50 protein-coding genes, 2 tRNA genes and 2 pseudogenes (1 of these 54 only partly in view) are annotated in these 55390 nt (G+C 68.7%); 34 read left to right on the top strand and 20 right to left on the bottom strand.

The window, feature by feature from the left end:
- Nucleotides 1–888: the 5' portion of a CHRD domain-containing protein gene (locus tag ACZ6ZQ_RS20960; protein ID WP_469770018.1), read on the bottom strand. It extends 69 nt beyond the left edge of the window; only the first 888 of its 957 coding nucleotides appear in the window; the start codon lies at nt 886–888; its stop codon lies beyond the left edge, outside the window.
- Between the two features lie 167 nt (nt 889–1055).
- On the opposite strand from ACZ6ZQ_RS20960, the gene ACZ6ZQ_RS20955 reads away from it, so the two are divergent.
- The 3 genes from ACZ6ZQ_RS20955 to ACZ6ZQ_RS20945 all read left to right on the top strand — a co-directional run bounded on the left by ACZ6ZQ_RS20955 (nt 1056) and on the right by ACZ6ZQ_RS20945 (nt 2587).
- The gene (locus ACZ6ZQ_RS20955) at nt 1056–1553 is read left to right on the top strand and encodes a COG4315 family predicted lipoprotein (protein ID WP_469770017.1); all 498 of its coding nucleotides are present in this window, start codon (nt 1056–1058) and stop codon (nt 1551–1553) included.
- A 269-nt stretch (nt 1554–1822) separates the two neighbouring features.
- On the top strand, nt 1823–2266 hold the full coding sequence (locus tag ACZ6ZQ_RS20950) for an SRPBCC family protein (protein WP_469770016.1): 444 nt from the start codon (nt 1823–1825) through the stop codon (nt 2264–2266).
- Between the two features lie 57 nt (nt 2267–2323).
- Complete coding sequence (locus ACZ6ZQ_RS20945) at nt 2324–2587, top strand: DUF1876 domain-containing protein (RefSeq protein ID WP_469770015.1); 264 nt, start codon at nt 2324–2326, stop codon at nt 2585–2587.
- Between the two features lie 224 nt (nt 2588–2811).
- Here ACZ6ZQ_RS20945 and ACZ6ZQ_RS20940 read toward each other — a convergent pair whose 3' ends face one another.
- Entirely contained in the window at nt 2812–3099 is a 288-nt protein-coding gene (locus ACZ6ZQ_RS20940; RefSeq protein WP_469770014.1) for an acylphosphatase, read from the bottom strand.
- A gap of 106 nt (nt 3100–3205) precedes the next feature.
- A complete protein-coding gene (locus ACZ6ZQ_RS20935) occupies nt 3206–3670 on the bottom strand; it encodes a hypothetical protein (RefSeq protein WP_469770013.1) in 465 nt (154 codons plus the stop codon).
- Between the two features lie 467 nt (nt 3671–4137).
- Between ACZ6ZQ_RS20935 and ACZ6ZQ_RS20930 the strand changes: the two genes are divergently transcribed.
- A complete protein-coding gene (locus tag ACZ6ZQ_RS20930) occupies nt 4138–4350 on the top strand; it encodes a hypothetical protein (protein WP_469770012.1) in 213 nt (70 codons plus the stop codon).
- Complete coding sequence (tgmC, locus tag ACZ6ZQ_RS20925; protein WP_469770011.1) at nt 4347–5450, top strand: ATP-grasp peptide maturase system methyltransferase; 1104 nt, start codon at nt 4347–4349, stop codon at nt 5448–5450. Before ACZ6ZQ_RS20930 ends, tgmC begins: the two co-directional genes overlap by 4 nt.
- A gap of 71 nt (nt 5451–5521) precedes the next feature.
- On the opposite strand, the gene ACZ6ZQ_RS20920 is transcribed toward tgmC, so the two are convergent.
- Nucleotides 5522–5731 (bottom strand): DUF397 domain-containing protein, encoded by a 210-nt coding sequence (locus ACZ6ZQ_RS20920; RefSeq protein ID WP_469770010.1) that lies wholly within the window; start codon nt 5729–5731, stop codon nt 5522–5524.
- Nucleotides 5728–6576 (bottom strand): helix-turn-helix domain-containing protein, encoded by an 849-nt coding sequence (locus tag ACZ6ZQ_RS20915; protein WP_469770009.1) that lies wholly within the window; start codon nt 6574–6576, stop codon nt 5728–5730. The genes ACZ6ZQ_RS20920 and ACZ6ZQ_RS20915 overlap by 4 nt, the downstream gene beginning before the upstream one ends.
- A gap of 198 nt (nt 6577–6774) precedes the next feature.
- On the opposite strand from ACZ6ZQ_RS20915, the gene ACZ6ZQ_RS20910 reads away from it, so the two are divergent.
- Complete coding sequence (locus ACZ6ZQ_RS20910; RefSeq protein WP_469770008.1) at nt 6775–7425, top strand: ATP-binding protein; 651 nt, start codon at nt 6775–6777, stop codon at nt 7423–7425.
- Between the two features lie 16 nt (nt 7426–7441).
- Here the strand turns inward: ACZ6ZQ_RS20910 and ACZ6ZQ_RS20905 are convergent, their stop codons facing one another.
- Nucleotides 7442–8194 (bottom strand): HNH endonuclease, encoded by a 753-nt coding sequence (locus tag ACZ6ZQ_RS20905; RefSeq protein ID WP_469770007.1) that lies wholly within the window; start codon nt 8192–8194, stop codon nt 7442–7444.
- A 161-nt stretch (nt 8195–8355) separates the two neighbouring features.
- Here ACZ6ZQ_RS20905 and ACZ6ZQ_RS20900 point away from each other — a divergent pair, with 161 nt between their 5' ends.
- A complete protein-coding gene (locus ACZ6ZQ_RS20900) occupies nt 8356–9486 on the top strand; it encodes a DNA cytosine methyltransferase (RefSeq protein WP_469770006.1) in 1131 nt (376 codons plus the stop codon).
- Here the strand turns inward: ACZ6ZQ_RS20900 and ACZ6ZQ_RS20895 are convergent.
- Entirely contained in the window at nt 9479–9934 is a 456-nt protein-coding gene (locus ACZ6ZQ_RS20895; RefSeq protein ID WP_469770102.1) for a very short patch repair endonuclease, read from the bottom strand. The genes ACZ6ZQ_RS20900 and ACZ6ZQ_RS20895 overlap by 8 nt on opposite strands.
- 202 nt (nt 9935–10136) lie before the next feature.
- Here ACZ6ZQ_RS20895 and ACZ6ZQ_RS20890 point away from each other — a divergent pair, with 202 nt between their 5' ends.
- Entirely contained in the window at nt 10137–10868 is a 732-nt protein-coding gene (locus ACZ6ZQ_RS20890) for an NgoMIV family type II restriction endonuclease (RefSeq protein WP_469770005.1), read from the top strand.
- Between the two features lie 159 nt (nt 10869–11027).
- Here ACZ6ZQ_RS20890 and ACZ6ZQ_RS20885 read toward each other — a convergent pair whose 3' ends face one another.
- The 4 genes from ACZ6ZQ_RS20885 to ACZ6ZQ_RS20870 all read right to left on the bottom strand — a co-directional run bounded on the left by ACZ6ZQ_RS20885 (nt 11028) and on the right by ACZ6ZQ_RS20870 (nt 17781).
- Nucleotides 11028–11990 carry a NaeI family type II restriction endonuclease gene (locus ACZ6ZQ_RS20885; protein ID WP_469770004.1) on the bottom strand — a complete coding sequence of 321 codons (963 nt, stop codon included), beginning with the start codon at nt 11988–11990 and terminating at the stop codon, nt 11028–11030.
- Between the two features lie 96 nt (nt 11991–12086).
- The gene (locus ACZ6ZQ_RS20880) at nt 12087–15026 is read right to left on the bottom strand and encodes a Z1 domain-containing protein (protein WP_469770003.1); all 2940 of its coding nucleotides are present in this window, start codon (nt 15024–15026) and stop codon (nt 12087–12089) included.
- Between the two features lie 32 nt (nt 15027–15058).
- Nucleotides 15059–16600: an ATP-binding protein gene (locus ACZ6ZQ_RS20875; protein WP_469770002.1), complete on the bottom strand. Its 1542-nt coding sequence runs from the start codon at nt 16598–16600 to the stop codon at nt 15059–15061.
- 176 nt (nt 16601–16776) lie between these two features.
- Nucleotides 16777–17781, bottom strand: a complete 1005-nt coding sequence (locus ACZ6ZQ_RS20870; RefSeq protein WP_469770001.1) for a tetratricopeptide repeat protein — start codon at nt 17779–17781, stop codon at nt 16777–16779.
- Between the two features lie 141 nt (nt 17782–17922).
- Between ACZ6ZQ_RS20870 and ACZ6ZQ_RS20865 the strand changes: the two genes are divergently transcribed.
- Nucleotides 17923–18738 (top strand): class E sortase, encoded by an 816-nt coding sequence (locus ACZ6ZQ_RS20865; protein ID WP_469770000.1) that lies wholly within the window; start codon nt 17923–17925, stop codon nt 18736–18738.
- Between the two features lie 187 nt (nt 18739–18925).
- A complete protein-coding gene (locus tag ACZ6ZQ_RS20860; protein ID WP_469769999.1) occupies nt 18926–19489 on the top strand; it encodes a hypothetical protein in 564 nt (187 codons plus the stop codon).
- Nucleotides 19490–19523: 34 nt separating this feature from the next.
- Here the strand turns inward: ACZ6ZQ_RS20860 and ACZ6ZQ_RS20855 are convergent, their stop codons facing one another.
- Nucleotides 19524–21038, bottom strand: coding sequence for an MFS transporter (locus tag ACZ6ZQ_RS20855; RefSeq protein WP_469769998.1), 1515 nt, complete (start codon nt 21036–21038; stop codon nt 19524–19526).
- A gap of 155 nt (nt 21039–21193) precedes the next feature.
- On the opposite strand from ACZ6ZQ_RS20855, the gene ACZ6ZQ_RS20850 reads away from it, so the two are divergent.
- The 4 genes from ACZ6ZQ_RS20850 to ACZ6ZQ_RS20835 all read left to right on the top strand — a co-directional run bounded on the left by ACZ6ZQ_RS20850 (nt 21194) and on the right by ACZ6ZQ_RS20835 (nt 24139).
- Nucleotides 21194–21721 carry a winged helix-turn-helix transcriptional regulator gene (locus ACZ6ZQ_RS20850; protein WP_469769997.1) on the top strand — a complete coding sequence of 176 codons (528 nt, stop codon included), beginning with the start codon at nt 21194–21196 and terminating at the stop codon, nt 21719–21721.
- A gap of 198 nt (nt 21722–21919) precedes the next feature.
- Nucleotides 21920–22231 carry a DUF6412 domain-containing protein gene (locus tag ACZ6ZQ_RS20845; RefSeq protein WP_469769996.1) on the top strand — a complete coding sequence of 104 codons (312 nt, stop codon included), beginning with the start codon at nt 21920–21922 and terminating at the stop codon, nt 22229–22231.
- A gap of 141 nt (nt 22232–22372) precedes the next feature.
- Entirely contained in the window at nt 22373–23137 is a 765-nt protein-coding gene (locus tag ACZ6ZQ_RS20840) for a YidC/Oxa1 family membrane protein insertase (RefSeq protein ID WP_469769995.1), read from the top strand.
- 141 nt (nt 23138–23278) lie between these two features.
- Nucleotides 23279–24139 carry a fumarylacetoacetate hydrolase family protein gene (locus tag ACZ6ZQ_RS20835; protein WP_469769994.1) on the top strand — a complete coding sequence of 287 codons (861 nt, stop codon included), beginning with the start codon at nt 23279–23281 and terminating at the stop codon, nt 24137–24139.
- Nucleotides 24140–24301: 162 nt separating this feature from the next.
- On the opposite strand, the gene ACZ6ZQ_RS20830 is transcribed toward ACZ6ZQ_RS20835, so the two are convergent.
- The 4 genes from ACZ6ZQ_RS20830 to ACZ6ZQ_RS20815 all read right to left on the bottom strand — a co-directional run bounded on the left by ACZ6ZQ_RS20830 (nt 24302) and on the right by ACZ6ZQ_RS20815 (nt 28501).
- On the bottom strand, nt 24302–24808 hold the full coding sequence (locus tag ACZ6ZQ_RS20830) for a carboxypeptidase-like regulatory domain-containing protein (RefSeq protein ID WP_469769993.1): 507 nt from the start codon (nt 24806–24808) through the stop codon (nt 24302–24304).
- 156 nt (nt 24809–24964) lie between these two features.
- Nucleotides 24965–26539, bottom strand: coding sequence for a hypothetical protein (locus ACZ6ZQ_RS20825; RefSeq protein WP_469769992.1), 1575 nt, complete (start codon nt 26537–26539; stop codon nt 24965–24967).
- Nucleotides 26540–26945: 406 nt separating this feature from the next.
- On the bottom strand, nt 26946–27413 hold the full coding sequence (locus ACZ6ZQ_RS20820; protein ID WP_469769991.1) for a heme-degrading domain-containing protein: 468 nt from the start codon (nt 27411–27413) through the stop codon (nt 26946–26948).
- The gene (locus tag ACZ6ZQ_RS20815) at nt 27410–28501 is read right to left on the bottom strand and encodes a Gfo/Idh/MocA family protein (RefSeq protein ID WP_469769990.1); all 1092 of its coding nucleotides are present in this window, start codon (nt 28499–28501) and stop codon (nt 27410–27412) included. The genes ACZ6ZQ_RS20820 and ACZ6ZQ_RS20815 overlap by 4 nt, the downstream gene beginning before the upstream one ends.
- 253 nt (nt 28502–28754) lie before the next feature.
- On the opposite strand from ACZ6ZQ_RS20815, the gene ACZ6ZQ_RS20810 reads away from it, so the two are divergent.
- The 14 genes and pseudogenes from ACZ6ZQ_RS20810 (at nt 28755) to ACZ6ZQ_RS20745 (ending at nt 43601) form a co-directional block, all read left to right on the top strand.
- Nucleotides 28755–29975 (top strand): ROK family transcriptional regulator, encoded by a 1221-nt coding sequence (locus ACZ6ZQ_RS20810; RefSeq protein ID WP_469770101.1) that lies wholly within the window; start codon nt 28755–28757, stop codon nt 29973–29975.
- Nucleotides 29976–30091: 116 nt separating this feature from the next.
- Entirely contained in the window at nt 30092–30952 is an 861-nt protein-coding gene (locus ACZ6ZQ_RS20805) for a hypothetical protein (RefSeq protein ID WP_469769989.1), read from the top strand.
- 208 nt (nt 30953–31160) lie between these two features.
- Nucleotides 31161–31919 carry a GntR family transcriptional regulator gene (locus ACZ6ZQ_RS20800; RefSeq protein WP_469769988.1) on the top strand — a complete coding sequence of 253 codons (759 nt, stop codon included), beginning with the start codon at nt 31161–31163 and terminating at the stop codon, nt 31917–31919.
- A gap of 333 nt (nt 31920–32252) precedes the next feature.
- Nucleotides 32253–33374, top strand: a complete 1122-nt coding sequence (locus ACZ6ZQ_RS20795) for a TIGR03364 family FAD-dependent oxidoreductase (RefSeq protein ID WP_469769987.1) — start codon at nt 32253–32255, stop codon at nt 33372–33374.
- An 8-nt stretch (nt 33375–33382) separates the two neighbouring features.
- Complete coding sequence (locus tag ACZ6ZQ_RS20790) at nt 33383–34204, top strand: phosphonatase-like hydrolase (protein ID WP_469769986.1); 822 nt, start codon at nt 33383–33385, stop codon at nt 34202–34204.
- Nucleotides 34201–35265 (top strand): ABC transporter ATP-binding protein, encoded by a 1065-nt coding sequence (locus tag ACZ6ZQ_RS20785; protein WP_469769985.1) that lies wholly within the window; start codon nt 34201–34203, stop codon nt 35263–35265. The genes ACZ6ZQ_RS20790 and ACZ6ZQ_RS20785 overlap by 4 nt, the downstream gene beginning before the upstream one ends.
- Complete coding sequence (locus tag ACZ6ZQ_RS20780; protein WP_469769984.1) at nt 35258–36163, top strand: 2-aminoethylphosphonate ABC transporter permease subunit; 906 nt, start codon at nt 35258–35260, stop codon at nt 36161–36163. Before ACZ6ZQ_RS20785 ends, ACZ6ZQ_RS20780 begins: the two co-directional genes overlap by 8 nt.
- Nucleotides 36150–36947 (top strand): ABC transporter permease, encoded by a 798-nt coding sequence (locus ACZ6ZQ_RS20775; protein ID WP_469769983.1) that lies wholly within the window; start codon nt 36150–36152, stop codon nt 36945–36947. The genes ACZ6ZQ_RS20780 and ACZ6ZQ_RS20775 overlap by 14 nt, the downstream gene beginning before the upstream one ends.
- A 41-nt stretch (nt 36948–36988) precedes the next feature.
- A complete protein-coding gene (locus tag ACZ6ZQ_RS20770; protein ID WP_469769982.1) occupies nt 36989–38050 on the top strand; it encodes a 2-aminoethylphosphonate ABC transporter substrate-binding protein in 1062 nt (353 codons plus the stop codon).
- Between the two features lie 151 nt (nt 38051–38201).
- Complete coding sequence (locus ACZ6ZQ_RS20765; RefSeq protein ID WP_469769981.1) at nt 38202–39752, top strand: alkaline phosphatase family protein; 1551 nt, start codon at nt 38202–38204, stop codon at nt 39750–39752.
- Nucleotides 39753–39839: 87 nt separating this feature from the next.
- Nucleotides 39840–40619 (top strand): HAD-IIA family hydrolase, encoded by a 780-nt coding sequence (locus ACZ6ZQ_RS20760; RefSeq protein WP_469769980.1) that lies wholly within the window; start codon nt 39840–39842, stop codon nt 40617–40619.
- Between the two features lie 877 nt (nt 40620–41496).
- Nucleotides 41497–41694: pseudogene (locus ACZ6ZQ_RS20755) on the top strand (hypothetical protein); the annotation flags it as partial.
- Nucleotides 41695–41699: 5 nt separating this feature from the next.
- Entirely contained in the window at nt 41700–42383 is a 684-nt protein-coding gene (locus ACZ6ZQ_RS20750; RefSeq protein ID WP_469769979.1) for a class F sortase, read from the top strand.
- Between the two features lie 216 nt (nt 42384–42599).
- Entirely contained in the window at nt 42600–43601 is a 1002-nt protein-coding gene (locus tag ACZ6ZQ_RS20745; RefSeq protein WP_469769978.1) for a glycoside hydrolase family 6 protein, read from the top strand.
- A gap of 251 nt (nt 43602–43852) precedes the next feature.
- Here the strand turns inward: ACZ6ZQ_RS20745 and glxA are convergent, their stop codons facing one another.
- From glxA to ACZ6ZQ_RS20730, 3 genes are all read right to left on the bottom strand, one after another.
- On the bottom strand, nt 43853–45805 hold the full coding sequence (gene glxA, locus ACZ6ZQ_RS20740; protein WP_469769977.1) for a radical copper oxidase GlxA: 1953 nt from the start codon (nt 45803–45805) through the stop codon (nt 43853–43855).
- A complete protein-coding gene (locus ACZ6ZQ_RS20735; protein ID WP_469769976.1) occupies nt 45802–47739 on the bottom strand; it encodes a glycosyltransferase family 2 protein in 1938 nt (645 codons plus the stop codon). Before ACZ6ZQ_RS20735 ends, glxA begins: the two co-directional genes overlap by 4 nt.
- Before the next feature lie 596 nt (nt 47740–48335).
- Nucleotides 48336–48409 (bottom strand) — tRNA-Lys (locus ACZ6ZQ_RS20730).
- A 153-nt stretch (nt 48410–48562) separates the two neighbouring features.
- On the opposite strand from ACZ6ZQ_RS20730, the gene ACZ6ZQ_RS20725 reads away from it, so the two are divergent.
- The 6 genes and pseudogenes from ACZ6ZQ_RS20725 (at nt 48563) to ACZ6ZQ_RS20700 (ending at nt 54892) form a co-directional block, all read left to right on the top strand.
- A complete protein-coding gene (locus ACZ6ZQ_RS20725; protein ID WP_469769975.1) occupies nt 48563–50149 on the top strand; it encodes a peptidoglycan-binding protein in 1587 nt (528 codons plus the stop codon).
- Entirely contained in the window at nt 50146–52008 is a 1863-nt protein-coding gene (locus ACZ6ZQ_RS20720; protein WP_469769974.1) for an SPFH domain-containing protein, read from the top strand. Before ACZ6ZQ_RS20725 ends, ACZ6ZQ_RS20720 begins: the two co-directional genes overlap by 4 nt.
- Before the next feature lie 123 nt (nt 52009–52131).
- The gene (locus ACZ6ZQ_RS20715) at nt 52132–52719 is read left to right on the top strand and encodes a lytic polysaccharide monooxygenase auxiliary activity family 9 protein (protein WP_469769973.1); all 588 of its coding nucleotides are present in this window, start codon (nt 52132–52134) and stop codon (nt 52717–52719) included.
- A gap of 119 nt (nt 52720–52838) precedes the next feature.
- Nucleotides 52839–54446 carry an AMP-binding protein gene (locus tag ACZ6ZQ_RS20710; protein WP_469769972.1) on the top strand — a complete coding sequence of 536 codons (1608 nt, stop codon included), beginning with the start codon at nt 52839–52841 and terminating at the stop codon, nt 54444–54446.
- 149 nt (nt 54447–54595) lie between these two features.
- Nucleotides 54596–54700: pseudogene (locus ACZ6ZQ_RS20705) on the top strand (amidohydrolase family protein); the annotation flags it as partial.
- A 30-nt stretch (nt 54701–54730) separates the two neighbouring features.
- On the top strand, nt 54731–54892 hold the full coding sequence (locus tag ACZ6ZQ_RS20700; RefSeq protein WP_469769971.1) for a hypothetical protein: 162 nt from the start codon (nt 54731–54733) through the stop codon (nt 54890–54892).
- Nucleotides 54893–55148: 256 nt separating this feature from the next.
- On the opposite strand, the gene ACZ6ZQ_RS20695 is transcribed toward ACZ6ZQ_RS20700, so the two are convergent.
- A tRNA-Lys gene (locus ACZ6ZQ_RS20695) sits at nt 55149–55222 on the bottom strand.
- Between the last annotated feature and the right edge of the window lie 168 nt (nt 55223–55390).

Here is a 55390-nt window from a genome sequence, read left to right as displayed (position 1 = left end):
GCGCGGGTTCTCCCGGACCCGCTTCACCACGTCCGGGTTCTGCCCGGCCAGCCGCCCGCTGACGGCGAAGATCCCGTCCGGCACCGGCCGGTTGAAGAAGTCGAAGACGACGTCGCCGTTCTTGCCGAACTTGCCCTTGTGGACGTGGCCCTTCGACGGGCTCTGGATGTTGACCCAGGCGAAGGAGTAGTCCACGGCCGTTCCCTTCGGGTGCAGGAACGTGACCGCGTGCCCGTCCGGGTCGCCGACCTTCGAGGCGTCGTTCTTCGGGACTTCCTGGTCGCCGTTGGCGAGCGCCCGCAGCTTGCCGCCCTTGACGATCTCCAGCGGGTTGATGTTCCGCTTGAGCGGCTTCAGCTGGCCCCGCACCGCCCCGCCCGGGAACTCCGCGCTGTGCAGGTTGACGTAGAAGCCGGCGGGGTTGCTACGGATACTCTCGGCCAGCTTCGCGTCGGTGACCGCGACCTGCCCGGCCGCCGAGTGCACCGTGTCGGGCATCGCGCTGCCGAACAGTGGCACCTTCACCGCCCCGTTCTTCCCGGCGACGCCCTCGTGGATGTGGCCGAGGCTCGGCACGAAGCCCTTCCACTGCAGTGCGAACGTGACCCGGTCGCCCTTCACCTTCACCAGGGCGATCGCCTTGCCGTCCCGGTCGTTCACCGCGGGCCCGCCCTGGACGGTCACCTCGTTGGCGCCGGAGAGCTCGGCGGCGAGCGTCACCGCCTTGCCGGCAGCCGGCGTGGTGAACGCAGCGGCGTTGCCCGTCTTCGTACCGCCGCCCCCCGAACCATGGCTGCCATGCCCGCCGCCGTGCGCGATCGCCGGAGTAACACCCGCAACACCGACAACAATTGCCGCTGCCGTCACCGCGAGAAATCGCTTCTGCATTGTTCTCATCCTCCCGTTGAGGCCGACTCGTATCGAGTCGGTCGCCGGGAAGTACGCGCCGCGGCTCGCGATTGTTCAACAGAAAATCTCATTAATTCGATTGAACCGCGGGTCAGTTGCGGCCGTACAACCCTACGTACCCACACACATCGAACCGGGGGATCACCATGCGCAGCGCCCGTACCAGAACGACGCTCCTCGCCGCTCCGGCGGCCGCACTCGTCCTGCTCACGCTGACCGCCTGCGGCGGGTCCGACGAGCCCGCGGACGCATCCGCGGGCAAGCCCGCCAAGTCCGCCAGGACCGCAGCCTCGGTCAAGATCGCGGACTCCCCGCTCGGCCGGATCCTGGTCGACGATTCGGGCCGTACGCTGTACGGATTCAGCAAGGACAAGCCCGGCGCCGCGAGCGCCTGCGACGACGACTGCATCGCGGTCTGGCCGGCCCTCACCTCGGCCGAGGACGTCACGGCCGGCAGCGGCACCAACGCCTCCCTGCTGAAGGAGACCAAGCTCGGCGAGGGTGCGGAGCAGGCGACGTACGGGGGCTGGCCGCTCTACTACTACGTCGGCGACGCGACGCCCGGCGACCTCAACGGGCAGGGTCTGGACGGCGAGTGGTTCGTGATCGCGGCGGACGGAAAGCTCATCAAGAAAGCGGTCTGACGTCACCCGGAATTCGTCTCTCCTTTCCTTCACGATTTCGTAACCGCCGTAATCCAGTTCGGTTACGGTCACCCGTGGACCTGCGGTGGCTGGAATTCAGCTCTTCCGCCCGCCGCGGCCTGCCATTCCTGGTGGACAGAGGTGTGGCGACCGGGGAGGAGGCCGCAGCGACCAGCAGATCCGTGGACAGAGCCGCCTTCCGGACAGCCGGATCCGTTGCGATGACGGGCCGCGGAACGCACCCTGGAGTAAGAGGTAGGGAGACCGTTATGCCCACGCTCGAGGAACAGATCGACATCACGGCACCCGGTGAAGTGGTCTGGGACCATTTGCACAAGGTCGAGGACTATCCACGGTTCGTCGGAGGCGTACGGGAAGCCCGGCGCGAAGGCACCACCGGCGTACACATGGACCTGGAGACCGGCGGCGGCACGGCCCGCGGGATCGACGCTGCCACCGACGACCTCCGCCCCAACGAGACGATGACCTGGAGAACCACGGAGGGACCGCACCTGAGCGGCTCCGTATCGCTCCTCCCCATCGACGCGACCCACACCAGGATGCAGCTACGCATGGAGTACGACCCCGCCGAGGCGCACAATGCCTTCGGGGGGCCCAAGGGCTTTGCCCAGTCCTCCGCCATCGAACGGACCGTCCGGGAGGACCTCCACCAGTTCAAGGACCTGGTGGAGCAGGCACACCCCACCAAGTAACGCCACGATGCCCCGCACGCAGGGGCTGACGGAACCGTACGGCGAAGGTGACCCGTCATGACGCAACACTGGAACATCGACTTGTCGTTCGAGGAAGACGGAACCCGGACCGCCTGCAAGGCCTCGCTCAGCGGGGAGAATGCCCCCGGCGTCCAGGGCATGGGAGTAGCCAGGCGTAGCCCCGGCGACACCCCGGACGCGAAGATAGGCGAGGAACTCGCAGCAGCCCGCGCCTGCTCCGAACTGGCCCACGAGCTTGTGGGCCGAGCCGCCGCCGATGTGGAGAGCCACACCCACAGGCCGGCCGACATCGCCATATGACCCAACCCGACACCAACCCGACACACCAAGAACGCGACACCAAGAGGCCAGGGCCGGGGCATCAGCCCCGGCCCTCGGCGTACCCGGCGGCGTACCCGGCTTCAAGCGCCGGCCGGCGTACCCGGGTTTCGGTGCGGACCGCACCGCGTACCCGGGTTTCACCGCACCGCGTACCCGGGTTTCGGGGGTCCGGCCGCGCCGCGGCGCAGCCGGAGGTGGGAACCTCAGCCCCAGGCCCTGGGCGTACCCCGGACCTCGAACCCCCCGAGCCCCTCGGGCTCCTCCTCCCGCACCTCGACCCCGCTCACCTTCGCCGTCGGCGGCCCCTGCCGAGCCCAGCGCACCAGCGTCTCGACGGCGTCCGCCTCCCCCTCGAACACGGCCTCGACATCCCCGTCGGCCAGATTCCGCACCCACCCGGACACCCCGTACTCCAGAGCCACGCGCCTGCACGTGTCCCTGTAGAACACGCCCTGGACCAACCCTGAGACGATCACGCGCTTCCGCACCATGACTCCGGATCGTACGAGCCACCAGGCCGACGGCGAGGACGACGCGGCGCGAGCCCCGGGTCTGCCCCGCTTGCTCGTTCGCCGTCAGGTTGCCGTCATGCTGCCGTCAGGGCCAGAGCTTGTACGTCACCTCTTGCGGCGCGTTCGCCGGCTTGCTGTCGGTGGTGAACTCGATGTGCAGCTGGGTGAAACGCATTTGCTCGGGATGCTTGTCCCAGCGCTCCGGGAGCTCGAGCCTGACGCTCACGGGGTAGGAGTGGAACGTGCCTGCGGCGCAGTAGGGGACGCAGTCGTTCACGTAGTTGAGCCCGCTGCCCGTGGCGGTGGTCCGCCCCCACGCCGACCACTTGAGCTGGGTGAGGCCGTTGTTGCCGTCCCCACAGGCGATCAAGTACTCGCCTGGCCGCACTTGCGGCTTCGAGAAGCAGTCGACGACCACCACGACGTCGACACGCGGCTGTGACCCTGCGGACGGGGAAGCGGAAGTGGAAGCGGATGCCGGCGCAACGGCCACTGCGAGCGCCGTAGCGGCATAGACCAGGACCGCTGCCTTCAGCTTGTGTCTCTGCATGTCTGCTCCCAGCCGTCTCTCTGAGCCCACATGGCCCCGCGTATACACCTTGACCCGCCGCGCCCTGCGATATCCGCACCCGGAGGGGTGCTCCGGACAGGCGCTGCCGACCTCCTCCCACCGGTTGCTCCTGTATCGACGCTACGACCGCGCCGGGGGACACACCAACCGCAAAGGTGACAATTTCACAGAGCAACACATACCTACCCGCATTCATCGAGCAGCGTCAGGCGGGGGCGATCGTCCGGGCCCGTTCGTGCAATGCTCCCGCGTGCTGGTTTCGCAGGTGGGGACGGATCGCGGCCATCATTGACCGGTACCGGTCATCACAGCGCCCCGACTGCACGTGCCGGTAGTCGTCGAGCATCCTGTGCAGAGACCGTCATCGGAGACCAGGTCTTCAGCGTCCGGATCGACTCGGGGTTGTTGGACTGGCGTACCGATTACGACCGGCTCACGTAACCGTCATGGACCCTCCACCCGGCATCACCGAAGCCCTGCACCGCTATCTCACCCTCTTCGGTCTGGTCTTCGGAGCATTCGACTTCGCCGTCGACCGCGACGGTGGATGGTGGTTCCTGGAATGCAACGCGTCCGGTCAGTGGGCGTGGCTGGAGCCGGAAACCGGACTGCCCATGGTCGCGGCCATGGTCGACCTACTGGAACGGAAACACCGATGAGCGGCGACAAGACCCTTCGCGAGGACCTGGTCGATCGCCTGGCCGCCAGTGGTGACCTGCGATCGCCGCAATGGCGACAGGCTGTGCTCGACATCCCTCGCCACGAGTTCCTGCGAGGCGGCTTCTTCCAACGAGTGGACGGCAACGGCCCGACCGGCTGGGAGCCGGTCATGCCCGACGCCGCCGCGTGGCTACCGGCCTGCTACTCGGACGAATCGCTGGTGACCCAGATCGCGGGCACCGTCGTCCCAGCCGATATCCAAGGCCGGATCCTGCGCCCGCCGACCAGCTCCAGTACGCTGCCCAGCCTCGTCGTTCGAATGCTCGAGGAACTCCGCGTCGAGGACGGGATGCGGGTCCTGGAGATCGGTACCGGCACGGGCTACTCCACCGCGCTCATGTGTCACCGACTCGGTGATGACCATGTGACCTCGGTCGAGGTCGACGAGGATGTGTCGAGCAGTGCCCGAGCTTCACTCGGCGCGGTCGGCCATATGCCCGGACTCGTCGTACGCGACGGCCTGACCGGCTACGAGGCAGCCGCTCCGTATGATCGGATCATCGCGACCTGCGGCGTCCTCGACATCCCCGCGAACTGGCTCGCGCAGACCCGGCCCGGGGGCCAGATCCTCGCTACCGTGTGCGGCTGGCTGTACTCCTCCGAACTCGCCCGCTTGACCGTGCACAAGGACGGCAGCGCCACCGGCCGTCTCCTCGGCGGACAGATCTCCTTCATGCTCGCCCGCCCTCAGCTCCCGCCGCCGCTCGGGATGCTGCCCGACATGAACGTCGGCGAAGAGCGCGAAGCGGCCCTCGGCGCGGACGCTCTCGACGACTGGACCGCCCGCTTCGTAGCCCAGCTCGCAGCCCCGAGAGCCCAACGCGTCCAGATGTCGTTCGACGGGGGCCACGCAGCGGACGTGCTGCTGGACGTGGAGGCCGGCTCGTGGGCGGCACTGCACCGAGAGGGCGGCCGCTGGCTCGTACGGCAGGGCGGCCCGGGCCGTGTGTGGGACGAGGTCGAGGACCACGTTGCCCGCTGGCGTCGGGACGGCGCACCTGGCCTCGATTTCCTCATCACGGCCACACGGGACGAGTAAACGATCAAATGGACGACCTGACAGAGTTTACCGTCACGCCTCTACCAGAACGAGGCGTGACTGGTTGCCGGTCAGCCCAGCCGGCCCTCTCGCAGGGCACTGACAAAGTGTGTCCAGGCGTCAGGCGCGGCGCTGATGCGCGAGCCGTCGCGGCGCTTGCTGTCCCGTACTGCCGCTTGAGTGGTCACGAGGCGGACCTCGACGCACTCCCCGCCGGATCCGTTGCTGTAGCTGCTCTTGAACCACCCGTCGTGGTCGCCGGGGCTGATCGTGGTGCTCATCGGGAGTGCTCCTCCAGTACGCGCTTAATCAATGCAGCCGATCGCGGCGGGCTGGAGGCGACGGCTCGCAGGTTGTCGAACGCTCTCGTGTACTGGCCCACGTCGCTGGGTGTTTCCAGGTAGATGGCGTCCGTCAGTCCGTCTCGATACACCATGTCGGGGTCCTCCTGCTCCGGGAAGCCGAGGATGGTGAAGGCACCGGTCGCGGGATATGTTCCGGCGTCGAACGGAAGAACCTGCAGTGTCACATTCTTCAACTCGCCTACTTCCAGCATACGGTTGAGCTGCTGCCGCATGAGAGTTCGGCTCCCTATGACGTGGTGCAGCACGCTCTCATGAACGATGCACCACAAGTCGGGCGCGCCTTCCTGGGTGAGCATCGCCTGTCTCTCCATGCGTACGTTTACCGCCCGTTCCAGATCCGCGGCCACGAGCTGGTTGGAGACCCGATGCAACTCGGCCGCATAGTCGGACGTCTGCATCAGGCCGGGGACGAACTCGCATTGGTACTGTCGCAGGTTCGAAGCATCCTGCTCCAGGCCGATGTAGACGGAGAACCACTGGGGGACTCCCGCCCCGTGTGCCTGCCACCAACCCCGGACCTTTGACTCCTTCGCGAGAGACTTCAGGAACTCGCGGAGCTCGTCCGTCGTGTCGTAGAAGCGGCAGAGCGCGTCCACATCCGAAGGCTGTACGCGGCCGCTGCCCGTCTCCAGCCGGTTGACCTTGGAGCCGCTCCAGTCGAGAGCCTGGCCGACCTGATTGCAGGTCAGCTTGTTCTCCTCGCGGAGCTTCTTGAGCTCGATCGCCAGTCGACGGCGACGCGCGGTCGGGGATCCGGCCAAGGTAACTCCTCCAGCGTTAGGGGATGTTCAGTCTGCTGGGAAGCCGGCGTGCAGCCAATCACTCGAACCGGCGAATCCCGTCGTGCACATTGCACGAGAGGATGTGCGCTGCCATGCTCACATACGTCGACACGACATGTAGTCGACCGACGTCACTCGGTGACCGGCCTTGAGCCGGCGGCGCGAAAGGGGTGCGGCATGGAAGTCGATCACTGCATGCCGAGAAAGCCGTGGGAACTGCCCTTCCTCGCAGAACCGCGGGAGTTGGCCCCGCTGCGTCGGATCATGCGCCAGCGCCTCGACATGTGGGGGCTAAACGAGTCCGTGGAAGTGGCCCAACTCTGCGTCAGCGAACTCGTGTCGAACGTCATTACCCACGTTGGGGTAGGCACGCCGACGACACTTGCCGTCGCGATGCGGGGGGCGCGCCTGCGGATCGAGGTCCACGATCCGGATACCCGTGCTCTGCCGACTCTCCTCGCTCCCGAAGAGGAGGCGGAGAAGGGTCGTGGGATCGGCCTGGTGGATGCAGTCGCTGACGCGTGGGGCGTCATCCTGCGCTCCGACACCAAGGTCACCTGGTGCGAACTCGTGACAAGCCTCACTTCGCGCCTCGGCCGCACAGGCGACCCCCGTGTCGCACGGGCGGAGGCACTGTTAAGCCTCTACGGTGTCGCGGGATCGCCGGAGACTGAAGAGCGCAGCCGATTGAGCGTCGCTGGTGCGGAACAGACCGCGATCGACGTGATCGCCGACCTCCTCCATTGGCTACGCGATCAGGGGTGCGACCCGGACGAAGTCCTAGATCATGCACAGATGCGCTTTGATGCTGAAGTCGGCGCGGCCTGAGCGGACCAGGACACCCTTACGCCACTGAGCCCGCCGTGCCATTTTTCCTTATCTCTGCCCGCAAAGCGTCTGGCGTGCGCCATGCTGCGCCCCGATGGCTGGTGTGGCACATGCGGTGGCAGTTGGAACAGAGGAACGCAAGGTCATCAAGTCTGGTCTCGCGCGGGCCTGAGATATAGAGAGGCAGAACGTGATGCACCTCGATGTAGCCCTCGCCGAGTGGTCCGTAGGCGCGGCTGAAATCGAAGGAGCAAACCTCGCACTCAAGCGGGCGTCCCAGCTTGCGCGCTTGGTCGACCTTCCGTCTTCGGAGGCGAGGGTCCCGCTCCCTGGAAATCGCCCAACGTGCGAGCAGGCGACCCTCCATGGCGGTGGAGCCGTCTTCGGCGACCTCATCAGGTTGCTCAGGAATCAGTGCGAGCTGCCCAGAGCCGATGCCTTCCTCCAGTGCTTGCGCTGCCTGGAGCATCTCGGCTTCGCGCTCGACAAATGCCTCAATGATATGTCTGTCCAGGCCGCTGCCCTTCGTGGCTTTGCCTGTATACGCCGGATGATTCGTGGCCAGATCTGTGGTCTTGCGGCTCACGCTCCCGATCGACCGGTACTCGGGGAGCTCGTGGGCGATGCCCTCGTGGATCGGAAGCGACCGCAGCAGCTCAGACAGATCAGCAACTGCGTGATCACCCACTCTGAGCTCACGCCAGCCGTTCCTGACGACCAGAGCACAGGCCAGCAGCAACTCGTCCCAAGTCCACGCGGGGCTACGCATAGGCAATATCGTATGAGTGTTCGCCATGTGGCGGGGGCCGTTCCACGTGGGTGCCGGGAGTGCTGCACACTGGGGAGGCTCGATTGTCAGTGGGGTCTGTCACCCTCTGTGATGGTGGATTGCGTTGAGTGTCCATCGTTGTTCGAAGTGAAGGAGGGGGCATGGCCCGCACCAATGAGCTGAAGTACAGCTCTGTTGAGATCTGCGCCGGCGCGGGAGGTCAGGCCGTCGGCTTGCACGACGCAGGTTTCAAGCATGTGGCGCTGATCGAGATCGACAAGGACGCCTGCGAGACGCTTGAAGCCAACGTGGCTAGCCACGAGGAGTGGAAGGGCTGCCGGGTCCTGAAGGAAGACCTCAAGGAGTTCGATCCGGCCAGCCTCGGTCTGAGGCTCAGTGACGGCGCAGACGCCCGGCGTGGGGATGACGCTGGGAACCCTCCGGCGCGGGCTGAGCAGGTCAGGTCCGAACTGCCGCGTCTCGACCTTCTCGCCGGTGGCGTTCCCTGCCCGCCGTTCTCTGCGGCGGGCAAACAACTGGGCGAGGACGATGAGCGAGATCTGTTCCCCATCATGTTGCGTTTGGTGCGTCGCCTCGATCCCAAGGCTGTCATGATCGAGAACGTTCGCGGACTCATGGATCCCAAGTTCGAGGACTACCGCAAGAGGATCCTCAGTGAACTGGAGGGCATGGGGTATGCGAAGTGCCTCTGGGAAGTGCTGGAGGCCAAGGACTACGGGGTGCCTCAGCTGCGTCCCCGCAGCATCCTCGTCGCGATGAAGTGTGAATACGAGCCGTACTTCTCGTTCCAGGCTCCTGTAAGGCCCACCTTGAAATCAGTGGGCGAGGCATTGCATGACAGCATGAAGGACCGATTCGACGACGCAGACGATCCCCGTGCTGAGGACGCTTTCAAGAAGTGGTACGAGAGCGCTCTAACGGACGTTGCGCCCACTCTCGTGGGCGGTTCCAAAAAGCACGGCGGTGCTGATCTTGGGCCGACGCGGGCAAAGAAAGCCTGGCGGGACCTCGGTGTATGTGCGATGGGTGTCGCTAACGAGCCCGAAAAGATGACGGATCCTGGGCGGGACCTCTTCGCGGAAGCGGGTCCGAAGCTGACGGTGAAGCAGGCTGCCCTGATCCAGGGTTTCCCGACGCATTGGCCGATCAAGGGGCGTAAAACGGCTGCTTACCGGCAAGTTGGCAACGCATTCCCGCCTCCGGTCGCCCAGGCAGTCGGTGAGCGGATCTATCAGGCGTTTGAAGACGCAGCCGATGCCGGGGTCAGCTGACTTTGTTGGTCCCCTGCGCAGCGCGCATTTGGCTGACGGTTGCAGCGATCTTGGCAGCGCAGACATCGGCGGACTCGTGCTCCCAGAAGCGGAGCACGGTCCACCCCGCGTCGAGGAGACGCCTGTCGGTGTCCCGGTCCCGCGCCACGTTTCGTGCGACCTTGTCCGACCAGTAGCCGGGATTCGTCCGGGGGGGCACGTAGTGCTCCGGGCAGCCGTGCCAGTAGCAGCCGTCGATGAAGACAGCGACTTTGGCTGGACGGAAGACCATGTCAGCAGTACGGCGAAGGTCTGGCAGAGGCTTCGCCGCCACGCGGTATCGCAACCCTTGCGCATGCACGAGTCGGCGGATGAGCCGCTCCGGCTGAGTGTCCCGGCTGCGGATCGCCTGCATGTTCCTACGTCGCCCGGCGGACGAGGCCCACGAGCCTGGCGGGAGTGGCTCCATGTCTGCCAACGATGCCTCCGTGATCAAGGCCAGTAACCTGAGGCGGTCAGATGAATCGCGCTCAGGGGGGCAGATGAACTCTATGCCAATGTCAACGGGTGCCGCAGGGGACCCTGGTGCTGAACCCGCAGGGGCGGGCGCCGTCCCAGACTGGCTGCCTGAGTTGTTCGCATGGAAGTTTCCGACCAAGAAAAGCAGAGGCATGGTAGTGGACACGCTGGATCGTGACACTCTACCCAATATTGCCGATGGCTCGCAGAGGGCCAGCCTTTGGATCGCTGGCTACATATTCGACCGGCTTCAGATTACCAAGACGGTTAACGACGATGCCCCAGAGGCGGACGAAGACAGCCTCGGCAAGCTCCTGGAAGAGGGAGTAGAGGGGCAGCTCGACGCTGCCCTGAAAGCTGGGCTTCCAGAGGTTGAGTGGTCGATCAGAAGGAATGCGGAGATCTGGGATTTCGCCCAGTACTCGCACATTCGGGAATTGCAAGAAGTGGCAGCGAAATATCCTGACGTAAGAAGCGTTATCGGCGGAGACTATGTGATTCGCCCGGACGTGGTCGTTGGAGTTCCTGGACGGTATGGTCCCACCCTGCGTGCTGTAGTCTCTTGTAAATGGACGCTGCGCTCGGACAGGGCGCAGAACGTCCGGCATGAGTTTAATTCACTTATCAGGGCGCGCCGCGGTAGGGCTCCGCATCTCGTAGCCGTTACGGCGGAGCCGGTCCCTAGTCGGCTGAGTTCTCTTACGCAGGGCATGGGAGAGATTGATGCCGTTTACCATGTTGCTTACGACTTGCTGAAAGAAGCGGTTGAGGAATTTAGACCGAAGCGAGGTGAGACGACCCAGTTGGAGCACCTGAATGCAATGATCAGGATGGGTCGCCTTCGTGATTACCGTGAACTGGTCCAGGACATACTCATGGACTAGCGGTCGGGGAACTTGCTGCTAGCGCCTTGACCGGGAAGCTTTGCAGGGTTGCCGGTCAGACGTCTGCACGTGAGGGGCATCTGTCCTAGTGGATGCCCCTTTCGTTGCGGCCCAGTGCCGGTATGAAACTCAAGCCGGCGAACCATTCCGTTCGCAGTACTATTTGGTGTGGGATGGCAGGGTGGGGGCAGGTTCATGGGGGTCATTGGGGCCTGCGCATGTCCAGTCTCTGCCGTCGAGGGATACCTTGGGGCGATTCAGCTGGCCAGGCATCGCCTGAATCAGACGAACGCTTACGAACTCCCCTTCATGGGGGATGGCTACCCCGAGTTTCCGGGCGATCTCCCTGTGGCTCTCGTAGTCGCCCATGATGATGATGCCCTCGTCCTGCAGCGCAGAACGTGAACCGCCATTGCCGCGGACACGCTTCATATAATCCTTCTGCTGGGCGACGGTGCGCACGACGTTGCGGCCAATTCGACGCCCTTGTACGCGACGAAAGAGCTCGTTCAGGCGCGCTTGGCCGGACTTAGGAGCGAAGACAGCGGTCCGGTCGTGGGCGCCCATGTGCAGCAGAACATTCTCTGGAAGTTCGGCTTCATGTCGAAGCCAGAGGATCTTGTTCCGGTGCTCTGCTTTGACCGTGAGTTTCATGTCACGGTTATTTCCTTGATTCAGCCATTCTTCCCGTATACGGAGGAGGCCGGCGCTCCAACGGCTCTTGTAGTCGTCAGCCCAGACGAGCAAGCAGAGGTGATTCATCGCCTCAGGAGGGATCATCCAGCCGCCGAACTGCTGGGAGTACTTGCAGTCCACATCGATGCCAGCGATCCGGTAGTCCATCTCGAGGCCGTCGTCGAACCTGAACTCACGTTGGAGGTTGATCTCGACGAGTGTGCCGGCGTGGGTCTTCTCCGTCTTGAAGAGCGCCCTCCAGTCGTACCTGCCTGTTACTTCGCCGTTGAGCAGTTGATCGATCGTGTCTCGGAGCACAGTAGCGAAGCGCTGACCTGCGGGGTCCAGCCTGCAGAGACGGTCGTAAACTGCGGCAAGCTCAGGGTCACCTTCCAACAGGACCTGTGAGTGGATGTTGACAGCAGCTGAGACGTCCAGGGGCAGCAAGAGTTAAGTCCTGTCTGTTGAGTTGAACGTGTGAGCCAGATGACCGCCGGGGCAGCGCTGAGCCTCGTCGTGGATGCCCCGGGCGGCGTTCGCTCCTTAGTTTCCGGACCGCTTCGCCTGATAGCGCAGCAGGCGGCGCGTGGAGTCGTTCGCTGCTGTGGGCGAGATGACCGTGAACGCCAGGACCACGCGCGATGGATCGACCACGCCATTGACGGCGGCTGCCTTGAGCTCGGCGTCGGTATTGGTTTCGATCACCGGATATATCAGCAGGATCCCGGTGCGAGGACCGATCGCCAGCCCTTCAGGTGACGTGCTGTCGACGCCCTCGCGGGCGTTGTCGATCAAGTTCTGGGCCCACCGACGGTGTTCAAGACCGGAGATGCGGCCGAATGACACCTTGCCCAGTTGACGGCTGCGCCGTACGAGCGAGCATGGAGCGGAGCCAAGAATGCTTGCCTCAACGCGGCGGCTTGCCGTTGTCAAAGGGGCTACCAGTAGCCAGTCGTCGACCTTGGCCAGAGCACCGTCGAGCTGGGATAGGTAGTTGAGGTGCGGCGTGAAGTGGTTGTCGCCCTCCCATTCAAGCTGGCTCAGCACGCTGACTAGGGCGGTGTGAGGGACGGCAGCCGTTGTGGCCTGGAAGGTCCGGGTGAGGGGACTGCTGTCGTCAGGAGGGAGCGTCAGGGTCCTGGGCTCGGCTCCGAAGACATGGAGCAGTGGCCGCCACCGCTCCGTGTTGCGCTTGAGAGCTGCAGAGCCGTCTGGGTAGGCAGCAGGCTCGATCGGCCTTCCAGGCGAACGGATCTCCACCAGCTCTGAGTTGTACATCTTGTTTCGTGCTGAAGGCCTGACCAGAGCGAGGTGCTGGGAAACAAGCGGAAGGACCTTGGACGGAGTCAGCTGGGGCTCGCCGTCGATCATCTCCGCGTACTGTGCAAGCTGCGACCGGAAAGCCTCTTCGTCCTGGCAGATGGCTTCGAATGCCTCGTACAGGTCAAGGGTCATCTCCTTTCCATAGGGCTCCGCGCGGCCGATGTAGAGCCGGACCATATCGCGATAGCCATCGCGGAAACCAAACCAGCGGCCCATCTGCATCAAGGTGTCTGCCTGCTGGGTCCTACGCCGGTAATAGGTGACCGTTAGGCCCTCGACCGTGAAACCGCGTGAGAGTTTGGTGCCGCCGACGAGGATCTTCCAGACGTTTGGTGTGCGGTCGAAGTCGAGGTCAGCCTGCTCGTAATCGCGCTCCGTGTCACCATTGACGATGATGACGGGGTTGCCGCCGGCACTGATCAGCTGGCGCGCGCGGCTGATGTGCGGGCGCAGTTCTTCGTACGAGGAGGGGACGGGGAAACCGTTGGCGCGGGCCGCGCAGACCTGCTGAAAGTCGGAGGTGAACAGCGCTGCGAGGCGAGCGTGGGCCTCGGAACTACCGTAGGACGAGTGCCACATGGAGTTAAGACGGAGTGCCAGTGCCGCGTGATCGACCATCTTCACCGACTCGTGGACGAGCATGGTGTGGTGGCGGAACTTGCCTTCGGGAATGCCCTTGTCGATGCGGTACAGCTTGAGCGCGCCGGCCAGCACGAAGGCGTCCATTGCCTCGAGTAGACGGTCATTCTCGCTGTCGTAGATGCCTCGGACGTGCGCCTTCTCCTGGGAGTCGGCGAGAGAACGCTCGTCGAGGGGAGTGTCCGTATCGAGATCATGGAAGTCCTGGACTCCCATGTAGCCGGAAGGCCGCGGAAGGGAAATGAGGAAGTCGCGCGGGAAGATGTCCTTGGAGTCGTCGGGGTCGACGAAGACATTGGCGAAGGGCGTCGCCGTGTAGCCGACGTACTGCGCGCGGGGGAGAAGGCCGAGAAGGTCCGAGATCAGTCCGTTGATTGCCGTGCGGGTGACCTTCCCCTCTTCCCACTTCTTCGGATTGATGGTGTTGACGGATGCTTGGTCGGATTCGTCGTCGATGATCAGGGCCGGAATCTCGTTGAGGATCGGGCCGATCTTCTTGAGGTCCTTGACGAGGTTCGTGAGGACCGATTTGTTCTTCTTGACGACCATGACGCGTGCTGCCGCATGGTGCAGATTCGCGGGGTCGTAAAGAGGGAGGGTCCGGTCAAGCTTCTCGATGTCGAGCGCACGGATGCCCTGCATCAACCCTCGGTAGTCGTCGTCGCGCGTGGTGAGGCGTTCGATGTCGCAGGCGCCGAGTGCCGACGGGCGGCTGCCGTGAGAGACGAACTTGTGCGGCCAGTCCTCGTCGTCCTGGTAGTCGACGCCAACGAGAGCGTCGCGATCGTCCGGGTCGGCACCGCGGAGAATGTTCTCCCTGCCGATGAGTTCCATGTCGAGGCGGCGCTGCGTCTGACTGCGCAGCAGGTTGAGCGTGCCCCCGAGGACGATGACCAGTCTGTAGCCCGCGTCGACTGCCTTAGCAATGACGCCAGTAAAGTTCGCGGTCTTGCCAGACTGAACGTACCCGACGACCAGGCCGCGGGCGCCGTACGCCTCGGTACGTGTGGGGTCGGAGAGGCGTTCGACGACGCTGTGGGATGCCTCGTCAAGGCCGGCGACCGCCGCGTCGCTCCAGCCTTTACCGCGGAGGAGGCGCTCATAAGAGGGCCAGTAGAAGGGGCGGACCGATGCTGTGTCCTTGGAGTACCAGGACTTGAATGTGTCGCTGATGACGACCTGGCGTGGGCCCCTATCGATCGGAACGGCGACATCCAGCGCCTTGCGCAGGTCAGCGTCAAAGCCAAGCTGTGCGTAAATGTCTGCACGACGTTCGTCCGTCCGGGGTGAAGCCGCAGACCATTCGGCGGCTTCGGCGAAGTCCCAGGCCGTAAGCGTGCGGTGCCACAGCGCCTTGAGGTCGACGTCGCCTGAGATGAGCCGGTCGCGGAACAAGCTGAGGTCGCTGTCGGAGGGTTCTTCTGTATCGGACAGTGCGAAGGAGAGCCGGGCAAAGTTCTTCGGGCCGCGACGCATCGCCGCCAGCACATCGCCGTGAAGGTTGAGCAGGTGGTCGGTCATGAATGTCCTCAGCAATCAGACAGGCAAAGCGATCAGCGGTCTGCGTCAGCCCGGGTGAGTTCGCAGCGGGCGGCGGTCAGCAAGACGCTGTTCCACAGCGCCATCTCGTCGTCGCGCTGGGCGCTGGATCGGCCCATCCGAAAGTTCTTTTCCAGCATCAGATAGAGAAGTCCCTTGAGGACGGGCGCGTCGTTCGAGCCAGCCCGGCGGTCGCCGTTGAAGGCTTGGCGGTATTCCCTGTTGAGCCGCACGACGTGGTCCTCGCGGTCGAGGTCGAAGAAGACGCCAGAGGGCAGAGCATCCCACCGGAAAGTGATCGGGTCCTCGCCCTCAAGCTGGGGCAGCTCATCACGCAGAGTGCGCTTCAGCTTGGGGTCGACGCCCCTGCCAGGCGGGATAACCTCCTTGCGCTGGACCTCCGTGGAGCGCCTTGCCGCCTCGCGATATGTCGTCTGCGCCGCCGATAGGTAGGCGGTGAATGAGTTGCCCTCGTTGTCAGAGGCCTTCTCCAGGCCGCGGGCGAAGGCTGGGGTGACGTTCACGCCGTCCTTCTTCACCGTGAGGCTGAAGACATCATTCGGAGCGGCGGGCAGATCGAGGGCGATGCGCGCAAGGTTGTGGTGGGGCTCGGCACTGCGGGTGCCGTTCCATCCCCCCGCCTGTACGAGACGGTCGTTGCGGTAGATGTAAAACCCCTGCCGTTCGGCGAGCGAACCGATGCCGCGGTAGGACACAAGCGGTGACTTGGGCGGCCAGATATGGGCGGTGAATTCCACCTCGCCGATGCCTTCGATGGGGGCCGCGAACGTGCGCGGGTAGCCGGCCTGACCGGGGATGCGATACCCAAACGGGTCGATGGGTTCGACGCCCCGGTGGTCTAGCTCCTCCCGTGTGCGCACATCCTCTACGACGATGTCGATGTGGAAGCCGTCTTGTGAGAGGAACCGGTGGAGATAGAGGCCGAGATGGGTCTCAAGCCTCTCGATGGCGTCGTTGAGGAATCGATCGGTCTGTCCGTCGGTGATCGTCTCGAAGGCCCGGACGCTGTCCCAGCGGACGATGGTGCCGTTCCACCCGATGACTCCGTCGTAACGGTCTACGAGGTCCTGGCAGTAACGGGCGTTGACGATGTCGCAGCTGTAGTCGGCCTTGGCGCGCGTGGTGAGCCAGCGTCGGCCTGCGGACGGGCTGCGCTTCGTGCGGCTGATGACCGTCAGCGACTCCGCATGGGAGAGTGACGCTGCCTTCAGGCCGGCTCCGAAGTGGCCGAGGGCGCTGTCCGAGTACCCCTCGCGCCCGCCGACAGTCATGGCCACATCCAGGGATGCATCGTCCATTCCCTGACCGTCATCGATGACAAGAAGGCTGACGAGCTGGTCGTCGTCACGTAGAAAGCTGACGACGACGTTGTGCGCGCCGGCGTCGATGGAGTTGTCGATGAGGTCCGCGATGGCGGCCTCGAAGCCGTATCCCTGGTGTGTCAGCGATTCGACGTAGCGGGCAGCAGGCGGCAGCCGCTTGCTCCCCTGGGTTGGAATGTCGAACTGCCAGTCGGTGGACGGGGCGTAGGGCATGAAGATGTTCCTCGCGCACGCAGGACTGGGCCTGAGTGGGGGGAATGGGGCGGCCCGTCAGTTCATCAGGTCAAACGCGACGTTACTGCATGCCACTTACATGTGTCAGCCGGGCGTGGATTTCGTGAAGGTGTGCTTGGCGTCAGCCCTGCGGGCTGACGCCGAACCTCCAGCCCTCAGCCCAGCTCCACCCCGTGACACTCCCGGTACGCCACCCCCGACCCGCACCAGCACCCCGCCCCCTTCGCCGGAGGCCACGGCACCGCCTTCCCCCGAGCCGCCAGGGTCGTCGCGTACTGCGGCAGCAGCGACGCGTCCGCGGGGGACGCGGACTCGGAGGCTGCGAAGGCTTCGTAGGACGGGACCGTGCCGGTGACGATGCCCAGGTTGCCCGTGCCCGTGGAGGAGAGGTCGCGGAGGGCGGACTCGATGGCCGTGAGGTGGGTCTCGTGGGTGGGGTACTCCGCGGCCAGCGAGGGGTACGCGGTGAGGAGTTCGGTGAGTTCCGGGGCCGGCCAGTGGAGGACCGCGACCGGGAAGGGGCGGGAGAGGGCTGCGCGGTAGGTGCCGAGTTCGGTGCGGAGGCGGGCGATTTCGGCGCGGAGTTCGGTGGGGTCCGAGGAGCCGAGGGCCCAGAGGCGCTTGGGGTCGTGGAGCTCGTCCAGGGGGACGGCCGCGGTGTGGAGGCGGTCCGCCAGGACGTCCCAGTCGTCGTGGGGGAGGGCCAGAAGGCGGCGGACGCGGTGGCGGCCGGTGAGGAGGGACTGGGCGGGGTACGGGATCTCGTCGTCCGGGTCGACGAGCCGGGTCACCGCCGTGGTGAACGTGGAGTGGGCCGCGTCGAGCTCGTCGTGGGCCTCGAGGGTCTCGGCGACGATCTCCCACGGGGCCGCGTCGTCCGGGGTGGCCGCGCGGATGCCCTCGATGATCGCGCGGGCCTCCGCGTCGTGGCCGTACTCCCACAGGTTCGCCGCCTGGAGCGCCTTGATCAGATGCGGGTTCTCCGGGGCGCCGGAGAGGAGACGGTCGTACAGGCCGGTCGCGCGGTCGCGGTCGCCGGCCAGCTCCAGATGGGCCGCGGCCTGGAGCAGCAGTGGTTCACGGTCCTCCGGATACTGCTCCGCTGTGCGCAGCAGACGCTCGGCTTCGGCGGTGTGGTCGGCAGGCGTGTCGGGGCGCATGCAGCACACCGTACTGCTGTACGGGGCTCCGCAGGGGCCTGGTGACTTGGAGGGGCTGCCCTTATCGTGCGGGCCGTGCGGGAGCGGATGCCTGGGCTGAGATCCGGGCGGAGATCTGAGCGGAGTTCCGAGCGGATTCCTGTGGTCGTACAGGGGCGGCGGACCCGGGGCGGACGGGTGCTCGACCCGGTGCGCGGCCGGGTCACGCTCGCCCGCGGGCTGTGGGTCGGAGCCGAGGTCACGGTGACCTTGGGTGTGGTGGTGCTGCTCCTCGTCGTTCATCAGCTCTGGTGGACCAATCGGCAGGCCAAGGAGGGTGCCGGGCGTCAGGTCCAGGCCCTGGAACGGGAGTGGGGGGAGGGCGCCCGGGAGGCCCCTGAGACCGGTGCCGACGGCGCTGATGCGGATCCGGGGCCCGATGCCGAGGGGAGCGCGTCGGGGACGGGGGAGGGGGCTGGTGGCGGAGCAGGTGGCCAGGCGGCCGCCCGGCAGAGCACGCCCCGCTGGGACCAGGCCTACGCCGTCCTCCGCATCCCCCGGCTCGGAGTCGTCGCCCCCGTCGCGCAGGGCATCGCGAAACGGGGCGTTCTCGACAAGGGGTACGTGGGGCACTACCCACAGACCGCTCAGCCCGGACAGCCCGGCAACTTCGCGGTCGCCGGGCACCGCAATACGCACGGCGAGCCGTTCCGGTACATCAACCGGCTGCGGAACGGGGACAGGGTCGTGGTCGAGACGCGGGCAGGGGTTTTCACCTATGTAGTGGACAAGGGGCTGCCTCAGACATCCGCGCGCGACGGCGGGGTGATCGCGGCCGTGCCGCGGAGTGTGGTGAAACCGGGGTACGGGTACAACGAGCCCGGCTATTACGTGACGTTGACGACCTGCACGCCCGAGTACACGTCCAAGTACCGGTTGGTGGTGTGGGGGAAGCTCGCCTCGATCAAGCCTCGATGAAGCTTTGGTGAGGTCTCGATGAGGCCTTGATGCGGCTCGGTTAGGCATCGACAGGCGGTCACCGGTGGACCGTCCCGGCCTCGGTCCGTCGTCGGTCCGGCGTGCCGGTCGGCACATCTCACCTCATGCGGTGATCGTCACTTGTTCATGCCTACCCGCAGGGGCGGGTAGTTGTCATGATCCAGGCATGAGTAGCAGCACCAGCAGCAAAGCGCCCGTCTACGAGGCGCGGTACGGGTTCGACCGTCGGACCGTCGCGGTCCTGGGTGGTTCCGTCCTGTTCTGTGCGTGCCTGCTGATACCGGGGGTCGGATTCTCCTGGGGAGAGCGGATCGCGATCTTGGTCCTGTTCGGCGGCGGAGGGTTGCTCATGGCCGCGGGGGCGCTGACCCGGAAAGTGGCTTTCCGCGTCGACGAGTCGGGCGTGCTACTCGGCGGAAGCCCCCTCCGTTACCGGGCCACCACCGTCCATGTGCCCTGGGAGGACATCACGGCCGTGGTCCTCTGGCAGCAGCACGTGCCCCATACGACCATCCCGTGGATCGGCGTGGCTCGCCCTGAGGGCGCGCCCCCGCTGCCGGGCCCCGGGCAGGGACGGCTCGCTCGTGCCGTGGGCGGGGCGCTCGCGCCCGTACCGGTCGAGCTGCTCTTGGCGTCCAGAGCCGTGAACGGCTGGCGTCTCGACAAGGGCCGCCTCGCTGCCGCCGTTGCGCACTTCGCGCCGGGCATGCAGATCGTCGACGGCCACTAGCGCCCCTCCCGGCAAGCTTTGCCCGGTCGCGGCACTAGCGGGGGGCAGTTGGCACCGCGCGTCCCGGCCGGAACGCCAGCACCGCAGCCGCGCCCAGCAGCGACAGCGCTGCCGAGACGACCAGCGCCGCGTTCGTACCGGCCGCGGAGACGGCGATCATCAGGGCCACGCCCGCGGCCGAACCGATGTAGCGGGCCGTGTTGTTGGCGCCCGAGCCCATCGCCGCGCGTTCCGGTGGTACGGACTCGACGGCGAGGTGGGGGAGTGCGGCGTTCAGCAGGCCGCTGCCCACTCCGGCCACGACCAGGCCGGGCAGCAGACATACCCAGCTGCCCGTTCCGGACACCGCGCCGAGCATCGCGAGCACCCCCGCCGCCGACAGGGCAAAGCCCAGGGCCAGTTGGTGCCGGGCGGCGATACGGCCCGCCAGTCGCTTCGTCTGGAGGGCGACCAGGAAGGCCGTACCCGACCAGAGCAGGAACAGCCATGCGGTGCCGAGCGGGGACATCCCCGCAGCCCGCTGGAGCAGCGTCGGGAGGTAACTGAACAGGCCGATCACGGCGAGGCCCGTGAACAGCCCGCCTGACGAAGCGGCAAGGAAGAGCGGGCGCCGGAACAGCCCGAGGTCGATCATCGGGGTCGTGGTCCTGCGCTCGACCAGTACGAAGACCGCGAGCAGGACCACGGACGCGGCCGTCAGCAGCCCGACCGGCGCGCGCAGCCAGCCGTCGCGGCCCAGGGTCAGGGCCGTGAGCAGCGCGGTCAGCGACAGGCCGAGGGCCAGCGCGCCGGGCAGATCGGGGCGGCCGCCGCGTGGTGCGCGTGATTCGGTCAGGATGCGGAAGGCCGCGGCGCCGGTCGCGAGAGCGACGACCGCGAGGACGTCGTACACGAGCCGCCAGTCGAGCGTGCCGAGGACGCCGGCCAGCACAGGCCCGAGCGCGATCCCCGCGCTGACGAACGCTCCCCACACGCCGGTCGCCCTGATCCGCGCGGAACCGGCCGGGAAGGCGTGGACGAGCAGTCCGAGGCTGCTGGCGAGGATCGCCGCGCTCGCGGCGCCCTGGGCGATACGGGCGAGGGTGAACGTCAGGGTCGAGTCGGCGAACGCGCCGAGCCCGGTCGTGAGACCGAGCGCGAGCGTGCCGGCGACGAACACACGGCGCCGGCCGTAGTCGTCCGCGAGGCTGCCTGCGACGAGGAGGAGGGCGGCGAGGCCGAGCGGGGTGCCGTTGAGCAGCCATGCCTGCGCGGAGGGTGGGGTTCCGAATGCCGCCGTCATGCTGGGGAGCGTGAGCATCGGCGCGGTGTAGTTCATGAGCGCGACGGCCGTCGCGGCGCTGGTGACGGCGAGCGTCGCACCTGGGCGGGGACTGGGGTGGGCACCGGCGCCGGGGCGGTGGCCGGTGTCCGGGTGGGTTTCTCCGGTTCCGTGCCGCGCTGCGGACGGGGGCTCCGCGGACCGCTGCCCGTTGGGCTGCGGCTCTGCGGGCCACTGCTCGGTGGACCGGGGCCGCGCGGTGCATGTGGGCCGTGCCGGGTGTGCCATGTGCTCCCCAAGTGGAATCGGGCGGCTTGCAGGGCGTGGCCGGGATCCGGTTCGGTTCGGCGGACCCAGGAAGGTTCGTTGAATGAACCTATCGCCTGATCCGACCATAACACGCTTGGTTCGTTCATTGAACCTGTAGCGGTTACGCTGAGGTCATGGCTCTCGGTAAGGACTACGCGGCGCAGCAGTGCTCCCTCGCCCGTGCGCTGGAGATCATCGGCGAACGGTGGACGCTCCTCGTCGTGCGCGACGCGTTCTACGGCGTGCGCCGTTACAACGACTTCCTGATCCACCTCGGCGCCCCGCGCGCCGTGCTGGCCGGGCGGCTGCAGGCGCTCACCCGTGCCGGAGTGCTGGAGAAGCGCCGCTACCAGGAGTCCCCGCCGCGCGACGAGTACGTTCTCACCGAGCACGGGCTGGCTCTGTGGCCGACCGTCCGATCGCTCGGGGTGTGGGGCCAGGGCCTTCCGGGCGCGCGGCAGATGCGCATCTTCCGCCATGCGGCGTGCGGTACGGAACTGGGTGCCTACGGCGAATGCCCTGCCTGTGGGGTCGGGGTGCCGCCCACCGACATCGAGATGCGCCCGGGGCCCGGCCTCGATCAGGACCCCGCGGACCCGGTCAGCCGTGCGCTGCTCAAGCCGCGCCGACTCCTGGAGCCGCTCGACGGGGAGCGGGTGTGAGCGCACAGTGCGGGTTGTCCACAGGGAACCCGGAGCGGATTTTGCTCGTGTATAACGAATGAAGGTTCGTATCGCCCGTACGGGGCCGCTCCGTACGAGGAAACGCACCGAGCAGAGGCCAGAGGCCAGTTGAGCAGTGAGCACAGAGCAGAGAGTTCTGTGCGAAGAAGACGTAGAGGGCAGAGAGAGGAGGCGCTCGTGACCGGACAGGTGCTGCGTGCTCTGCGGCCGATCGCTTTGCTGCTCTTCGTTCTCGTCGAAGTCTTCGTGGCCGAAGGCATCGGACTCTCCGTCGCCGTCGCGCTTGCCGCCACCGCTGCGGCGGGCGCCGCGCTCATCGCCTGTGCACTGGTCCTCTCGCGGTCCGTTCCGCGCGTTCCGCGCACGCGAATACGGACCGCGATACGTGACCGCGAGCGGCGTACGGCTTTCCTGCCGCAGCGCGATCCCGACGCATCGGGCCGCACCAGGCCTCGAGCCCCGGGCCGTCCCTGCACGACGGCCGCGTAGGGGCACCCTCACTTCATCCGCGCATCTGCTCATCCGGGCATCCGCGCATCTGCCCAGCCGCGTACTTTCCGGTACCCCTTCGCGGGTCGTCATGCCGACATGCCTGTTTGTTTCCGGCACGACGAGACCCGGAGGGCCTCCATGTCCACTTTCGCCTCTTTCAATTCCGTTTTCGCTTCGCTGGTCGAGCGGCTCGCCGATGTGGTCCAGCCGCTCTTCCACGGCTCCGCCACCGCCGCGGCGATCATCCTGTTCACCGCGCTGGTACGGCTCGCCGTCCTTCCCCTCTCGCGTGCGGCCGCGCGCGGGCAGAAGGCCCGCACCCGGCTCGCGCCGCAGGTCGCCGAGCTGCGCAGGAAGCACGGCAAGGACCCGGAGCGGTTGCAGAAGGCGGTTCTGGAGCTGCATGCCAGGGAGAAGGTCTCGCCGCTGTCGGGCTGTCTGCCCAGCCTGCTGCAGCTGCCGGCGTTCTTCCTCATGTACCACCTGTTCTCCAGTTCGGAGATCGGTGGCGAGGCGAACGGGCTGCTCGGGCACAGCCTGCTCGCCGCCCCGCTCGGGGGCAGGTGGGCGGACGCGCTCGGGGGCGGTGGGATGTTCGGGCCGGCCGGGCTGGTGTACGTCGCGCTGTTCGGGATCGTCGCCGCCGTGGCCACGTTCAACTACGTCCGCACCAAGCGTCAGCTGGCGGCCGCCGGTCCGCTGGATCAGGGGCAGCAGCTGCCGGGGATGGGGGCCATGACGAAGGTGATGCCGCTGCTCTCGTTCGCCACGCTCGTCACCGTCGCGGTCGTGCCGCTCGCCGCCGCGCTCTATGTCGTCACCAGCACCACCTGGAGCGCGGTGGAGAGGGTGTTCCTCTACCGGGACACTCCGGTGGCCGGCGCCCTGGCTACCGCTGGGTAACGGTCCAGGTTGTGAACGGGGTCTTGCAGGCTGGTCTGATCTCTTGGAGGATCGACCAATCCTCCAATGAGCCGCACAGTGCCCCTGCCTTACGGCGGGGGACCCTCAGCCGGGGCCACCTCGACCACAGGGAGAAGAAACATGAAGCTGCTGCGTGTCGGTACGGCGGGTTCTGAACGTCCGGCGCTGCTCGACCAGGACGAGACGACACTGCGGGACCTGTCCGGGCTGGTGGCGGACATCGACGGCGAGCTGCTCGCCGACGATGCCGCGCTCGGCCGGATCCGGGAGGCGGCCGAGGCCGGTGAGCTGCCCGTGCTCGACGCGACCGGGCTGCGCATAGGCCCGCCGCTGGCCCGTATCGGCAAGGTCGTGTGCATCGGGCTGAACTACCACGACCACGCGGCGGAGACCGGTGCGGCGACGCCCGCCGAGCCCGTCGTCTTCTTCAAGGCCGCGGACACGGTCGTCGGACCGAACGACACCGTGCTCGTACCGCGCAGGAGCGAGAAGACGGACTGGGAGGTAGAGCTCGCGGTGGTCATCGGACGTACCGCGCGCTACCTGGAGTCCCATGAGGAGGCTCTCGCGCATGTCGCGGGGTACGCGGTGGCGCACGACGTCTCGGAGCGGGAGTTCCAGATAGAGCGCGGCGGCACATGGGACAAGGGCAAGAACTGCGAGACGTTCAACCCGCTGGGCCCCTGGCTGGTGACGCGGGACGAGGTGCCCGACCCGCAGTCGCTGTCGCTCAAGCTCTGGGTCAACGGTGAGCTGAAGCAGAACGGCTCCACCGCGGACCAGATCTTCCCGGTGGCCGAAGTGGTGCGGTACGTGAGCCAGTTCATGACCCTGTACCCGGGCGATGTCATCAACACCGGTACGCCGGCGGGTGTGGCGCTGGGGCAGCCCGAGCCCAAGCCGTTCCTGCGGTCCGGAGACGTCGTCGAGCTGGAGATCGAGGGGCTCGGCCGGCAGCGGCAGGAGCTGAAGGACGCGTAACACCTCCCGGAGGCCCCGGCCCGGTGGCCCTGGCCTGGGTCCGGCCTGGTGGTCCTGGGCCGGTGGTCCCGGCCCGGGGCCCGGCCAGGTGGTCCTGGGCCGGTGCCTCCGGCCTGGCCCGGCCCCGCGCGGGGGCCGACGAGGCGTTGCGGCTCTGCGCCCTCAGCGGATGCCCGTGTCGCAGCGGACGGTCACGTCCGTGTACGTGCCGGGCGAGACGGTCACGCCGATGGGGTGACAGCCGGTGCTCCTGGGGGCCGTGGCCTCCAGGACGTACTCGCCGGGCCGCAGCAATGCCCGGAACCGGCCGTCGTGACCGGCACGCGCGGTGGCCACGAGGGCGTCCGCGGTGTCGCGTACTCGCACGGTCGCCTCGGTCGGCACCGCACGGCAGGGGTCCTCACGACCCCCTGCCGGGCTGCTCCCGGTCGGGCTGCTCTCGATCGGGCAGACCGGATACAGGACGACCACACCCCTCACCCCGGACGGCCGCAGTGTCGGGGAACTGCTGGACTGCACGTCGGGTGAGGTCCCGCATCCGGTGGTGAGTGCGACCAGCACGACCAGCGGTGCCGCGGCGTGCAGACGGTACCGCCGTACGGGCATTCCCCATGGGGCGGGACGGCCAAGGCGGCGGGGACGGTGAAGGCGGCTGGGACTCTCCGGCATGGCGCTCACTCCTTCGGAGCGGGGGCGGGGCAGGGCGGGGCTGGTTCGTTCCTGACCAGCCCACCAGCCCACCAGCCCACCAGCCCGCCAGCCCGCCAGCCCGCCAGCCCGCCAGCTCGCCACCCACACCCCGCCACCCCGCCGCCGCGTGTCCGGTCAGCAGAAGCCGAGCCTGCCGAATCGCGAGCCCCATTGAGTCGTGTTGACGTGTCGCTCGTTCACGATCCAGGCGCGCTGGCCGATGGCGCAGGTGCCGCCCGTCACCGGGTCGATCGAGACCGCGGAGTAGTCGCCCCACCGCTCAACGGTGTCGGCCGACGGGTTGTACGGAACCGTCGCCGTGGTGAGGGTCGAGCCCCCGGTGACGTCGACGGGGTCGGTGGCCAGCCGACCGCTGCCTTTCACCCTGGCATGGTGGAGGCCCGAGCCGACAGCATCGGTCGAGGACCAGGTGAAGAACATCCGGCCGATGGGGTTCGAGGCGGTGCCGCCGACGGGCGAACCGGCAACCGCCGGGTTGAAGTCGTCGGAGTCGACGGCTTCGCGGAGGATGCCCCGCTCCGTGGAAGCCACCGTGTTGGTGCTGGTGTTGATCTGGTACCACCGCGGCGTCGGGAAGCCGCCCACGTTGATGGTGTGGACGTTGAGGAGCCGGTTGCCGATCTGCGTACTGGCGTTCTGGAAGCGGGCGTCCAGGGAGTCGAGCCGGTCGGTGACTCCGGGCTGGCGGGCGTCCGGCGGTAGCGAGAACGCAGGCACCGGCACGTTGACCGCTGCGGCGATGCTCGCGTTGCTCCGGCCGAGGCCGCTCGCGCGGAACAGTCTCAGTGCGGTGGGTGAGCCGACGCCGGCCACCACGAGATACGCGTTCGCGTTGTTGTCCTCCACGATCGGAGGCGCGATGCTGCCAACCGTGCCGAGGCTTTGGTAGAGCATGGACAGAGCGCGCCCGTTGTACATGTCCGACTTGGCGATGCCCAGCACCCGTGAACGGACGTAGGTGTTCCCGGCGAAGATGTTGGCCGTGATGATCACGGCGTCCTGGTCCATGCCGAGCTGTGGGAAGTCGAAGAAATCACCCGACGGCTCCGGCACGTCGAACTTGTAGATGTAGAAGGAGCCTGTGGGGTCGGAGGTCGTGGACACCGCGAGGAAGACGTTCTGGATCGTGGCGCTCTCCTGGAACGCCTCGGCGACGACGACCCATCGGTTCCACTTCTTGTCGTAGACGACTCGCGGATCGAAGATCATCTGTGCCGTGTAGCCGAAGAAGCTGGCGAACGTCACGTTCTTCACGAGCACACCGTCCGATTTCCGGAACATGCCGAGCCCACGGCCGTTCGTGACCTCCACGAAGTGGTTGGGTCCAACGGCGCCGTGGGTGTCCGGTGGGCGGGCGCCGGACGGGCTTTGGCCCAGTCCCTCGAAGTTGCTCTGGAGCGGGGGCGGCGCAAGGGCACCGGGCGGCTGAACGGGGACTGCCGGGCGCTTCGGCGGCTTCATCGACCGGGACGCGGCGAGTTCCTCGGCGGTCGCCGTGAGCCGCGGCGCCAGTACCGGGGTCCACTTCACAGGCTGGGCGTTACCGCTCGGGGTGGCGACTCTCGCCGCGGGTACCCGGATCTCGTCCGTCGCCACCACGGCGGACTGCCCGCCCTCCGCCGGGGTGCCGCTCTCCGCCGCAGTGCCGCTCTCCGCCGGGGTACCGGCCGTCGCCTGTGGCAGGCCCAAGCTCAGTGCGAGCGTGACCAGCAGGAGTGGCAGAACTCGCCGAGCTCTCGTTCTGGACGTCAACGCAGGTCCTCATCTCGAGTTTTCGCGGTCGCGAGGCAACCGCGCGTCGGGATTCCTGCGCTCATCGTGTGAGGGAAATCGGAGAATGACCGGGAACTGAAGGGAGATGGTCGGCGAAACCACCTGAATGCTGATATCTCCCGTATGTACGCAGCCTCGACGGGCGATGCGGAGCCGGGCTTTGGCAGGCGACGCGGAGAAGAGCCTTGGCGTGCGATGCGAAGCAGGGCTATGGCAGGCGACGGGGAGAAGGGCCTCGGCAGGCGCGGAGAAAGGACCTCGGTGGGCGCCGTGGACGAAGGGGCCGCGGAGGGGGTGCGGGGGATTCACCCCCTCCGCGGGCTCAGGTGGAGATGAGGCGCTCCAGCGCCTCCACCACCATCGCGTGGTCCTCGGCCTGGGGGAGGCCGGAGACCGTGACTGTGCCGACGACGCCCGCGCCTTGGACGCGGATCGGGAACGAGCCGCCGTGCGCCGCGTACCGGTCGGGGTCCAGGCGGGACGACTCCTCGAACGTCGTGCCCTTGGCGCGGAAGCGGCTGCCGACGAGGAGGGAGCTCTCGCCGTAGCGTTCGACGACCCGCCGCTTGCGGTCGATCCACGCGTCGTTGTCCGCCGACGAGCCGGGCAGCGCGCAGTGGAAGAGCTGCTGCGGGCCGCGCCGGATGTCGATCGCGACCGGCGCGTGCCGCTCGCGCGCGAGCTCGACGAGCATCGAGCCGAGCGTCCAGGCGTCGTCGTAGGTGAACTGGCGCAGCGTCAACTGCCGCTCCTGGGCTTCGAGTGCGGCGATGCCGACGGTGCCGCTCATGCGCCGAGCTCCACGGCGATGCCCTCGCGGGCGGAGCGGCGGGCCGCCTCAAGGACGTCGAGGGCGTCGGCGGCCTCGTGGGCGGTGACCGGCGGCGGGGTGCCGTCGCGCAGGGCGGCGGCGATGCCCGCGTAGTACGCCGGGTAGTCGCCGGGCAGGGTCCTCAGCGGGCGCCCGCCGCCGGTCAGCGGCGACTCCCCCGAGCCGACGCGGCCCCACAGCGACTCCGGCTCCACGCCCCACGGCTGTCCGGGAGACGGGCGGTTGCCGTCGCGCAGGGCTGCCTCCTGTGGGTCGAGGCCGTACTTCACGTAGCCGGCGGACGAGCCGAGGACCCGGAAGCGCGGGCCGAGCTGGGCGGTGGTGGCGCTCATGTACAGATGCGAGCGCACGCCGCCGGCATGGGTGATGGCGATGAAGGTGTCGTCGTCGGTCTCGGCGCCGGGGCGGCGTACGTCGGACTCCGCGTACACGCGGACCGCCGGGCCGAAGAGGACCAGGGCCTGGTCGACGACGTGGCTGCCCAGGTCGTAGAGGAGACCGCCGATCTCCTCCGGGGCGCCGGACTCGCGCCAGCCGCCCTTGAGCTGGGGGCGCCAGCGCTCGAACCGGGACTCGAAGCGCTGGACGTCGCCCAGTTCACCGTCCGCGAGGAGCCCGCGGAGGGTGAGGAAGTCGTTGTCCCAGCGGCGGTTCTGGAAGACGGAGAGGAGCAGGCCGCGCTTCTCGGCGAGGGCGGCGAGCTCGCGCGCGGCGGCGGCGGTTCCGGCGACCGGCTTGTCCACGACGACGGGGAGACCGGCCTGGAGGGCGGCGGTGGCGACCGGGACGTGGGTCTTGTTCGGCGAGGCGATCACGACGAGATCGAGCTCGTCGGCACGCTCCCACAGTTCCTCGGGCGTGGCCGCGAAACGCACGCCGGGGTGCTCGGCGCGGGCCTGCTCCCGGCGCTCCTCGTTCGACGTCACGATCGTGTCGAGGGTGAGGCCCTCGGTGGCGGCGATGAGCGGGGCATGGAAAACCGAGCCCGCGAGGCCGTAGCCGACGAGTCCGACGCGGAAGGGGGAGCCGGTGCCAGTGCCAGTCATGCGTCCACTTAAGCAACGGTGTTGCCAAAGCGCAAGCGCGGCGGAGAATGGCGGGGTGAAGAGGAGTAACGCGGGTGCGAATCTGCCGGTGCTGCGCAGCCACAACGCGGCGCTGGTGCTGGATCTGCTGCGGACGGCGGGCGGTCCCGGCGCCACGGCTGGTCCTGGCGGCGCGGCTGGTCCTGGCGGCGCGGGCGGTCCCGGCGCCACGGGCGGTCCTGGCGGCGCGGCTGCAGCGGGCGGCCACGCCGGTGTGGGCGGTGCGGCCGAGGCGGGGATCAGCCGGCTGGAGATCGCCGAGCGTACGGGGCTCACGCCCCAGGCCGTCAGCAAGATCACGGCGCGGCTGCGTGCGGAGGGGCTGGCCACGGAGGCGGGCCGCCGCGCCTCGACCGGCGGCAAGCCGCGTACGGTTCTGCGTCTGGTCCCCTCCGCGGCGCACGCCGTCGGCCTGCACCTCGACCGTGACGAGCTGACCGCGGTTCTCGTCGACCTCGCCGGCACGGTCGTCGCGTCCCGTACCCGCGCGCTTGACCTGGGTGGTCCGGTCCCGGACGTCCTCGCGACGGCGGCGGACGAGGTGACCGCTCTGCTGTCACAGGGATCCGGTCGGGTGGAACGGGTGCTCGGTGTCGGCGTCGGGATGCCAGGGCCGTTGGATCATTGGACCGGCGTGCTGGGGCGGGTGACCGGGGCGCCGGGATGGGAGGGCGTGCCGCTCCGGGAGGAGCTCACGGAGCGGATCGGGCTGCCGGTTGTGCTCGACAAGGACACCAATGCCGCCGCGCTCGGGCTGGCACTGCGCGGGGTGCCTGAAAGCTCCGTCTCCGGCGAAGGTCCCGGTTCCGGTCCTGGCTCCGGTTCCGACCTCGACGTCGAGCTCGACCTCGCCCCTGATTCCGACCTCGGCCGCGACCCGGGTTCCGACCTCGGCCGCGACCCCGGTTCCGGTTCCGGCCTCGGTCCCGCCCCCGCCGGTCCCGCCCTGCCCGGTTCCGATGCCAGTACCGGATCCGGGGAGTCGTTCGCGTATCTCCATCTGGGTACGGGCCTGGGTGCCGGGCTCGTGCTCGGCGGGGTGCTCCACCGGGGTGCCCGCACGGGCGCGGGGGAGTTCGGGCACCAGGTCATCCAGCTCGACGGGCCCGCCTGCGGCTGCGGCAACCGCGGCTGCATCGAGGCGCTGTGCCTCGCCGCCGCCGCCCGCGGGGACCTCGGCGAGGCCGCGCGCGTGCTCGGCACCGGCGCCGCCAATCTCGTCCGGCTGCTCGACATCGACCAGGTCCTGCTCGGCGGGCGGACGGTCGCCGCTGCCGGGGAGACGTTCGTACGTGGCGTCCGCGCCGCGATCGGCGACGACGCCGTGCCCGTCGCGCTGGCCGACGCCGGCGCGTACCCGGTCGCCGAGGGCGCCGCGCAGCTCGTCCTCGCCCCCCTCTTCGGCCGCATGGATGGCGGCCAACTCGGCCGATAGAGCGTATTTGTGTGATTGTTCGGCTGCCCGAAGGCGTGTGTACCGGGGCGGCGGCCCGCCGCATGGCAGCGTCGGGGGCGACGACCGCCCTCGCCCGCGATCAGCAGAGGTCCCCCATGCGACTGCGCACCGCCCTCGCCGCCGGAGCCGCCACGGCCGCCATCGCGCCGGCCGTCCTCGCGGGTCCGGCCTCCGCGCACGCCGCGGAGCCGATGCCGCTCGAGCCGGCCGCCCCGCGATCCGCCGGCGCATCACCCGAACCCGGCGGCGCGCCCGTCGACCAACAGCCTGCCTGCGGTGACGTACATGCCCCCGCCTTCCCGGTCGCCACCCGGATCCTGGCGGGCCCGGCCGCGTACCAGGCCGGATCGGTCGCCGGCGAGTTCTCCATCGAGCTGACCAACACCACCGCCGGGGCCTGCGAGAACATCCATCCCGTGGTGGTGCTCGCAGGCCGGGACCAGGCGCTCACCCCCGACCGGATCCGGATGGAGTACTTCGACGAATCCCCGGGAATCTGGCGTTCCGTCACCTTCGAGCGGACCGACCAGGGGGAGGCCGTCGGTGCGCTGGGGGCCGAGCCGAGCGGTTTCGCGGGCTTCGCCCTGCCCGCCCGCGGCACCGTCAAGGTCCGGGTACGTCTCGCCTTCCCGGCCGGCGCCGGCGCCGACTCCGTCGTCGCCAACGCGGCCGTCGTCCAGCGCCGCGGCGCCGACGGCGACTGGGTGGGGGAGTCCAACGACTACCGCTTCAGCCTGCTGGCCGCCGAGCCCACCGGATCCGGCGACGCTGCCGAGCGGCAACCCGGCAAGGAGCCCGGGATGTACGGGACGGCCCCGCCCCGCGCCCATGAGCTCGCCGCGACCGGCACCGCCCACCGGTACGCGATCGGGCTCGCCGCCGCCGTCGGCGCGCTCCTCGCCGGAGCCGTGGCCCTTCGCGCCGGGGCCCGCCGGCTCCGCTCCGGCCGCCACTGACGAGCCGGCTCACTGGCTCACTGGCCCACTGACGCACTTGCCCACTGACGTACTGACCGACGCAGTGCCCCGCCGCCCCGCCACCACGCGCGGGTGCAGTCCGGAGCCGCCGCCACGTCGGCCACCGAGCGGTCACCGAGCCGCTCACGGAGCCACCCCCGCCGGGCCGCCCACCGAGCCGTTCACCAGCATCTGCGACCATCCCGGCGTGGACTACCCGAACGACCAGGCGCCCGGTGCACCCGTGCGCTCCGGCATCCCCGAGCACGGCCGTATCCCCAAGTACTACGCAGTGAAGGCCCAAGTGGCCGCTCTGCTGGACGAGTTGGGCGAAGGGGGATTGCTGCCCACCGAACGCGATCTCGCCGTACGGTACGAGGTCTCCCGCGAAACCGTGCGCCAGGCGCTGCGCGAACTGCTGCTGGAGGGCCGGCTGCGCCGCCAGGGGCGGGGCACCGTGGTCGCGGGCCCCAAGCTGGAGCAGCCGCTCTCCCTCGCGAGCTACACCGAAGGCGTACGGCGTCAGGGCCGTACGCCCGGCCGTAACCTCATCTCCCTCGACCGTTTCCCGTGCCCGCCGGTTCTCGCCGACGAGACCGGACTGGAGCGCGGCGAGCCCGTCTGGCACATGGAGCGTCTGCTGCTCGCCGACGACGAGCGGGTCGGCCTGGAGAGCACGTACGTCTCCGTCGCTCGCGTGCCCCGGCTGGACACCGACTTCAACCCCGACTCGTCCTTCTACGCCTACCTCCGCGACCGGCTCGGGATCGAGTTCGGCGACGCGGACGAGCGGATCGAGACGGTGCTGGCGACCCCCCGGGAAGCACTCCTCATCGGCACTCCGCCGGCTCTCCCCATGCTGCTGATCCACCGCGTCTCGCGGGATACGGCAAAGCGGCCCCTGGAGCGCGTACGCACCCTCTACCGAGGCGACCGCTTCAGCTTCTCGGCGCACTTGGGTACCTGAGTCCGAGGGTCGGTTTGGGTGGGCCTTCCTGCCGGGGGTTCGGGGGTTGTCCCCCGGGGGGATGCAGTTCGGCGCACTTGGGTACCTGAGTCCGAGGGTCGGTTTGGGTGGGCCTTCCTGCCGGGGGTTCGGGGGTTGTCCCCCGGGGGATGCAGTTCGGCGCACCTCGGCGGCTGACCGACCACCTCCGGAACCCATCGCGGCCGACGGACGGTCCGACAGCGAGCTTGATAACGGATAGATAACGGGTCTAGGCCAACCTTGATGGCCCGTTCACCGTCCTGTTGCCGACCGGCCCCCGATGGGTCACCCACCGCGAGGACCGTTGCCGTCATGCGAGTCATCGTCGTAGGAGCCGGCGTGGTGGGAACCATGCACGCCTGGCAAGCAGTGGAACGCGGCCACGAGGTCGTACAGATCGAGCGGGAGGCCGAGGCCCGCGGGGCGAGCCTCCGCAACTTCGGCCAGATCTGGGTCAGCGGCCGCGCCGGCGGCGAGGAGCTGGAGACCGCGCTCCGGGCGCGTGAGCTGTGGGAGGGCATCGGAGCCCGGGTCCCCGAGCTCGGCTTCCGGGCCGTCGGCTCGCTGACTCCCGTACGGAACGACCTGGAGCTGGCGGTCGCCGAGGCGGCCGTGGCCCGGCCCGACGCCGCCGCCCGTGGCTACAAGCTGGTCACCGCGGACGAAGCGCGTGCCATCAACCCGGCCCTGCGCGGTGAGTTCGTGGCGGCCCTCCACTGCGAGCGGGACGCGGCCGTCGAACCCCGCACCGCCCAGCTCGCGCTGCGCCGGGTGCTCCTCGCCTCGGGCCGGTACACCTTCCTCCCCGGGCGCGAGGTCCGCGAGGTCATCGGCCGGAACGCGGTCCGCGACGACCACGGCGACGTGCACAGCGGCGACGCCGTCATCCTGTGCACCGGCGCCTGGCTCGGCGGACTCGTCCGCGGGGTCGCCGGTGACATCCCCGTACGTCGCGTACGCCTCCAGATGGCGCAGACCGACCCGCTCGGCGAAACGCTCACGTCCTCCGTCGCCGACGCCGACTCCTTCCGCTACTACCCGGCGTACGCGTCCGAGGCGCTGGACGCCCTCAACGCCGGCCAGGCGCAGCAGCCCGCGGCCGCCGCGCACAAGATGCAGCTGCTGATGGTGCAGCGCCGCGACGGCGGACTGACCATCGGCGACACCCACGAGTACGAGCACCCCTTCGCCTTCGACACCCTCGAAGACCCCTACGAGCACCTCGCGCAGGTCATCGAGGGCTTCCTCGGCCGGCCGCTGCCGAAGATCCGCCGCCGCTGGGCCGGGGTGTACGCGCAGTGCACCGACACCTCCCGTGTCGTTCACCGCCAGCAGGTGCGCGACGGCGTGTGGCTGGTGACAGGACCGGGCGGGCGCGGAATGACGTGCTCGCCCGCCATCGCCGAGACAACCGCCGACGAACTGGGCTGGTGAACCACCACATGACCACGAACATCGAGAACGCGAAGACCCCGAAGAACGCCGAGAACGCGAAGACCGAGAACGCGAAGACCGGGAGCGCGGAGACCGTGACCACGAACGCCGAGACCACGAACACCGAGACCACGAACACGCAGAACCTCAACCTCGTCGTCCTCGACATGGCCGGCACCACCGTCGCCGACGGCGGCCTCGTCGAGCAGGCCTTCTCCGCCGCCGCGCTGCGCCTCGGCGTCGAGCCCGGCACCCCCGACCACGCCGAGAAGCTGGACTACGTACGCGCCACCATGGGCGAGTCCAAGATCTCCGTCTTCCGCCAACTCTTCGGCGACGAGGCCAAGGCCCAGGCGGCCAACAAGGCCTTCGAGGAGGCATACGGCGAACTCGTCGACAGCGGACACATCGCCGAGATCCCCGGCGCCCGCGCCGCCATCGAGGAGCTGAAGGCCCAGGGGCGCACCGTCGTCCTCACCACCGGCTTCGCCCGCGTCACCCAGGACGCGATCCTCGACGCACTGGGCTGGCAGGGCCTGGCCGACCTCACCCTCTGCCCCGCCGACGCGGGTGGCCGCGGCCGCCCGTTCCCCGACATGGTGCTCGCCGCCTTCCTCCGCACGGGCGCGGTCGACGGCGTACAGCAGATCGCGGTCGCCGGCGACACCTCGTACGACATGCTCAGCGGCGTACGCTCCGGGGCGCGCGTCGTGGCGGGTGTGCTGACCGGCGCCCACGACAGGACCCAGCTGACGGCCAACGGCGCCACGCACGTCCTCGGTTCGGTCGCCGAACTGCCCGGCCTCCTCCTCGTGGAGGAGGACATATGAGCCGCAGTGGCATCCGGTTCGACCGGATATCCGTCGCGTACAGCGGCAGCACGGTCCTGGACGCGCTCGACCTGACCGTCGAACCCGGCGAGGTCATGGCACTCCTCGGCCCCTCCGGCTCGGGCAAGACCACCGCGCTGCGCGCCGTCGCCGGCTTCGTACGGCCCTTCTCCGGACGGGTGTTCATCGGAGACCAGGACGTCACCGATCTGCCCCCGCACCGGCGCGGCATCGGCATGGTGGTCCAGCAGTACGCCCTGTTCCCGCACATGCGCGTCGAGGACAACGTCGCCTTCGGACTGAAGGCGCAGGGCACGAAGAAGACGCCGAAGAGCGAGGTCCCGGGGCGGGTCGCCGAAGCGCTGGAGATGACCGGCATGGCGGCGTACGCCAAGCGGTATCCGCGGGAGCTGTCCGGCGGGCAGCAGCAGCGCGTCGCGATCGCCCGCGCGCTCGCGATCCGGCCCGACGTCCTGCTCCTCGACGAGCCGCTCTCCGCGCTCGACGCGCAGCTGCGCTCCGGGATGCTGGCCGAACTGGCACGGCTGCACCGGGAGTTGCCGGACGTCTCGATCCTGTACGTCACCCACGACCAGGTCGAGGCGCTCACCCTCGCCGACCGGATCGCCGTCATGGACAAGGCCCGGCTCCAGGACTGCGGCACGCCGCAGGACCTGTACCGCAAGCCGCGTACGGAGTTCACGGCGTCGTTCGTCGGCAACGCGAATCTGCTGCCGGTGACGGTCGGCTCGGACGTCGTGACCTTCGCCGGCCAGGAGCTGAAGGTCCCCACCACCGACGTGGTCCCGGGCGCGCGGGCCACGCTCTGTGTACGGCCGCACCTCGTCGGGCTCGGGGACGGGCCCAACGCGCTGCGCGGGCGCATCGCCGAGGTGCAGTGGCGGGGCGCGACGCACCGGCTGTACGTCGACGTCGACGGGCACCGCGTCAAGGCGGACCTGCGGGAGCTGCGGCTGCCTCCGGCCCTGGGCGAGGAAGTGACGGTGCACTTCGCACCCGAGGACGCGGTGCTGCTGGCCGCAGGGGTGACCGATGGCTAGTCCCGGTGAACGCCTCGTGGAACGGCGCCCGGCACCGGAGGTTGTGCCCACCCGTTCCGCCCGGGGGCACCTCCCAGGCGGAGCTCTGGGGAAGGAACGTATCCCCACAACACTGCTGTGGGCCCTGCCGCCCGTCGCCGTCCTCGGGCTGGTGTTCCTCTACCCCCTCGGCCTCGTCGTCCAGGAGTCCCTCGCCCCCGGCGCCTACGCCGACGTCTTCGCGTCCGAGGCCTTTCGCGAGGCGCTCACCACCACCGTGTGGCTGGCGGTCGGATCGACCGTCGGGTGTCTCGTCCTCGGGTTCACGCTCGCGCTGATCATCGCGTTCGTGCCTTTCCCCGGCGGGAAGGCGGTCGCGAAGTTCATCGACGTCTTCCTCTCCTTCCCCTCCTTCCTCATCACGCTCGCGCTGCTGTTCATCTACGGCACGGTCGGTATGGCGAACGGAGTGTGGACGGACCTCACCGGCGCGGAGAGCGGTCCGTTCCACTTCCTGACGACGCCCTGGGGCGTACTCCTCGCGGAGATCACCTACTTCACGCCGTTCGTGATGCGGCCGCTGCTCGCCGCGTTCTCGCAGCTGGACTCGGCGCAGCTGGAGGTCGCCTCCTCGCTGGGCGCACGGCCGGCCCGGATCGTCCGGCAGGTGATCCTGCCCGAGGCCTTCCCGGCTCTGGCCGCCGGCGGCAGCCTCGTCCTCGTCATGTGCCTCAACGAGTTCGGCATCGTGCTCTTCACCGGCGCCAAGGGCGTCACGACGCTCCCGATGCTCGTCTACAGCAAGGCGATTCTCGAATCCGACTACGCGGCAGCCTGCGTGGTCGCCGTCGTCAACATCGCGATCTCCGTGGGGCTCTACGGGATCTACCAGGTGGTGAGCCGCCGTGCTGGTGCATAGTCGTACGGGCAAATGGGCCACCTGGGCCCTCTTCTTCGCCCTCTTCCTGCCGCTCTTCGCGTTGCCGCTCCTCGTCGTCGTCGCGGCGTCGCTCTCGACCAACTGGTCCGGGGCGTTCCCCTCCGGGCCGACCATCGAGCACTACACGGCGGCCGTGCGTGGCGAGTCGCTCCAGGCCCTGACCACCAGCCTGGTCACGGCGGTCACCGCGAGCCTCCTCGCGCTCGCCGTCGGCACCTGGGCCGCACTCGCCGCCGCCGCCCTCGGCAAGCGCGGACGCCGCTTCCTCGACGCGCTGTTCATGCTGCCGGTGGCCGTCCCGTCCGTGGTCGTCGGCCTCGCCGTACTCGTCGCCTTCTCGCAGCCGCCGGTGCTCCTCAACGGCACGCGCTGGATCGTGATCCTCGCGCACACCGTTCTTGTCACGGCGTTTGCCCACCAGTCGGTTTCGGCGGCGATCCTGCGTCTCGACCCTGTGTACGAGCAGGCGGCGGCCAGCCTCGGCGCCCGTCCCTCGTACGTCCTGTGGCGAGTGAAGCTGCCGCTGCTGCTGCCGTCCCTGAACGCGGCGACAGGGCTCTGCTTCGCCCTGTCCATGGGCGAGTTGAGCGCCACCATGATGCTCTACCCCCCGGACTGGATGCCCCTGCCGGTGCTGATCTTCACGGCCACCGACCGTGGCTCCCTCTTCACCGGCTCCGCCGTCGCCGTGGTCCTCATGGCCACGACGCTGTTCGTCCTGCTCGCCGTCTCCCGTATCCGCACCAGAGCCGGCTACCGCTGACCCGGTAAATCCGCTCATTCCGCAAGGAGTTGTTCATCGTCATGCGCCGCAACCCCATCCCGCTCACCGCCGCCCTCACCGGCAGCGTCGCACTCGCCGCCACCCTCACCGCCTGCGGAGGCGACTCCGCCGCCTCCGACGAGAAGGTCGTCACCGTCTACAGCGCCGACGGCCTCAAGGGCGAGAACGGAGACGGCTGGTACGACCAGGTCTTCAAGGACTTCGAGAAGGAGACCGGGATCAAGGTCAAGTACGTCGAGGGCGGCTCCGGCGAGATGGTGCAGCGCGCCGCTCGCGAGAAGAGCAACACGCAGGCCGACGTGCTCGTCACTCTCCCCCCGTTCATCCAGCAGGCCGACTCCAAGGGGCTGCTCCAGGCGTACGAGCCGGCCGGCGTCGACAAGGTCAACGGCGCCGACAAGTCGGGCGACGGCAAGTGGACCTCGGTCGTCAACAACTACTTCGGCTTCATCTACAACAAGAAGGAGCTGGCAGAGGCCCCGAAGACCTGGGAGGAGCTCCTGGACTCGAAGTACAAGGACAAGCTCCAGTACTCCACGCCGGGTGTCGCCGGCGACGGAACCGCCGTCGTCATCAAGGCCATGCACGACTTCGGCGGCGAGGAGCCGGCGATGGCGTACCTGAAGAAGCTCCAGGCCAACAACGTCGGGCCGTCCTCCTCCACCTCCAAGCTCGCCCCCAAGGTCGACAAGGGCGAGATCCTGGTCGCCAACGGCGATGTCCAGATGAACTTCGCCCAGTCCAAGTCCATGCCGAACCTCGGCATCTGGTTCCCGGCGAAGGAGGGCGGCAAGCCCACCACGTTCGCGCTCCCGTACGCCGCGGGCCTCGTCAACGACGCTCCGCACACCGAGAACGGCAAGAAGCTCCTCGACTACCTGCTGAGCGAGAAGGCCCAGAAGCAGGTCAGCGAGATCGGCGGCGGCTTCTCCGCACGCAGCGACGTCAAGGCCACCGACGCCAACGCGATCGAGCTGACGAAGATCCTGCAGGGCGTCCAGGTCTTCGAGCCGAACTGGAAGGACATCGACGGCAACCTCCAGAAGTACGTGGACTCGTGGAAGTCCGCCACCGGCAGCTGACTCGAAGCCAGGAGTTCACCGTACGTCCGTGGTGATCCGCGGACTATCGCGGAATGATAACGGGTATGGACCAACGCCCCCGCTTCGGCGGGGGCGTTGCTCTGGGCGCGACTTCCCATCACGTCATCACTCTCCGACGGAGGACCCCGCGATGCCGATGACCCCCGGCATTCCCCGCCGTACCGTGCTCGCCGCCGGCGCCGCGACCGCTGCGGTCGCCGCCGCCGCAACGACCCTCGCGGCCGCACCCACCGCCCACGCCGCGGCCCCGACTCTCCCGAACGGCACCAGCAAGGACAAGGTGCTCGTCATCGGCATGGACGGGCTCCGCCACGACCGCATCGACGCGGCCAACGCCCCGCACCTGAAGTCGATGATGGCGAACGGCACGTACGGCCTGTCGCTGCTCTACGCCAACCCGATGGCCGCGACCTCCTCAGGGCCCGGCTGGTCGACCATCTCCACCGGCGTCTGGCCCGACAAGCACGGAGTCAAGGACAACTCCTTCATCGGCAAGAACTACGGCAGGTACCCCGGCTTCCTGGCCCGTCTCGCACAGGTGCGGCCCGAGCTGTCCACGTACGCGGCCGTCGACTGGAAGCCGCTGGACACCCAGGGCACGGTCACCCCCGGCGCCGACGCCAAGCTGGTCCTCGACGGTGACGCGCAGGGCTACCCGGGCCATGACGCCACCATCGCCGCCGACACCGAGTCGATCCTGCGCAACCAGAACCCGGACGTCCTCTTCGTCTACTTCGGCAACACGGACGTCGTCGCGCACGCGAACGGCACCGGCCAGAAGTACCTCGACGCCATCGCCGTCCAGGACAGCTACGTCGGCCGGCTGTGGGCGGCCATCAAGGCCCGGCCCTCGTACGCCACCGAGCGCTGGACCGTCATCGTCGCCACCGACCACGGCCATGTCGACGCGGGCGGCCACGGCGGCAGCTCCATCGAGGAGCGCCGGACCTTCGTCCTGGCGCAGGGCCCCGGGATCGCCGCCGGTGCCCGGCCCCTCGACACCCGCCTCGTCGATGTCGCCGCCACCGTCTTCAAGCAGCTCGGCATCACCCCCGACCCCGCCTGGGGCCTGGACGGCAAGCCGGTCCAGGAGCGGTCCACGGACTCCTTCGACGCGCTCCAGTCGTCCCTGACCGCCCGGGTCGACGAGACCGGCATCCCGGCCTCGGTCCTCGGCTTCACCCACACCGCGCCCAGCGGCTGGTCCGTCATCAACAACGCGATGGGCACGGGCGGCGTCACCGAATGGCGCGGCTGGTCCTTCGCCACCGACGAGTTCTGGTCCCGCACCCAGCGCGACCAGTGGCGCGAGCTCAACGTCCGCTCGCGTGGCGTCTTCGCCGTCGCCGACTCCGACGAGTGGGACGACAAGGCGAACTCCGGCGGTTACGACTCCACACTGGTCAGCCCCGCGTACAGCGTCTCCGGCAAGACCACCGTCACGCTCGATTTCACCACCTTCTACCGCCAGGAGGGCAGCCAGAGCGCCCAGATCCTGGCTTCCTTCAACGCTGGCACGCCCACCGTCGTGAAGAGCTACACCTCGGACGTGGTCTCGCAGCCGCAGAGGGTCTCCGTCGCCGTCCCGGCAGGAGCGTCCAGCGTGAGCTTCCGCTTCCGTTACACCGGTGCCAACAACTGGTACTGGGTGATCGACGGGGTCAAGATCTCGGCTTCCTGACTAGGCTGGGGGCGCCGGTACATCGTCGTGGCGGCGCCCCGTCAGCACACCGCACATCGCACTACGCGTACGGCAGGAGTCCGCTTCATGGCAGAGCGCAAGCCGATCGAGTCCTGGCTCACCGACATGGACGGTGTCCTCATCCACGAAGGTGTCCCGATCCCCGGCGCGGACGCTTTCATCAAGAAGCTCAAGGAGACCGGGAAGCCCTTCCTGGTCCTCACGAACAACTCCATCTACACCGCCCGCGACCTGCACGCCCGGCTCGCCCGGATGGGTCTGGACGTGCCCGTGGAGAACATCTGGACGTCGGCCCTGGCCACCGCCAGATTCCTGGACGACCAGCGCCCCGGCGGCACGGCGTACGTGATCGGCGAGGCCGGGCTGACCACGGCCCTGCACGACATCGGGTACGTCCTCACGGACCACAAGCCGGACTATGTCGTCCTGGGCGAGACCCGTACCTACAGCTTCGAGGCCCTCACCAAGGCCATCCGGCTGATCAACGAGGGAGCCCGCTTCATCGGCACCAACCCGGACGAGACCGGTCCGAGTCCGGAGGGCCCGCTGCCCGCCACCGGCTCGGTCGCCGCGCTGATAACGAAGGCCACCGGCAAGGACCCGTACTTCGCGGGCAAGCCCAACCCGCTGATGATGCGCACGGGCCTGAACGCGATCGGGGCGCACTCGGAGACCAGCGCGATGATCGGCGACCGGATGGACACCGATGTGCTCGCCGGCCTGGAAGCGGGCATGGAGACCTTCCTGGTGCTCACGGGCCTGACGACACCGGCTGACATCGACCGGTATCCGTTCCGCCCGTCGAAGGTCGTCGACTCGATCGCCGACCTCGTCGACCGGATCTGACCCGGGCCGGACTCGGATCGGATCCGGATCCGACCCCGATCTGAACCGGAACCGACCCGGGTTTGACCCATCTGGGTCTGCTGGAGATGCGGAAACGGGCGGAACGCGTGAATCTTCTGGTACCAGGAGGTTCACAATGCGTTCTGTTCCGATTGCTCTCCGTGTACTGGGGGCGGTCTCCGGTGCACTGCTGCTGACGCCCCCCGGAGTCGCGTACGCCGAAGAAGGCGGACAGGTCAAGGTCACCTTCCACCCCGCCACGGTCAAGCCCGGGGGCGAGGTGGAGCTGCGTGTCACCGGCTGTGCCGGGGGCAGGGGATCCGCCACGTCCCAGGCGTTCGTCTCGGACGCGGCGCTGTCCGGCCCCGCGGGCGCGAGGAGCTCGCTCTCCGGAGAGACGACGGTCAAGTCCGGCGTCGACCCGGGTTCGTACGCCATCAGCGTCAGCTGTGGCGGTCGTGATCATCGGGGAGTGGACAGCTTCCAGGTCGCGATGTCCACGCCGGAACCGTCCCGCCTGCTGCTCGGCCAGGGTGGTCAGGAACAGAAGCGGGACGAGGACGAGAAGCGCGACGAGGACAAGAAGCGCGACCAGGATCACGAGAAGCAGGACGGGGACAAGAAGCGGGACGAGGACAAAAAGCAGGACCAGGAGAAGAAGCGGGACGAGGAGAAGAAGCGGGACCAGGGTCACGAGAAGCAGGGCGAGGACAAGAAGCGGGACCAGGGTCACGAGAAGCAGGGCGAGGACAAGAAGCGGGACCAGGGTCACGAGAAGCGGGACGAGGACAAGAAACGGGACCAGGACCAGGGCGACGACGGGGACGAGGGCCAGGACGACGAGCAGGACTCGCTCCAGGACCTGGACACGGACGACACCCCGGTCGCTCCGGTACGGGCCGGTGGCGGCGGCGCCGCCACCGCGCTGGCCGCCGAGGGGGCCAAGTCCGCCGACACCCAGGGCCCCGGGACTCCGCACACCGTGATCGGGCTGGTCCTGGCCGCTGTGGCCGCGGTGGCGGTCGCCTTCCGCAGTGCCCGTCGGCGCCGTGCGGGTACGACGGACGAGGACTGACCGCCATGCATTCCGGTGAAGGTACCTCCGGTGGACGCCCGTCGGGCACCGGTCGGCTGCTTACGGGTGTGGCCTGGGCGGTCATGCTGCTGGGCCTGTGGCTGTGGGGTCACGAGGCCACCGAGGGCTCCGGCGCCAGCTCCGCCCCCACGACCGGCGACGTGGCCGCGGTCGGCCGTCCCCTCGGCGTACCCCTGCCGCCCGCCCGCGCCCCGTTGCGGCCCGCCGAACCGAGCAAGGTGGAGATTCCGTCCATAGGTGTCACCGCCCCGGTCGTGTCCCGCGGCCTCGACGCGACGGGAGCGGTCGATCCGCCGCCGTACGCCACGCCGGGCACCGTCGGCTGGTTCGGCAGCGGCACCCAGCCCGGAGCCGTGGGTGCGGCCCTGTTCGTCGGCCATGTCGACACCAGGACCAGACCGGCCGTCTTCTACGGCCTCAGCGCGGCCCGCCCCGGCGAGAAGGTCAGGGTGACCCGGGCGGACGGCTCGGTCGCCGAGTTCACCATCGACGACGTCCAGGTCTTCAGCCGGGACCGGTTCGACGCCCAGGAGGTCTACGGGGTACGTCAGCCGGGCCGCGCGGAGCTCCGTCTGATCACGTGCGGCGGCACCTTCGACAAGAAGACCCACTCGTACACGGCGAACGTGGTGGTGTCGGCGTATCTGACGGACGCCCGGGGGATCTGACGCCCTGCGGCTCCGGGACTCCCGGCATGCGGTGGCCTCGACCGGACGGACCGGACCGGGCCGGACCAGGCCGGCCCGGCCCCGCCTGGAAGCCCTCGTTGCCTCGTGGCCGCCCGGAGCCGTGTGTCAGGATGGTTTCGGCCGGTCTTGTCCGTGAGCGGGGCGCCTTGGGGGGACGGCCCTGACACGGCAGAACAGTGCACCAAGGGGGAGTGGATGTACGGCAGTTATGTCGGGCGTGCCCGCTGGGCTGCGGTCGCGGTGGGGGCCGCGCTGCTGGTGGCGGGGTGTTCCACCCCGGACGGCGACGGGGACAAGTCGGTGGCCCAGCAGCCCAAGGGGACGGACCCGTACTGGGTCAACCCCGAGGGGAGCGCGTCGAAGCAGGTGGCCACGTATCTCGACGACGGTGACGACAAGAACGCCGAGCTGATCAAGAAGATCGCCCGGCAGCCGATGGGCCAGTGGATCGGCCCGGACAATCCGGAGGGCGAGGCGAAGGGGTACACGGAGGCGGCGACCAAGGCCGACCGGGACGCCCTGCTGGTCCTCTACAACATTCCGCACCGGGACTGCGGACAGTTCTCCAAGGGCGGCGCCGCGGACGGCAATGCGTACCGGGAGTGGATCGACAAGGTCGCCAAGGGCATCGGCGACCGCCGGGCCACGGTCGTCCTGGAGCCCGACGCCGTACTGCACCTGGTGGACGGATGCACGCCGGGCGAGTTCCACGAGGAGCGGTTCGACCTGCTGAAGGGCGCCATCGAGCGGCTCAAGCGGCAGCCCGCGACGAAGGTCTATCTGGACGCGGGCAACGCCGGCTGGGCCAACCCCGACTCCCTGCCCGAGCCACTCGCCCGGGCGGGCATCGAGAAGGCCGACGGATTCGCGGTCAACGTCTCCAACTTCCAGACCACCCAGGCCAGCAAGGACTTCGGCCACAAGCTCTCGCCGAAGGTCGGCGGCAAGCACTTCGTGATCGACACCAGCCGCAACGGCAACGGGCCGTACACGCAGGGCGATCCGAAGGAGAACTGGTGCAACCCGCCGGGCCGCGCGCTCGGTGAGGCGCCCACGACGAAGACCGGCGATCCGCTCGTCGACGCGTATCTGTGGGTGAAGCGGCCGGGGGAGTCGGACGGCGACTGCAAGGGTGGCCCGAAGGCCGGCGACTGGTACCCGGAGTACGCGCTGGAGCTCGCCCGCAACACGAAGTAGGCGTCCGGGGCGCCCGCGGGCGGGCTTCCCCCTCCCCGCCCCTTCCCGGCTGTGTCGAATTGCGGCTCCGCCGCGCGGGGAGCAAGCCTCCAGACTGCTCCACGGCCTTCGGCGGCCGTGCCTTCGAACGCCGACGGGGCTGAACTCCGGGGCGGAGCCCCGAAATCCAGCCCCGCCGGGGGTCCCCCACGCCCGCAGGGGCGCAGGGGGAGTGTGAGGCGCGGGGGTTCGGGGGCAGAGCCCCCGTCCCCCTACGGCACCTCCACCCACACGCCCTCCGAGGGCGTGCCCTTGTCGTCCGTGACGAACAGCATGTACCAGCCCGACGGCACCAGGGAGCGGTTCTTCGGCACGGTGACCTGGAAACCGTCCGCCGTCTTCGTCATGTTCAGCGCGATGGAACGCTGGTCGACATCGGTGACATGCGTGACCGCGCTGGGCCGCATCAGCTTGGCCGTCCTGAGCTTCGCCGCCTGCGGGCTCAGATACGAGCCCGAGCCACCTCGCTTGATCTTCTTCGGGCCTTGGCCGATCTCGGGCCGGGCGTCACGGTAGAGATACGGCGGCGTGTAGATCTCGATCCGCTGCTCGAAGACGCCCGGCTTGGTGTTGGCGTCGTCGGCGAAGAGCGAGTCGGAGCCGAAGATCATCACCCGGCCGTCGGGCAGCAGCACCGACCCCGAGTGGTAGTTGCGGCCCACCCGCGGGTCGGCCACCCGCTTGTACGTGCCCGACTTCGGGTCGTACGTCCTCGCCTCCAGGACGTTGGAGCCGCCGCGCCCGCGGTAGTCCTCGGAGCCGCCGGTGACCAGCACACTGTCGTCGGGCAGCAGCGAAGCGCTCGGGTAGCGGGTGCCCTTGTCCAGCGAAGCGCCGTCCTTGAAGCGGGGGCTGGGGTCCTTGAGGTCGACCAGCCGGGACTTCTCGCTGGACTTCTCGGACTCGCCGACCCCGCCTCCGCCGATGACCATGAACCGCTGGTCCTGGGCGGGCGGCAGCATGACCGTCGCGGAGGTCTCCATCTGGTCCGGGTCGCTCAGCCCGGGGATCTTCTTGAACTTGTTGGACTCCAGGTCCCAGACGCCCGGGTCCCGGCCGACGTTGGCCGGACCGTATCCGGCGTTCGAACCCGAGTAGAAGAGCTTCCCGTTGTCCAACAGGAAGATCGCCGGGTACGTCGGGAAGCGGCGCTCGATCCCCGTGTACTCCCACTTCTTCGTCTTCGGGTCGTAGATCTCGTCCTTGCCGGGGACGATCTGCCCGATCTCGTCCAGACCGGAGAGGGAGAGGACCTTGCCGTCCTTGAGCGTGGTGAGCGTCGGGTACCAGCGGGCCTCGTTCATCGGGTCGACGGTGATGTACTTCTCCGCGACCGGGTCGAACTCGTAGGCCTCCTTGATGCCCTGGAAGTCCTTCTTGTCGAGGGCGAGCTTCTGCGCGATGCCGTAGACATTGCGGCTGTCGGAGCCCTTGAGGCCGTGCACCCGGTAGTTGTCCTCGGTGCCGGTCTCGTACGCCTTCCCGGACTCCTCGGCCTCGACATAGATGCGGCCCAGGCCCGCCTCGGTCCGCAGGAACCGGCCGGTCTGCGGGTCGAAGACCTTCTTCGCCTTCTCGACCAGCACCGGGTCCCTGGAGACGAACGTCTTGCCGTTCTCCTTGCCCGTGAACCTCGTGCCCGCGGGCAGGGTGATCGGCTTGTCAGGGTCCTCGTTGTGGACGATCATCAGGCCGCCGGCCTTGGTGACATCACCCTGGAGCTTCTCGTACCGCTTGGTGCCGCCCGCGACCAGCAGCTTCCCGTCGGGCAGCTGGGTGTGCCCCGCGCAGAACATGTCCTTGGGTGTCGGTATCAGCTTGAAGTCATTGGTCTTGGGGTCCCACAGCACCGATTCGAACTTCTTCGCGTCGAAGTTCTTCTGGTTGTTGCCGGAGCCGGCGATGAGCAGCACCTTGCCGGTGTGCAGCAGGGCCGCGTGAATCGTGTTGATCTTGTATTCGGAGGGGACGTCGAGGAAGTCCCAGTGGCCGTTCTCGGCTTTGTACTCGGGCTTGTTGATCGTGTACTCGTGGTACTGCTCCGAGCCGTACCGATAAAGGGCCGGCCCGTTGAACCCGGCGATCACCGCCACGACCGCCACGCCTATCAGGATCCGCCGGGCCCGGTTCTTTCGGTAGTTCGGCCGGACGGGAAGTGCGCTCATTTCTTACGTCCCCCAAGGGCGATCTGCATGGTCTGGTCGGCGGGGGCCCAATTGGGCTTCTGCTGCGGCTCATGGGCGGCCGGCGGCACCGGCTCGGGGGCCCCGCCGCGCGGGGCGCGACGCCGCCCCTTCCGCTTCTTCTTCTCCTCACGGATACCGTGCCGCCAGGCGAAGATGGGTGCCGCCGTGATCAGCAGGGCCAGAGTGGCCCAGGTGATCATCGCGGGGTGGTCGTGCCCGAAGTAGAACGAGGAGCCGAGCGAGCCGCCGAAGATGAGGATGAAGAAGAGGTGGATGCGGAAGGTGCCGAAGAGGGTGTCCGGGCTGGACGAGTCGCCCTTGGGGGTCACCACGAAGCTGCTCTTGCGGCGCAGTACGGCGTCCATCAGCGAGCGGGCGTAGATCGGCGCGGAGAGCGCGGACATCACCATGCCGGCGAGGCCGCCCGAGCCCTCCGGCTCGTGCGGTGAGACGTTGTGGCGGCGGTTCCAGATGTAGAGGCCGATCTGCAGCGCCGAGGCGTTGCCGTACAGCATCATCCATATCGCCGGGTCGATCTGCACACCCGAGGCGCCCATGCCCAGGAACAGGGCGCAGCTCAGCGCCGCCAGGATCCAGTTGAGGGCGGACATCGGGTAGAAGATGATCATCATCGTGTAGTTGAAGAGCTTGCCGGGCGGCAGCGTCCCGAAGCCCTTCCAGTACTGCTTGAGGATCGTCTCGTACGTACCGCGCGACCAACGCAGCTGCTGGGTGAAGAAGTCGGTCCAGGCGGTCGGGCCCTCACCCACGGCCAGTACGTCCGGGGTGTAGACGGAGCGCCACTTGTTGCCGGTCTCGGGGTTGCGGTGGCGGTGGATCTCGAAGCCCGTCGCCATGTCCTCGGTGATCGAGTCGTACAGACCGCCGATCTGCTTGAGCGCGGAGATCCGCACGGCGTTGGAGGTGCCGACGAACATGGGTGCGCCGTAGCGGTTGCCCGCGCGCTGGATCAGCGCGTGGAAGAGGAACTGCTGGGACTCGGCGGCCTTGGTGACGAACGTGTCGTAGTTGCCGTAGACCTGCGGACCGATGACGAAGCCGACGTCCGGGTCGCGGAAGTATCCGAGCATCCGCTCCAGATAGTTCGGCAGCGGTACGTGGTCGGTGTCGACGGACGCGAAGAAGTCGTAGTTGCCGCCGTGGGCTTCCAGCCAGGCGTTGTAGTTGCCGTGCTTGGTCTTGGCCCGGTGGGGGCCCTTCGCCTGGTTCCACTTGGCGACGCCCTTGCGGGAGAAGTGGTGGACCCCGAGGCGGGCGCAGACTTCCTTGACCGCCGGGTCGTCGCCCTCGTCGAGCAGCCACACGTGCATGAGCCCGCGGTGCCGGATCCTGACCGCGGCCTCCAGCGTCTTCGTCACCATCTCCAGGGGCTCCTTGCCCGGCACGAAGGAGGTGAGGAAGGCGACCCGGGTGCCGGACTCCGGCACGACCGGGACGGGGTCACGGGCGACCAGCGTCGCGTGCGCGTTCGACAGCACGTTCATCGTGCGGAAGAGCTCGATCAGGCCGATCGAGACGAGCATGACGACGTCGAGCCACAGAAGAAGGTCGTTCTTGAGGTTCGGGTCGCGCTCGGTCCAGTGCTGCGGCTGCATCAGCCAGGCGAAGAGGCCCAGCGAGACGAGCGGCGCGGCGCCGAGGAGCAGCGCGGCCCGGATGCGGTGCGGCTCCTGCGAGAGCAGGGAGCGGTACTGCACCTTGTACGGTTTCGAAGGATCGGGCTGGGTGAGCGGGCCGGCGAGCCGGCTGTAGTGCTCGTAGTCGTACCGTGGCAGCGCCTTCTTGGGGCGCAGCCGGTGCCCTCCCGTCATGAGCTGCCGGGGAACCCGAAGCTGAGTGGTCCGGGAAGGGTCGTTGTCCTGCTGCCGGGCGCCGTTCGGCGTCGACGTCATGAGTCATCCCCCCGCACGCCTGCTGGCTGCGTGATCGTTCGGTCATGTGGTCCGGACCGGGGCTCCCCTTGGCCAGCCGTCCCGGACGCATCAATGGCAGGCCGCCGTCCCCGTAGACAAGAAACGGTGGCCTTCCGGTTGCATGATGCCGGTCGCGACATCCGTTCGTGAACGGGGCCCCCACCCCGTGGTCGAAGCAACCGGAGAATCCCGCTCGAACTCCCCCAAGTGGTAACTGCTTGAGTCCGTCGCCCTCCCATGGGGGGCGGCGGACTCAAGAACAGGTTCTCGGAGAGGGGCCGTGATCGCAAGGACGCCCGGACGGGCGGACCCGCGCCGGGCCGTGACCCTCCATGGCGCGAAGCGTTGAACCCATGGGTCGTGTTGTGGCAGCGGAGGCAACTGTGGAGCCCGACGTCGCCCAACATCCAACGTCCAACGCCCTCGGACGAACTGTCCGGGCGTGCTGGACGCTAGCTTGTCCGGTGCCCCTGCGACGGGTTGACGCGTACGGGTGAGGTCGAGTCTATCCCGGGCAAACGCGAAAGGGCGTCCTCGGAAACCGAGAACGCCCAGGTCAGCGACCTAATCGCTAGTGCGCCGCCAGGGACTCGAACCCCGGACCCGCTGATTAAGAGTCAGCTGCTCTAACCAACTGAGCTAGCGGCGCCTGCTGACCTGGAGAAGTTTACCCGACCTCCGCGGGTGCTCCCGACCATTTCCTTGCATGTTCCGGCCTGTCGGATGGTCGTTTTTTATCTTTGCTCCGTCAAAATGCATTTTGTCATGACGAATGAGTCTGGTGAGTGTGGAGGGGCAACGGATGAGCGTTCCGGTGTTCGAGGAGTACGAGCCCGCTGCCGACTGCGCCTGCTCCGGCTGCGCCCAGCAGCGGCGGGCCCTGGCCCGCGCGCTGCCGGTGGCGGCCGGCGGGCACCCCGCCGCGCGCGGTGCCCGCCGCGTTCTCGTGCTGGTCACCGCGGCGGGAGCGGTGCTGAGCGGCGGGGCAGCGAGCGCGCTGGCTCCCCCGGGGGACAACGGCTCCCCACCCGCGGAACCCGAAGCGGCAGCACCGGCGACAACCGGCCCTGCGGCCGCGGTCCGGCCAAAGGGGCCCGCCGTGGAGAAGGAGCCGGAGAAGGGCCCGGAGGAGGGGCCGGAGAAGGGGGCGCAGAAACAACCGGAGCCGGAGCCGGCCAAGGAATCCGAGCAGGCCAAGGAACCGGAGTCTGCCAAGGAACCCGAGCAGGCCAAGGAACCGGAGCCGGAGACCCCGCAGGGTGGACAGGAGCCCCTGCACGGCCGCCCGGCCCCCGGCCAGGCCGGGGCGTCGAACCTGCGCAAAATGGCGCGCGCCGACATCATGAGCCGCGCCAAGCTCTGGGTGGACGCCAAGGTTCCGTACTCGATGAGCAAGTACTGGTCGGACGGTTACCGGCAGGACTGCTCGGGCTTCGTCTCGATGGCGTGGAATCTGCCGGGCAACGAATGGACCGGAAGCCTGGCCCAGTTCGGTGTGCGGATCGACCGCAAGGATCTGCAGCCCGGTGACATCCTGCTGTTCCACAACACGGACAATCCGTCCAACGGGTCGCACGTCACGATCTTCGGCGGCTGGACGGACTACACGCACACCCACTACTTCGCCTACGAACAGGCGAAGCCGCACGCTCAGCAGCGGGTCACGCCGATGGCGTACTGGAGCAACTCCGACCGCTATGTGGCCTACCGCTACAAGGAGCTCACGGACGACACCACCGTGAACGCGCAGAGCCCGGGCGCGCTCCCGGACCTGTTCCCGCCCCCGATCCCGGGCACGGTCCCGCCCCCGATCCCGGGCACGCTCCCGCCCCCGAGCACGCTCCCGGCCCCGAGCACGCTCCCGGCCCCGTTCCCGGGTGCGGGCCTGTTCGGGCCCGGCACCGAGAACACGTACGTCAACCAGCTCGGGAGGTTGCTCGTGGAGCGGGGCTACGGCAAGCACTACACATCCGGGCCGGGACTGCGCTGGAGCGAGGCGGACCGGCGGGCGACGCAGGAGTTCCAGCGTGCGCAGGGCTGGACGGGCACGGAGGCGGACGGTCTGCCCGGACTGGACACCTGGCGCCGGCTCGTGAACGGCGCGAGCGGGAACGTCCCGCGCGTGCCGGCGGCCGGACCGGCCGTTTCCGTACCGGGATACCCGGGGCGCGCGCACTTCCGCCCCGGCCAGTCGAACCCGTACGTCGAGAAGCTCGGCCGGCAGCTGGTGAAGCGGGGCTTCGGCCAGCACTACACATCGCCTCCCAGCCGGCACTGGACCGAGGCGGACCGCCGCGGCGTCGAGGCGTTCCAGCGCGCCCAGGGCTGGCGCGGCGGAGCGGCCGACGGCTACCCCGGCCCCGAGACATGGCGGCGGCTCTTCTCATGAACCACGACCTCGATGCGCACCAATCCCGCGAGGAGGCGGCTCCGGTGACTCCCACGACTCCCTACTCCGAGGACCCTCCGCGTCCGTCCCTCCCGCTCACCCGGCTCAGAGCCGCGTCGGTCTCCGTGCACCAGGCGGGACTTCCGGCCTCGGGCGCGCCCGGCGATCCGACCGGTTCCGGTGACTCCGCCGGCTCCGGCGGTCCGTCCGAGGCCTTCGATGCACTCGACTCGCTATACCCGCTCGACCCGCTTGACGTTCCGTCGGATGCGTACGCGCGCGGGCCGTACGCCGCCGTCGGCGTGTACGGCGTGCTCGCGGGTCAGGCGGGCGCCGATGTGGAAGCCGGGCTGCCCTGCCCAGGAGGGAACGCCGACGCCGACGCCAGGGTCGGTGTCGGGGTCGCCGAGGAGGCCGTCGGCGCGACCGAGCCCCTGACCAGGACCGAGCTGCTGACCAAGCCCCTGACCGAGACCAGGACCGAGACCAAGGCCGCAGCCGAAACCGAAGCCGAAACCGAAACCGCGGCCGACACCGAGGACGAGGCCGACACAGAGGCCAAGACGGAGGCCGGCGATCTGCGGGCCGCCGGTGTGAACGACGGCGTGCCGGGGCCCAGTGTCTTCGAGCGGCAGCTCAGCGGGGTGGGCGGGCGGCGGGCTGTCGTGATCGGGAGTGAGACCACCGGGTCGATCCCCGTGCATCTGCTCTTCCGTGATTCCGCCAGGACTCCCGACGGCACCGACGCCGGGCCGGCCGACAGCTCCGCCGACGGCGGCGAATGGGCCGACTGGGCCGGCAAGGCCGGCAGGGCGGACGGAGGTGACGGGGGACCCGACACCATCGCGATGGCGCGGGTGTCCCTGCCCACCGGACGACGGGCCGCGACGACCGTCGTCGCGCCCAGCCGGCGGCCCGCACCGCCCGCGGACCCACGGCTGAACGAACGGCCGGGACCGGTCCTGCCCGGCTGGGCGGCCCTGCTCACCGGGGTCGCCGCCATGACCGGATGCGCGGCCGTGCTGCACTGGGCCGGGGGCTTCCCCGGGGAGCTGACCGAGCTGTTCGGGCTGGCCGAACGGCCGTACCGCGCACTCGGGTTCGGCCAGTGGGCGCTGCTCGCGCTCGGCGTGACGTTCGTGCTCTTCTCGCTGGGCGGGCTCGGCCGTGGCCGGGCCGGCCATGCCTGGGTGCTGACGCTGTACGGCGAGTACCGGGGGAGTGTGCGGCGCACCGGTCTGATGTGGGTCAGTCCGCTGCTGCTGCGTCGCAGGGTCGACGTGCGGCTGCGACACTGGCGCAGCGAGCCGATGCCCGCGGTCGACGCGAACGGTACGGCGCTGCAGGTGGTCGTCCTCGTGGTGTGGCGGATCCGGGACACGGCCCGCGCCGTGCTTGGTGTCGCCGACCACGAGGCGTATCTGCGGGAGCAGGTGGAGGCGGCGACGGCCCGGGTGCTGTCCCAGCTCCCCGCCGACACCTTCCAGGATCCCGCCACCTCGGGCTTCTCCGGGCCGATCCCCACTCTGCGCAACGCCGAAGCCGTCGGTGACTCGCTGACGAAGACCCTGTCGGCGGAGTGTGCCCCGGTCGGCATCGACGTCTTCTCCGCGCAGCCGACGCGTATCGAGTACGCGCCCGAGGTCGCCGCCGCGATGCGCCGCCGTCGTATCGCCGTGATCGAGGCCGAGCAGCGCGACACCGTGCTCACCTCGGTGGTGGACGCCGTGGACGACACCGTCCAGCGGCTCACCAGGCGAGGCCTCGTGGAACTCGACGACTACGAGCGGAAGGCACTGGTACGGGACCTCACCGTCGCGTTCTGCACTGCCAGAGCGGGCGGTGCGGAGGTCTCGTGATTGGTCTGGACATGTTCAACGTTCGTCAATAATCTGGGACTTGGTCTAGACCGGAATCCGCACGACCGCACAAGCGCGCAGCACGGCTCACAGAACTCCCCCACGTTCTCCAGGAGCGACAGGATGCGAAAGCGAATAGGCGCGGCCATGGTCGGCCTCGTGGTGGCGGGCACGTCCCTGCTCGCCACCGGCAGTGCCAGCAGCCACGGCTACACCGACTCCCCGATCAGCCGTCAGAAACTCTGTGCCAACGGCACGGTCACCAACTGTGGTGAGATCCAGTGGGAACCCCAGAGCGTCGAGGGCCCCAAGGGCTTCCCGGCGGCGGGTCCTGCCGACGGAAGGATCTGCGCCGGCGGCAACAGCCGCTTCGCGCAGCTCGACGACCCGCGCGGCGGTGCATGGCCCACGACCAAGGTTTCGTCGGGCCAGAACTACACCTTCCGGTGGCAGTTCACGGCCAATCACGCGACGACCGACTTCAAGTACTACATCACCAGGAACGGCTGGAACCCGAGCCAGCCGCTCACCCGGGCGGCCCTGGACCCGCAGCCGTTCCTGACCATTCCCTACAACGGCCAGCGGCCGCCGACCACGCTCAGCCACTCCGGCACTCTCCCGTCGAAGTCCGGCCGCCATCTGATCCTGGCGGTGTGGACCATCAATGACACCCCGAACGCCTTCTACGCCTGCTCGGACGTTCAGTTCTGACGGCTAGTCAGTTACCGTGCGGCGCCATGGGCGTCATGGGAAGGGCATAGGGAAGGGCAGGTGCCACGAGCGCTACGACCGTCGCGGAGCTCGTACAGCGCCAATGGGGCGACCGTCGCGTGGGGCTGAGACAGGAGGACCTGGTCCTCAGCCACCACCAGGTCGCCGCGGGCGCCGCCGCGCGGGCCGCGCTGCTCACGGAGCTGCTTCCCCGGGGAGCCGAGCCGCACCTCGGAATCCTGCTCGACAACACCGCCGAATTCCCGCTCTGGCTCAGCGCGGCGGCCCTCGCCGGGGCCGCCGTCGCCGGCATCAACCCGACCCGCCGCGGCGCCGAACTGGCCCGCGACATCCTGCACACCGACTGCCGGGTGCTGGTCACCGAGCGCGCGCACCTTCCCCTGCTCGACGGTCTCGAACTGCCGGGCGTGCGGGTGCTGGTGACCGACAGCGACGCCTACGCCGACCTCCTCGCGCCGTACGAGGGCGCGAAGCCCGGCGAGGCGACCGTCTCCGCCGTGCGGCCCGGCAGTCGGTTGCTGCTCTACTTCACCTCCGGCTCGACCGGTGCGCCCAAGGCCGCGATCTGCAGCCAGGGGCGGCTCGCGGCGGCGGGGGAGTCACTCGTCGGCCACTTCGGAGTGCGACCGGAGGACGTGCACTACATCTGCATGCCCATGTTCCACGGGAACGCCGTGATCGCGGACTGGGCACCCGCGCTCGTGGCCGGGGCCTCGGTCGCCCTGCGGCGCCGCTTCTCGGCGTCCGGGTTCCTCGACGACGTACGGGCCTACGGCGCCACGTACTTCACCTACGTCGGGCGCGCCGTGCAGTATCTGCTCGCCACGCCCGAGCGCCCCGACGACCGCGACCATCCGCTGCGGCTCGGTTTCGGTACGGAGGCGGGGGCGGTGGACGCCGCCCGCTTCGAGGCCCGCTTCGGGGTGCGGCTGGTGGAGGGGTACGGCTCCTCGGAGGGCGGCGCGGCGATCCAGCGCACCCCGGACACACCGCGCGGCGCGATCGGGCGTGCCGCGCCCGGGGACGACCTCGCGGTGGTGGACCCGTCGAGCGGCGAGGAGTGCGAGGCGGCGCGGTTCTCGGGCGAGGGCCGCCTGCTCAACGGCGACCGCGCGATAGGCGAGCTGGTCAACCGGGGCCGCAACCCGTTCGAAGGCTACTGGCGCAACCCCGGTGCCGACGCCGACCGGCGGCGCGGAGGCTGGTACTGGACCGGCGACCTGTTCTTCCGTGACCCCGACGGCTTCCTGTACTTCGCGGGCCGCGGTGACGACCGCCTGCGGGTCGACAGCGAGAACCTCGCCGCCGCGGTCATCGAGAACATCCTGGCCCGCTGGGAGGCCGCGGCGGGCGTAGCGGTCTACGCCGTCCCCGACCCGGTCGCCGGCGACCAGGTGATGTGCGCACTGGCACTCCGCGAAGGCACCGTCTTCGACCCCTCCGCCTTCGCGTCCTTCCTCGCCGCCCAGCCCGACCTCGGCACCAAGATGCCGCCCCGCTTCGTCCGTATCGTCCCCCGCCTCCCGCTCACCGCCACCAACAAGATCCACCGCGCCGCCCTGCGCCGCGAGGCCTTCCGCTGCCCGGACCCGGTGTGGTGGCGCCCGCCGGGCGCCGCCGCCTACCGCACCCTGACCTCGCGGGACACGGCCGAGCTGCTCCGCCGGTACGAACACCACGGACGCCGCGACGTGCTGGACCGCTGAGCCGGACAGCGGCCCTCTCAGGCAGCCCCTACCGCATCTCTGGACCGTCGGCGTCCTTGACGGCCGGCTGACCCGCCTCACCGGGCTGCCCGGCCAGAACGGCCCCGTACAGACCGGCGCTCCTCCTTCTTCGCCTTCCGGCGGAGGCGCTGCTGACGGCCACGGCGAACGCGGCCCGGGTCTTCGGCGCAGAGCGGGACCTGGGCACGGTCGAGCCGGGCAAGCTCGCGGATCTGACGATCGTCGCCGGGGACCCGCTCACCGGCATCGACGATCTGGCGAAGGTGACACAGGTCACGGTCGGCGGCCGGATTCATGACCGCAAGACGCTGGAGGAGCCCTACGTCGGTCCCGGCCGGCGGCGGTCCTCGGTACGGACGGGCGCAGAGTCGGCGCAGTGGCGCGCGGTCGCCGAGCAGATGCGCCGCGACGGCTGCTGCGGCTGAGCGGCGGGTGACCGGCTAGGTCCTGTCCGGGCGATCTTCGAGGAACAGGCCGCGGCGTCGGATGTGGTGCATCGCAAGGCGGAGGATCGCCCTCGTACTGGGTGTACTTGGGCGACTCCGACAACGCAGCGAGGTGCCGTAGCCGGCGTCGCGGGCCCGACAAGATCGCCCGGACAGGGCCTAGGCGGCAGACACCGGCTGAGTGGCGGAGAATGACGAGAGGCCCTCGCAGTTGCGAGGGCCTCTCGTGAGGTTGTGCGCCGCCAGGGACTCGAACCCCGGACCCGCTGATTAAGAGTCAGCTGCTCTAACCAACTGAGCTAGCGGCGCGGGCTGCCGTTCCTGCCGCTCTCAGCGGCTGACGACAGAAGTAATACTACCTGGTCCCGGGAGGTGCTCCTGACCACCCCGGACCAGGCCCGGCCGCCGGCCCGCCCGACGGCCCCGAGGGCCTGCTCCACCGGACCTAGAGCGCCAGCGACAGCACCACCGGAGCCG

The sequence above is a fragment of the Streptomyces sp. NPDC053673 genome (assembly GCF_055585225.1).
The sequence above is the reverse complement of the archived record's forward strand: the minus strand, read 5'-3'. Positions and strand labels throughout refer to the sequence as shown.

Excerpts from the sequence above, each read along its gene's own strand:
- ACZ6ZQ_RS20955 (WP_469770017.1), top strand. The coding sequence starts at position 1,056 with ATGCGCAGCGCCCGTACCAGAACGACGCTCCTCGCCGCTCCGGCGGCC.
- ACZ6ZQ_RS20950 (WP_469770016.1), top strand. The coding sequence starts at position 1,823 with ATGCCCACGCTCGAGGAACAGATCGACATCACGGCACCCGGTGAAGTG.
- ACZ6ZQ_RS20945 (WP_469770015.1), top strand. The coding sequence starts at position 2,324 with ATGACGCAACACTGGAACATCGACTTGTCGTTCGAGGAAGACGGAACC.
- ACZ6ZQ_RS20940 (WP_469770014.1), bottom strand. The coding sequence starts at position 3,099 with ATGGTGCGGAAGCGCGTGATCGTCTCAGGGTTGGTCCAGGGCGTGTTC.
- ACZ6ZQ_RS20935 (WP_469770013.1), bottom strand. The coding sequence starts at position 3,670 with ATGCAGAGACACAAGCTGAAGGCAGCGGTCCTGGTCTATGCCGCTACG.
- ACZ6ZQ_RS20930 (WP_469770012.1), top strand. The coding sequence starts at position 4,138 with ATGGACCCTCCACCCGGCATCACCGAAGCCCTGCACCGCTATCTCACC.
- tgmC (WP_469770011.1), top strand. The coding sequence starts at position 4,347 with ATGAGCGGCGACAAGACCCTTCGCGAGGACCTGGTCGATCGCCTGGCC.
- ACZ6ZQ_RS20920 (WP_469770010.1), bottom strand. The coding sequence starts at position 5,731 with ATGAGCACCACGATCAGCCCCGGCGACCACGACGGGTGGTTCAAGAGC.
- ACZ6ZQ_RS20910 (WP_469770008.1), top strand. The coding sequence starts at position 6,775 with ATGGAAGTCGATCACTGCATGCCGAGAAAGCCGTGGGAACTGCCCTTC.
- ACZ6ZQ_RS20905 (WP_469770007.1), bottom strand. The coding sequence starts at position 8,194 with ATGCGTAGCCCCGCGTGGACTTGGGACGAGTTGCTGCTGGCCTGTGCT.
- ACZ6ZQ_RS20900 (WP_469770006.1), top strand. The coding sequence starts at position 8,356 with ATGGCCCGCACCAATGAGCTGAAGTACAGCTCTGTTGAGATCTGCGCC.
- ACZ6ZQ_RS20895 (WP_469770102.1), bottom strand. The coding sequence starts at position 9,934 with ATGGAGCCACTCCCGCCAGGCTCGTGGGCCTCGTCCGCCGGGCGACGT.
- ACZ6ZQ_RS20890 (WP_469770005.1), top strand. The coding sequence starts at position 10,137 with ATGGTAGTGGACACGCTGGATCGTGACACTCTACCCAATATTGCCGAT.
- ACZ6ZQ_RS20880 (WP_469770003.1), bottom strand. The coding sequence starts at position 15,026 with ATGACCGACCACCTGCTCAACCTTCACGGCGATGTGCTGGCGGCGATG.
- ACZ6ZQ_RS20875 (WP_469770002.1), bottom strand. The coding sequence starts at position 16,600 with ATGCCCTACGCCCCGTCCACCGACTGGCAGTTCGACATTCCAACCCAG.
- ACZ6ZQ_RS20870 (WP_469770001.1), bottom strand. The coding sequence starts at position 17,781 with ATGCGCCCCGACACGCCTGCCGACCACACCGCCGAAGCCGAGCGTCTG.
- ACZ6ZQ_RS20860 (WP_469769999.1), top strand. The coding sequence starts at position 18,926 with ATGAGTAGCAGCACCAGCAGCAAAGCGCCCGTCTACGAGGCGCGGTAC.
- ACZ6ZQ_RS20855 (WP_469769998.1), bottom strand. The coding sequence starts at position 21,038 with ATGGCACACCCGGCACGGCCCACATGCACCGCGCGGCCCCGGTCCACC.
- ACZ6ZQ_RS20850 (WP_469769997.1), top strand. The coding sequence starts at position 21,194 with ATGGCTCTCGGTAAGGACTACGCGGCGCAGCAGTGCTCCCTCGCCCGT.
- ACZ6ZQ_RS20840 (WP_469769995.1), top strand. The coding sequence starts at position 22,373 with ATGTCCACTTTCGCCTCTTTCAATTCCGTTTTCGCTTCGCTGGTCGAG.
- ACZ6ZQ_RS20835 (WP_469769994.1), top strand. The coding sequence starts at position 23,279 with ATGAAGCTGCTGCGTGTCGGTACGGCGGGTTCTGAACGTCCGGCGCTG.
- ACZ6ZQ_RS20830 (WP_469769993.1), bottom strand. The coding sequence starts at position 24,808 with ATGCCGGAGAGTCCCAGCCGCCTTCACCGTCCCCGCCGCCTTGGCCGT.
- ACZ6ZQ_RS20820 (WP_469769991.1), bottom strand. The coding sequence starts at position 27,413 with ATGAGCGGCACCGTCGGCATCGCCGCACTCGAAGCCCAGGAGCGGCAG.
- ACZ6ZQ_RS20815 (WP_469769990.1), bottom strand. The coding sequence starts at position 28,501 with ATGACTGGCACTGGCACCGGCTCCCCCTTCCGCGTCGGACTCGTCGGC.
- ACZ6ZQ_RS20805 (WP_469769989.1), top strand. The coding sequence starts at position 30,092 with ATGCGACTGCGCACCGCCCTCGCCGCCGGAGCCGCCACGGCCGCCATC.
- ACZ6ZQ_RS20795 (WP_469769987.1), top strand. The coding sequence starts at position 32,253 with ATGCGAGTCATCGTCGTAGGAGCCGGCGTGGTGGGAACCATGCACGCC.
- ACZ6ZQ_RS20790 (WP_469769986.1), top strand. The coding sequence starts at position 33,383 with ATGACCACGAACATCGAGAACGCGAAGACCCCGAAGAACGCCGAGAAC.
- ACZ6ZQ_RS20785 (WP_469769985.1), top strand. The coding sequence starts at position 34,201 with ATGAGCCGCAGTGGCATCCGGTTCGACCGGATATCCGTCGCGTACAGC.
- ACZ6ZQ_RS20780 (WP_469769984.1), top strand. The coding sequence starts at position 35,258 with ATGGCTAGTCCCGGTGAACGCCTCGTGGAACGGCGCCCGGCACCGGAG.
- ACZ6ZQ_RS20770 (WP_469769982.1), top strand. The coding sequence starts at position 36,989 with ATGCGCCGCAACCCCATCCCGCTCACCGCCGCCCTCACCGGCAGCGTC.
- ACZ6ZQ_RS20765 (WP_469769981.1), top strand. The coding sequence starts at position 38,202 with ATGCCGATGACCCCCGGCATTCCCCGCCGTACCGTGCTCGCCGCCGGC.
- ACZ6ZQ_RS20760 (WP_469769980.1), top strand. The coding sequence starts at position 39,840 with ATGGCAGAGCGCAAGCCGATCGAGTCCTGGCTCACCGACATGGACGGT.
- ACZ6ZQ_RS20750 (WP_469769979.1), top strand. The coding sequence starts at position 41,700 with ATGCATTCCGGTGAAGGTACCTCCGGTGGACGCCCGTCGGGCACCGGT.
- ACZ6ZQ_RS20745 (WP_469769978.1), top strand. The coding sequence starts at position 42,600 with ATGTACGGCAGTTATGTCGGGCGTGCCCGCTGGGCTGCGGTCGCGGTG.
- glxA (WP_469769977.1), bottom strand. The coding sequence starts at position 45,805 with ATGAGCGCACTTCCCGTCCGGCCGAACTACCGAAAGAACCGGGCCCGG.
- ACZ6ZQ_RS20735 (WP_469769976.1), bottom strand. The coding sequence starts at position 47,739 with ATGACGTCGACGCCGAACGGCGCCCGGCAGCAGGACAACGACCCTTCC.
- ACZ6ZQ_RS20725 (WP_469769975.1), top strand. The coding sequence starts at position 48,563 with ATGAGCGTTCCGGTGTTCGAGGAGTACGAGCCCGCTGCCGACTGCGCC.
- ACZ6ZQ_RS20720 (WP_469769974.1), top strand. The coding sequence starts at position 50,146 with ATGAACCACGACCTCGATGCGCACCAATCCCGCGAGGAGGCGGCTCCG.
- ACZ6ZQ_RS20715 (WP_469769973.1), top strand. The coding sequence starts at position 52,132 with ATGCGAAAGCGAATAGGCGCGGCCATGGTCGGCCTCGTGGTGGCGGGC.